Below are 57500 nucleotides of genomic sequence, written 5' to 3'. Positions count from 1 at the left end.
AAAATTTTGCTCGCAGAACCTGCTAATTCGGCACAACAAAAAAATGTATAAAAATCGTAATTACAATAACCAGAATGAACAGAATTCCCCAGGATGACAGTAGTAAAGGCGAAACATGGCTCATCGACCTAATGCCTCTTTAAACAAGCCGGCAAGGCCCTCGAAACTGCTGGCACTGATAGCTTTGGTTATTGCCTTTGCTTTGCCTTTTATACTGGTAAAATCGTTTTCCCATAAACAACACTCGAAATTCACCAGCCGGACATTGGCCTTACCCAAAACCAACGATAAAAGTGATGAGCGGGAATCCGGGTTCAACCATTCTGAAGAACCGATGGAGGAAGCACCGGTCGAGGCCATAGAGGCGACGCCCTCCCCGTCTACAGATAAAGAAGTTACATCCGCGCGCAACGGTTCAGTAATACCATCGACAGCAAATACGGAGAAGTCGGAAAAGAACTGGGAAATTATCAAAACAAAATCCGGCGACTCGTTAGCGAGTGTTTTCAATCGCCTGGGTTTAAGCGCCAAAACACTCAACGATATTCTTAAAGACAACCCTCACGCCACCGTACTATCCAAATTGAAACCCAATCAGGAAATACAATTTCTAGTAGCCCGGCAAACGCTTGAAAAAATGATTTTACCCTTGACCAGCACCCAGTTTCTTGTGGTCTATCGCAATGGCGAACACTATAAAAGCAAAATCAACACGCGAAAAATGAACAGCCATAATCATTTTGTAACAGCCACCGTGGCCGGATCTCTATATGGTACGGCAAAGCGTCATAACATTCCCTATAAACTTATTCGACAAATGGAAGAGATTTTCAACTGGGAAATCAACTTTTCCCGAGATATCCGGGCCGGAGACCAATTTACTATCCTCTATAAAGCGTTTTATATTGAGGACAAACTGGTTGGAACCGGAGACATTCTTGCCGTATCATACAAGAATCATGGCCACGTATTTCAGGCAGTCCGACATACCAGTCGCAATGGCCAGACGGATTATTACACACCGCAAGGCACCAGCCTGAAAAAAGCCTTCAATCGTTACCCTGTCCGGTTCAGTCATATTAGTTCAACATTCAACCTGTCCCGCTACCATCCCGTCCTTCATTATCGCAGGGCTCACCGAGGCGTCGATCTGGCAGCCAGAATCGGTACGCCCATTACAGCCACGGGTGACGGACGGATTGCTATAATTGGCCGCCAAAACGGCTATGGCAATATGATTAAAATTACCCATAATAAAACCTACAGCACCATTTATGGACACATGTTGAAATTTCAAAAGGGATTATCCAAAGGAGATTTCGTAAAAAGAGGGCAGGTGATTGGCTACGTGGGGCAATCCGGTCTTGCCAACGGTCCGCACTGTCATTATGAATTTCGTATTAATGATCAACCGAAAAATCCTACCACCATCCCTTTACCCCAGGGCGAATCCGTCCCTGGCAAGGAAATGGCAACGTTCAAGGCCAATACCAATACACTGCTGGCTCAATTAAAACTTTTTGAAGAAGGCAATCTGGCCAGTAAGTCCGTAGAAAATAAACGCAAAAACGGCTAGCTGTTCCGTGAACGAAGCCTAAAGAAACAAATAGCGGCACACGGTCACACTGGCAATGATTCCTGCCAGATCAGCCAGCAATCCCGCCGGAATAGCGTGACGTGTCCGCTTGATGCCAACGGCACCAAAATAAACCGCAATGACATAAAAAGTGGTTTCAGTACTGCCCATCATGGTCGCCGCCGTTTTTGAAATAAAGGAATTTCCGCCATTTTCATTAATCAATTCAGCCATTAATCCCGTTGCCGCCGTTCCGGAAAAAGGCCTGACCAATGCCAGAGGCACCAATTCGGACGGCATCCCGAGTGCTGATAATATCGGAGCAAGAATATGATTCATCAACTCAAAAAAACCGGAAGCACGCAACATCCCGATGGCAACCATCATGGCAATCAAATAGGGAATAATATTAACGCTGGTTTCAAATCCTTGCTTGGCGCCGGATACAAACGCATCAAATACGTTAATTCTGCGAAACGCCCCATAAAGTGGAATCCCCACAACAAAACCCAGTAAAATCCAGTTTGAAATATGATTAGCTATCTCGGTCATATGCTTTTTACCTCTTTCAGCCGATAAGCCGGAAGCTTGGCCAACTGCTTGACGGCAGTCACACCGACCACCGTAGACGCTACCGTAGCGACCAGGGAACTGAAAATAACACTGCTGGGATGAAGAGCGCCATTGGCAGCTAGAAACGCAATCGCAGTGGCTGGAATTAATTGAATACTGGACGTATTTATAGCCAGAAAAGTACACATGGCATCACTGGCCTGTTCTGCGTTGGCATTGAGACGTTGCAACTCTTTCATTGCCTGCAAGCCAAAAGGCGTCGCGGCATTGCCCAATCCGAGCATATTGGCCGCCATATTCATAATCATGGAACCCATAGCCGGATCATCAACGGGAACATCAGGAAACAAGGGGCGCATCACCGGCCTGAGCAAACGGGCAAGCCGGGTGATCAGGCCAGACTCGGACGCGATGGCCATAATGCCTAACCATAACGCCATAATTCCGGTCAATCCCAGGGCAATTTCAAATCCAAGTTTTGCCGAATCCGTGACGGCATGAACCACATTATCCAGACGTCCCTGAATAACACCCACAACAACAGACAGCAGAATCATACCCAGCCATATCGCGTTAAGCATTCTTGTACCTCGGCTGTAATACAGGTTAAAATTTTCTTACAATAATACTGAGAAAACAATATGTCTTCACTTCATCTGCGTACGGTCGGTATTGGCCTTCTGATTTGTTTTATCGGTTTGAATCATGCCGGGCAAACCAGTGAACAACAAGCCGACACCACGCTCAAATCACTATATCATAGTATCAATAACATACCGAATCATGATATGTCAGCACGGCTGGAGGTTATTAGCGCTCAATTCCTTGGCAAACCTTATCTTCTCGGCGCGCTGGGTGAAGGGAAAAACGCGCGCTATGATCAATCGCCACGTTACCGGACAGACGCGTTCGACTGTGAAACATTTGTAACCACCATCCTGGCCATCGCGCTGGCGGATAACTCCCTGACGTTTCAACATTGCCTGCGTCAGTTACGCTACAACCAAGGACAATGCCGGTTTCTGCAGCGAAATCACTTTACCGGTCTTGACTGGAATCAAAACAATCAAAAACAAGGCTTTGTCAAAGACATAACGATGTCTATCACTGATGCAAATCAAAACATTGTCGCCCAAACAGCAAGCGCCCTGATTGACAAACCATCCTGGTATCAGCATTTTACAACAGACAACGTAAAACTGGCAAAACCTGATCATAAAGAGCAAATGAAACGACTGACGGAACTTAAAAAGAAGGGAAACACCCTGCCACGCACCCGATCTACCCTGCCTTATTTGCCGTTACGTGTTTTATTTAATAAAAAAGGACAAGCCAATCAACATCTTTTTTCCCGAATCCCCAATGGAGCCATCATTGAAATTGTCCGCCCGAACTGGGATTTAACTCGCCAGATAGGAACTCACCTGAATGTCTCGCACCTGGGATTCGTATTTCGAAAAAACGACAGCCTGATATTCCGGCATGCTTCCTCTCAAAGTGACGGGGTCGTCGATGTTTCATTGATTGATTATTTGAGAAACGCACTGACCAGCCCCACTATTAAGGGCATCAATGTCCAGATAGTAGTGCCGAAAAAGCCATTGAGCGGTGACTGCAAGCCTCTCCGCAGAATATCCCGGCTACCTGTTTCTAAACAACAATGACAAGTGTGCCGTTATATCTGACAATACGTTCCAATAGCTATGGTACGGTTATAAGGTAAATTATAAAATTCGATATTCAAATTGACCGAATAATTACGCATGAGAAACGCAAACAATTTCTCTTGCCAGAAAAACATCAATGTGCTTTTTTCCCTGGATGCCATGATATTGGGAATTTCAACCATATAGGTGGCAGAGTCAACATTGACCTTGAAAGGCAACAATTTTTTTTCATTCAACAACTGCAAAGCGTCAGGAATTGAAATATTATCCATAAACCCATAGCGCAGCGTCACTTTATAAAAGGTATCATCCAGTTTGGTAACTTTATAACGATGATTTTGATAAATATGCGGTTTGTTTCTCACTGTGTAATTAACAATCAGAATATTCTCGGGAACAGCAAGGCTTAATTTGAGAAAATGCAGAAAACTTCCTCCACTTCGATCATAGATATCGGTAATGAAAATAGCGGTAAGTCCCGGTAACTGGTTCAACGTTTTATAATGCAACTGCTTGACAATTTTAGAAATATCTTCTTTTTGCAAATAATAGTTCTTTTTCAGGTACCGCAAGCCATTACGCCATGTGTACATAATAAAGGCGACGAAAAGCGCAAAACAAATCGGAACCCATCCTCCCGTCAAAAATTTGTGTGAATTGGCAGTCAGAAAAATCAAGTCAACCAATATCAGCCCCGAGAAAACAAGAATAACCTGCCATAACGACCAGCGCCAGATCTTACGTGCGGCATAAGCCACCATTACAGTGACCATCAGCATATCCATATTCACCGCAATACCATAAGCATGCGCCAGACCGGATGAGTTTTTAAAGGTAAAAATAAGCACAAGCGTTCCGATTAAAAGAAACAAATTCACCTGTGGAATATAGATTTGCCCGACGTATTTCCTGGAAGTCTGGATAATGGGAAGCCGAGGATACAAACCCAGCAGCACGGCTTGTCTTGTTAATGAGAACGTAGCGGAAATCATCGCCTGGGACGCGATAATCGTAGCCATGGTTGAAATAATCAAGAGCGGTATAAAAAACCCGGGTGGGGCCAGCTTGTAAAAAGGATTGACAATATTCTCCGGATGCAGCAGCAAATTGGCACATTGTCCAAAATAATTCAGCAACAAACCCGGTAATGCAATAAAAAACCAACTATATCGGATGGGATTTTTTCCAAAGTGACCGATGTCCGCATACAAAGCCTCGCCTCCGGTCACAACCAGAAATACGCCCCCTAATAAAAAAAAGCCTTTTAAACCATTTTCACGAAAAAATTCAAACGCGTAATAGGGATGGATCGCTTTCAAAACCATGGGGTTGGCAATAATCTGTATCAACCCAAGTAGGCCAATGGTGAGAAACCAGACGATCAAAACCGGACCAAACGCAATACCTATTTTCCCGGTACCTTTCGATTGCACCAGAAACAGGCATAATATAATGCCGCACGACAAGGGGATCACGAATTTTTCAAAATGAGGTGAAAGAACCTCCAACCCCTCAATAGCGCTGGTCACCGAAATGGCGGGGGTTAACATGCCGTCGCCGATTAACAGTCCCGCGCCAAAAATAGCGCATAAATACAATAAAGATTCATATCGTGTTTTTTTTTGCTTCAATAAAGCCAGCAAGGCAAGTATCCCGCCCTGACCCTCATTATCCGCACGAAATATCACCACCAGGTATTTCAATGAAATAACAATGACCAAAGACCAGAAAACAAGGGATAATACCCCAAGCACATCCACCACATTAATAGGCAATCCCCATAATGTCTCACGTATCGCATAGAGCGGGCTGGTTCCGATATCACCAAACACCACGCCCAGGGAAGCGATTATCAATCCCGGGGAAATTTTTTTGCCTTCCATTCCAAACGACCATCCTGTGAATCTATTCCTCACTATAGCGAATCAACGACCTGTTTCGTACCCCCAAAAACTATAAAATATCATTTTTGTTCGGACGTGCCGGATTGCGAAATGGGAACGGATGCTTAATAATGGAAAAATGCACATAAACAGGAGTAGGAATGGCAACCAAATACGCTGCTCGACATCTGGCGTTAACAGGTTTGTTGTCACTGTCTTTGAGCGGCTGTTATCATCCGCCTTTCAATAACTTTAAACCATACAACTCCATGCCCAAAGACGCGGCTAAAGGAGCTGGAATCGGCGCCATCGTGGGTGTTGTCGCCAGTCATGCCAGTTCCGGCTTTATTCCGGGCGGGGCCATCGCAGGCGGCGTTGTCGGTTCCATGGTCAGCCTTTATAAAGACAGCAAACCGAGTTTGATCCGGGAACTGGAAAAGGCGGACATTCAATTTGTTGAATATGGCGACACAATGACCTTAATTGTGCCAACAGACCGCTATTTTTTGTTTAATACACCGGAATTAAATGATATTTGTTATCCGGCTCTGGTCAATATTATCAAACTATTACGTCTATATCCGCGCAGCCCTATTTATGTTGCCGGTTTTACTGATAACATTGGTTCCCGTAAAAGCAAACAACTGATGTCGCAGGCACGGGCTGAAGCCATGCTTACTTTTCTATGGGCTAATGGCGTCGCAGCCCGAAGGCTTACCGCCGAAGGTTACGGCGACAAGAACACGATTGGGGACAATAGCATCATTCACGGAAGTGCTTATAACCGTCGTTTGGAAATACAATGGTTTAGTGGATCATTGACCCCGGCAGCTCCCCCTCTTGCGATGGCGGGCTGGAAAAAATAACAACAGCGGGTTTCGTCCCGATTTGATTCAGAAAAATCAAGGCTTCAAGGATGCGAATTGCTTGTTTTATCTATGAAACAAAGAAGACGAGGCTCTGTTGACATCCTGTTTAACCTGGTATTTAACTGATGAAATCAAGATTTATAGGCGGCATTCTTCTTATCGTTGGAACCTCCATCGGCGCCGGTATGCTGGCACTTCCCGTAGCCAATGCCGCGACAGGGTTTTGGCAATCTTCCCTGTTTCTTCTCCTTTGCTGGGCAATCATGACCATGGGTGCCTTATATATTGTCGAAGCCAACCTGTACCTGCCTCCCGGCAAACACATGGTTTCCATGGCCGCATCCACATTGGGGGCACCCGGTTTGCTGCTTGCCTGGTTAAGCTATCTTTTTTTACTTTACACCCTGTTATCCGCCTATATTTCCGGAGGCGCCGACGTATTTGGCAGTCTGTTCGCGAAAGCAGGAATTCCTGTGGACGAATGGGTGGCGAGCACCTTGTTCACCCTGATATTCGGGCTGGTGGTTTATGGTGGAATAAGACGTGTTGATTTACTTAATCGCGGTTTGATGTTTGGCAAACTGGCCGCATACCTTATTCTGGTTATCTTGATCGCGCCTCATATCGAATTCCATCATTACGCAGGCGGCCATATTCGATACATAGCCGGTACCGTGATGATTTTAATTACCTCATTCGGCTTCGCCATCATTGTTCCCAACCTGCGCGACTATTTTAACGATGATATTAAAACATTAAAACGTGTCGTCCTGATCGGTTCGTTCATTCCGCTTCTTTGTTATCTTGCCTGGGATGCCGTTATTCTTGGCTCCCTGCCTGCTCAAGGTGAGGACGGGCTTGCAGCCCTTCTGCACGATGAACACACTACGAGTTCCCTGGCAAACATATTGGCCACAACCGTGAACAGCATGTTTATTAATTCACTGTTTAATTTTTTTACTTCCATTTGCATGCTGACGGCGTTTCTAGGCGTTGCACTTTGTCTGATCAGTTTTCTCGCCGATGGCTTACGTGCCGAACAACGCGGCAAACAGGGAGCAGGATTATTTGTCCTGACCTTTGTTCCTCCATTACTTATCGTGCTTTTCTATCCGGGCGCCTATATCTACGCCTTGAATTACGCAGGCATTTTTTGTGTCATTTTATTACTTATACTCCCGGCGCTTATGGTGTTGTTTGGCCGAAAAAAATTTACGCCCCGTTATCAGGTACCCGGTGGGCAATGGGGGCCGCTTATCGTTATCGGGCTTTCAATCCTGCTGCTGCTTAATGCCCTGGGACAATTAATTGGTGTTTTTTAGGACTGCGGTGTTCCTGGCCACAACGTTTTTATAAAAATAGTCCGGAACAAAAAAACACAGTAATTTTATTGACTTTTATGAATAGATTCATTAAGATATTGTAATTAATTTATCCATAATGGACTATAAATTGTCAAATTCCAGATTCATAGGCGGGATACTCCTGATTGTCGGCACCTCAATTGGCGGAGGAATGCTTGCTCTGCCTGTATCTACAGCGGAAGCGGGTTTTGTCAATTCGATTTTCTTTCTAATCCTGTGCTGGTTCATTATGACCATTGGAGCCATGCTGATCCTGGAAGTTAATTTACGATTACCCGCCGGCAGCAATATGGTTTCCATGGCCAAGTCTACCCTGGGTCTGCCAGGTCAGATTATTGCCTGGATCACTTATCTTTTTTTACTATATACTTTGCTGGCCGCATATATTTCAGGCGGCAGTGACGTATTGAACGGTCTATTTAATAGAATACATCTGACCTTGCCAAGCTGGCTTACGTCGCTGGTATTTACCGCAATATTCGGCCTTGTTGTCTACACCGGCATTCGCGCGGTTGATTATGTCAATCGCGGGTTGATGTTTGGCAAGCTTGGTATATACCTGCTTTTGGTCGCTGTTATCAGTCCACATATAGATGTTCATATTCTTTCCGGCGGCTCCATGCGAGCCATTACAGGCAGCCTGATGATCTTAATCACATCATTTGGTTTTGCCTCCATCGTACCGAGTTTAAGAGAATATTTTAATGATGACATCAAAACACTTCGTAAAGTTATTCTGTTTGGATCATTAATCCCTCTTACCTGCTATATCCTTTGGGACGCCGTGATTATGGGTGTGGTAGAACGAAACGGCGCACAGGGCTTGATTGCCTTGACGACAACGGAACATACAACCAGCGGACTAACAGACTCCTTAAATAACGCGTTGGGGAATCAATTTATCACCGGTTTTTTCAGTTTCTTTACCTCGATTTGCATGGTGACCGCATTTCTCGGTGTTTCTATTGGTTTGTTCGATTTTCTTGCCGATGGTTTAAAACTGAAAAAAACCGGAATTCAGGGCAAATGGACCTTTGCATTAACCTTTCTGCCGCCGTTGGCCGTTGTTTTATTTAACCCCGGCATTTATCTGCATGCTTTATCCTATGCCGGTGTGTGTTGCTTGATTCTGTTGCTGCTGTTACCAGCCATCATGACCTGGCGTGCACGCCATACTCAACCTGATGGCGGTATAATTCTTGTTCCGGGTGGAAAAATCTTGCTATCGTCCGTCATTGTGGTTGCTATTTTTTTACTGATCATCGCCGTGCCTTAATTTGGATTTCTCAGGCGCGAACAAAATATATTTCTGAGCTAAAACACCCTCGCCAGGTTCTGTGCACTTATCCTGTAAATAATAACGCTCTGTAGCCGCTTAATAGAGGATGAGTCCATATCATTGGGATAACTGCCCCCTGGTACTTACCTCTTCTCCTGGCATAAATTGGAACATGAAACCCGCAATACGGCCGAAGGCCTCCTTACGGCTACCGGTCTTTTGAGCAAATTAATCGCAATTTGCAGCCGATAAAAGATAAGTGCGCGTAGCCTAAAGTTCGTCAGGGCTTTTGTCTTTAATCCCGGGCCATTGCAAATCCGCCTTTTTGATATAACCGGGGATATCCTTGGACCAGATTTTACTGACGCGCTGATTAAGGTTCAGATAAAGCTTTCCATCCACAATTTTCCAGGCCAACGGATCGCTGATAAATTTTTTGCCTACGCTAACACCAAACGCACAATAACCGCCGTATGCCGGCAGATATTTTTCAGGATTATCCTTAAACGCATTTTTATTCTCTGAATTGGCGAAAATATAAGCCGCACCCTTATAATATACGGGATAATCACCATTACCACGCACCGGGCCGCCCTGTTGATGGTAAGAGACCAGATCATATCCCTGATCCGCTACCGTACTGACTGCAGTACTCGTAGAAGCCGCCATGGCCGGCACTAAAAATAACGCCGTTAACAATGACAGTACAAAAATATTGATACGTTTCATAAATACAATCCTTTTTTTGAATAAATCCAGTAAACCGTTGCTGAACTTGAACAATCAGCCCTGAACTATCAGATAGACTATCCGCCACTCCTATTTAATGATAGTCGTCTTTTTTAGCCTTTCAAGCACGACATCATAAAGTTCTTGAACCACACATACGTTGCTCATAGGCCATGGGCAACCGGCTAAAAATAAATACCTATAAATTGGGGAGTAACCGACCGATCAATCCGATGAAAAACAAAATACAAATTGTTTCATATAATTAAGTTATTGGCGGGAAATAATAAGGTTTCCCTGACTTCATATAATTTGTAAAGGAATACAACGTATAATGGCAGCTAAACGATCGAATCTATATTTATTCACTTTTCTCAGCATTTTTTTTACGCTTTTTATTGTAGGCGCCGTACTGTCCCCCTTGTTTTTGGACAAAATACGTTCCACTTACCTGGCCATGAATGAAGACGTTAACAGGCGGCAGGCAAAAATTATTTCTGACATCATTGCTAGCTTGCTGGAACGAGGCGAAAATCAAAAAGCCATTATATCGGCCGTTCAGTCCTCTTTGGCACACACCGAAATGGATCGAGGCTATCTGTGTCTTGTTGATGAAAAATCAGGTCTTTTTGTTGCTCATCCCATCAAAAAATATATTGGTAAAAAATCCAGCTCCTTTTATAAATTCCTGCTGAAAAACAATCAACAGGAATCGGCTGATTCCAGGCAGGAAAACGCAAAGGATATAAGTGGTATTATGACTTTCTCAGGAGGGCGAACGGAATTAATCAACTCATTTCAAGTCCCGGACACGAGTTTACGAGTGTTTTCACACGACAATATAAACAGGCTCAACACGGAAATTTCCAAACTTGAAAAAGCCTTTATCATTATCTTTATTTTACTAGGCTTTATTGTCGCTTTTCCGGCTTCCTATGCCGCACTGAAGGTAAGTCGGCGCTATGAAAAAGCCATCGAAATGGAACAAGCCCGATCCGAGAAATTACTGCTTAATATTTTACCCTTCAGTATCGCACAACGTTTGAAAGCGGAAGAAACCAATATTGCCAACCGCTACGAAGACGTTTCCGTACTATTCATAGATATGGTTGACTTTACACCATTGGCTGCGACAATGAGTCCGGAAAAACTGGTTGAGTTGCTCAATGATATATTTTCCAGATTCGATGCCATATCAAAGAAGCATGGATTGGAGAAAATCAAAACCATTGGCGATGCCTATATGGTTGCCGGAGGTATTCCGGAATTCAAACCGGATCATTTACAATCCTGTGTTCATGCCAGCCTGGAAATGCTGGATTTGGTAAAAACGCATTATTATAGCAAGCATAAAGTAAATATCCGCATCGGCCTGCATACCGGTCCGTTAATCGCCGGTGTCATTGGAACCTATAAATTTACTTATGATCTTTGGGGAGAAACGGTCAACATTGCCTCCCGACTGGAGAGTACCTCATTACCGGGGAAAATTCATTGCTCGGAACCCGTCTATGAACGCATGAAAAAAGACTATACATTCACTTCGAGAGGCAAAATTTTATTGAAAGGGGTGGGAGAAACACCCACCTATTTCCTGGAAGCCGAAAGGCCGTCATAACACCGGAGGACAATAGCCCTGTAGTGACGTCCTGGCCGTTTGTACTAACATCCTGGAGATGTTGATGACTCATTTTTTTTCAAGAAAAAAATTCCGTCATTTCATCGCTCATCTCTTTGCTTAAGATATCCTCGACCCGCAAAAATTCCACCCAGTAAGTCTGCAAAGCCAACAAAGCTTTATATCCAGCTTCCAGGTTGTGCTCTAAAATGCGATCGATGGTTTTTACCAGCTGTGGTTCCTGGGATTTTGATGTGTGCTGTATCGGCTTGGTCAAGTCATTCTGCATTTTTGCAAACGTACGCTCAAAACAATCCACCGTTATCTTTGGCACAGGTAAATTACCGTCAAATATCCTGTGATCTGCACTGATGGAAACCGGCATGATATCCTGAGGCTCAAACGAGTTGGTTTTTTTGTTCCAAACCGGTCTGCGCTCAACCTCCAGCAAGGTGAATTTTATAGCCTCGTTAACGCGCAACGGCGACTTGGTTTGACTATACCCGCAAAAACCAATATTACTCAATGAAACCACGGAATTACCAGGCATGGGATAGTCATACAAATCGTTGGCGAAGTCATAGAGCATATTATCAATGATCGTTTTCAAATGAGGATGCTGTGTTTCAAGTAGTTCACGTTTTTTGTAGCAATACACCATCATTTTCATAACATTGCGGATCCGCGCTGACAATTCCGGCAGGCTGTTTAAATGGCAGTTTTCAAAGACAATGGTGCCAATATGATCGCCACAATCCGGCAATTTAACGATGAGTCCAACATACGACTCTTTGCTCTGATACAGTGTTTTGTGATTTAGAAAAGAGCGAAAAGACGCGGTTTCACTTATGCCCAGACTGATTGCCTGCATCATCAGAATGGTTATCGTTTCAGGCGGAAATTTTTTACCGAAAAAATCGATACAACTGATGTTCATATTAAATTCACCGACCATGGTCGGATCGGACGGGTTGTCCCATTGAGTCATAAACACCTTACGAATAGGTGTCATTTCTATCTCATGATTCGATTCCGCGTATCGTTGAATTTTAGGAAATAATTCGCCACTGACTTTCATAAAAAGATTCCAGTGTTCACTGGGCTTCAGATTGATTTTTTCAAGTTGCTGAACATGTTTTTTATGCAGCGACTGTAGAAAATCAATGGCACCATCAACCCCCAATAATGAATTTACTGAAAACATGTATTTATATTGCAGAAAAATATTGGTCAGTAACTGTTCCTCGAGATACGCCAGTTTGGGACGTACGTCATCGAGATCAGGTAAACCAATATCCTGATACAGATCCGCCTCACACACGTGGCGATGCTCGTCATTGATAATAGTATCGAAAACCTCGGGAGCAATTCCCTGACGTCTGAGACTGTAGAAAATTTCTTCTATCCAGCCTTCACCAATCAGGTTAAGCAGCATGACGGCAACTTTGGGACATTCTTCATTGCGGATAAAATTACATAGTATCTCAATACTATCGCTGTAAGCCGGGGGCTGGGCATAGGGCGAACATAACAAATACACAATTTTGGTAAAGACCAGGCCATGAAAAATTTCATCAAGAAACTGAACCCGCATGCGTTGCCGATGTTGGGGAGAGGACATTTTATCCTGGAATTTCAGCGGCACCTGAATGGCAAGCACCTCCAATTGTGCCAGCAAGGAAAAAGTATAAATATACATTAATTTATCTTTTTTCAATTCAAAAGGCAGACCGTTTTTAAACAATTCGTCCATTCGTGCCCGAATGAGATTTTTCTCATCAGCGGTAATCTGGTTCCATCCTTCCAAAATCCATTCTTCAGAACCCCATGACGGTCGAAGCAGCTCGTTAAGCTCATCCACTTGATACCCCTAATCATTATTGCTTCGGAATCATAACCAGAGCAAGGCAAGAGCGTCAACCATACTGACATTGTAAATACCTTGAAAAGGCAGTGATATTACTGAATAGATCGCATTATTAGCCTGATTCAAGCTCGCAATGACAGCTAAACATCCCTATTATCGCTGCGCGAAACAACATGTTAACAGAGCCTGGTACTATTTTAATCTGGTTTTGACCGGTTGCGATATACAAATTATTCTAAAATTGTCCACGTGCCGCGACTTGTTCGCGGGACGTAGACGTTTTTAAAAAATGAAACCTTTCTTGCAGAATTAAAAGAAAACGGGGCTAGCCATTTTGGTTGTATTGAGTAATACTTCCTTTCAAATGACGCACTACCTAATGATGAATAAAACAAAACCATTTTTAAAATGGGCAGGCGGTAAATTCCGCTGCCTGGAAACCATTCTGGCATCCTTGCCTCCTGGCAATCGATTGATTGAACCCTTTACCGGCTCAGGAGCAATATTCGTTAACTCTTCCTATCCTGATTATTTGCTGGCAGAGGGCAATCAGGAATTAATTAGTCTGTTTACTATATTAAAACAGGAAGGTTCGACATTTATTGATTTTTGTGCACGATATTTCTCGATGCAATATAATTGCGCCGAACAATATTACCGGCTGAGAGAGCAATTTAATCACTCGGCCGATCCACAGGAAAAGGCCGCGCTTTTTCTGTACTTAAACCGGCACGGCTATAACGGTTTATGCCGATTTAATAACAATGGCCGTTATAATGTCCCATTTGGACGTTACCACAAACCTTATTTCCCCCGGACTGAAATGACTTTTTTTCATCAAAAAAGCCAGCGTGCCCGTTTTCTCCATGCCGATTTTCGTGACACTTTCGCATTGGCCGTTCCCGGCGACGTCATATATTGCGATCCACCTTATGTCCCATTATCAGCCAGCGCCAATTTTTCATCCTATATTGATAAACGCTTTAACGAAGAGGACCAAATCGAACTGGCTCGATTGGCCATGTACTGGGCTAACAAAGGCATTACCGTCATCATATCCAACCATGATACGGATTTTACCAGGTATCATTATCGTCATGGCGAGATCACGTCGTTTCCGGTCAAACGATTGATTAGTTGCAAATCGAAACAACGCCACCCCGTTCAGGAACTGGTTGCGGTGTTTCGCTGACATTAATGTGACAACAGGCTGTTCATCAATTATAGGTCGATTTGGCGTCTTTCATGAAAAACGCCAGGATGATCACCAGCAGCAAGGATATAGGCAGTACGGAAAGCGCCAGTTGATAATCAACCTCGGTATAAACGTGCTCCCCGGCAATTAATTTGCTGTCTCCAAAGGTGTCGAGCAACTTGCCGACCAGAGGCTGAAAAATGACGCCTCCAAGCGTTACGATCATATTAACGGCGGCAAATACGGTGCCTGACAACTTGGCGCCACTGTTTTCCTTCCCCATGATGAATACAATAATTTCCGTAGCACTGAAAGCACCATAGAGAAACAGCAGAATATTTAATGAGGTGTAACTTAAACCGGGGTAATAGAGAATCAGACTGATACATACCAGACTGACAACGGCTCCGACGGTTAACGGTAATACCCTGCGGCCGCTAATATCAGACAGATACCCGGCAAGCGGTGCGCCCACAGCCCAGCCCAGAAACATTGCTGAGACGGATCGGGCGGCTTCTACTTTGGTCAAATGATGTGCCTGTTCCAGATAATTTTTACCCCAGAGCTCTCCGAAAACAGACAACGATGTGTATAAACACGCTCCAACAAAGCCAATTAGCCAAACCTGGGGAGACAGGAGTACAAAACGGACATTGGCAAAAAAAGCGGGGAGCGGTATTTTTCGGCCATGACGACCTTCCGGCCCGTCTCGCACAACAAAAAAGGTCACAATGCTTAAAACTATTCCTATATTCACCATAAGCATCAGTACATCCATCAACCCCATACTGGCCGCCATGGTTGTAATTTTTACCTCGCCATAAACCAGTCCGATCATACCTAACGTTGTAATTAAACCGGCAAAAAGCGAAAAATAGCGCCCAGGCAACCACTGTAACGCCAGTGACAACACCCCCACAAATGCAAAAGACGAACCAAATCCAACCAGAAAGCGTCCGAGACAGGCTATCATCATGGAGGACGTAAAAGTAAACATCCATGAACCTACCGTACAACTGACGCAGGCAAACGTCAGCAACCGGCGCGGGCCATAGCGATCCATCAACATCCCGACCGGCATCTGCATGGGAGAGTAGGCAAAATAATAAAAAGCCGATAATTTGCCGAATGTGGTTGCGGAAATATGTCCGAAAGCGGCGCTTATTTCACTCTGTAACGCACCCGGTAAAATCCGCAGCACAAATTCATAGCAATAAAAAAAGGCGCCTACGGCACAAATCAGGCTTCCTAAAATAATCTGATTTTTACTAACTGATTTCATCATCGTGGATATCGGCATAAGTTTCTTTCAAAAAGTAGGTTAAAACGGCAGCAAGGATTATTCCCACAGGAATGATCGACAATGCGAATTGATAATCATGCGCCGAATACAATTGTTCCATTTTACTGGCAGACAAGGCCAATCGCTGAACATCCGAGATGTGTGAGAATGCACTAAAATCAACCAATCGGCCAACCAGCGGCTGCAACAGCAACGCGCCAAGCATCACAATCATATTGGTAATAGCCATGGCTGTCCCCCCCGCTTCACTGGGACTCAATTCTCTGCCAATAGCAAAAACAATACATTGCACACTATAAAATATGCCCAGAAGCAGAAGAAGGGCATTAATTGTAAGTTCCGGAATATTCGGAACATAGAGAATAATGGCAATGACAATGCTTGCCGCTATCGCACCGCACAAAATGGGAAGTTTACGTTTTTTTATTCTGTCTGAAATGAATCCCATGAGCGGTGCGCCTATGGTAAATCCCAAAAAAAGCAGCGAGTTGGCCAAATCGGCATTTTCCTGGGTTAACCCCTGGGCATATTTGAGGTAAGGAATACCCCAGCCTTCCGCAAATACGGTGGTAGGTAGGTAAACAAGGCAACCGATAAGGCCGTTGATCCAGATTTGGCCGTTACTGAGGATGATTCTCAAATCGCGCATACTTTGATGAAAACTGGTGATGGTTCCATGTTGACGCTGATAACTTTTACGATCACGTATACCCAGCCAGAGAACAACAGTCAGAATCACACCGAAAACAGCGGTTATATTGACCGTCTGCTGCCATCCGGAATGAATGACCATGATACCAAGCAAATTATCGCCAAGCATCGCACCAATCGTACCCAGAGCAGCCGCCATACCTGACACCATGGCCAGTTTGTCTTCAGGCAGCCAAATGGTTGCCAACTTCAATACACCGACAAACGCGAACGCAGATCCCATACCCACTAAAAAGCGACCGGTAGCGGCAACCCAGAACAGATCGGTTGCCGCGAAAAGAAACGTACCAATCACACAAATCAAACAAGCGATGGTCAGCATGATTCGCGGGCCATATCGATCCAGCAACACACCTACAGGAATTTGCATAAAATCATAAGCAACGTAATAAATGCCTAAAAGCAAACCAAAGCCGGTTGCGGACAGATTAAAATGCGCTCTGAGCGAGGGCTCCATAACACTGGGCGTTATTCTTAATAAATACTCATAGCTATAAAAAACCGCACCAAGACCACAAATTAACCAGGCCAAGATCAAATATCTACTATTTTTTTTAAGCAAAACAAACTCCTTAACTTATTGGTCAAGCACTAGAAAGCGTCGAATGATACGACTGGGTACGCTAGACCTTACTTACGCCACTCGCAATCGCAGCATTAGCCACAGCAAGGGATACCCGTTCTTTTAAACGGGGATCAATAGGTTTAGGGATAATATAATGCGGACCAAAATCCCAATTACTAACGCCAGGATAGTTGTCCTTTACGACCTGGGGAACCGGTTCAAGAACCAGTTGTCGGATGGCTTCCACTGCGGCAATCTGCATGGATTGATTGATGCATGTCGCGCGTACATCAAGCGCTCCTCGGAAGATGTAGGGGAAACAGAGAACATTATTGACTTGATTAGGATAGTCGCTACGTCCGGTAGCGATTATCAAATCATCACGGCATCGGTGAGCAAGTTCGGGGCTAATCTCGGGGTTGGGGTTGGACAAGGCAAAAATGACCGGTTTCGGGGCCATTAATCTTAATAATTTCTCATTGAGAAGATCCGGTTTGGCTACACCAATGAATACATCCGCATCCACCAGGGCATCGGCTAGCGTTCTCCGATCCGTGGTGCGGGCAAATGCGAATTTATAAGGATTTAAATCTTCACGCCCGGAATGAATCACACCCTTGCTATCGAGCAGCAGCATATTTTTCTTGTCAGCACCCAGGGCAACCAGCAAACGCATGGACGCTATGCCTGCGGCACCGGCACCAATACAGACAATCCGCACCTCGGAAAGTTTTTTCCCCTGCAAATCAAGGGCATTTAACAAACCTGAGGCAACGACTATCGCCGTTCCGTGCTGATCATCATGAAATACAGGTATATCAAGCTGTTCAATCAAAGCCTGTTCTATCTCGAAACATTCAGGCGCTTTGATATCTTCCAGATTAATACCGCCGAACGTCGGCGCAATACGTCTTGCCGTGGCAATAAATGCCTGGGCATTTTCCGCAGCCACTTCAATATCAAACACATCAATGTCAGCAAAACGCTTGAACAATACCGCCTTGCCTTCCATAACCGGTTTACTGGCCAGGGGGCCCATATCGCCAAGACCCAGCACCGCGGTACCATTTGTCATCACGGCAACCAGATTACCCTTGGCGGTATAGCGAAACACATCATCCGGATTTTCGGCAATGGCGAGAACAGGTGCGGCAACGCCTGGGGTATAGGCTAAAGATAAATCATCTTGTGAATTGGTAGATTTGGTTATCTGCACTGCCAGTTTCCCCGGATGCGGAAATTCATGATAATGCAATGCACGTTGCTTTAACTTATCTTTATCCAAAACACCTACTCTCTCGTTTATTAACACAGCGAAAAATCATATAGAAAAAAAATAAACATTAACAGATATTTTTGCAAAAAAAAGGCGCATTATTGATGCGCCTTTTTATTTTTCCTATAAAACCATAAACTTATATATTTATTATTCTTGAATAATGGAAAGACAATTATCGCTTCTTGTACCGATCGCGGAATTTCTGAACCCGGCCACCAGTATCCACCAATTTTTGTTTTCCGGTGTAGAACGGATGGCATTCCGAGCACACTTCAACGCTCAAATCCTTGCACAAGGTAGAACCTGTTTCAAAAGTGTTGCCACAGCTGCAGGTCACTTTAATTGTTTCATACTCAGGGTGAATTGCCGATTTCATAATACCACTCTCTATGTTTCTATAATAAGCATCGCCACCTGAACCAGGCCAGGCACCATACTCTACTGTAAATGACGCGCAAGGTTAACAGAAATGGGGCATCAAATCAATTTTTTCCCCCTGGCAATAACCTGCCCTCTTCAAAAAACGTCACCTTACCTGTTTTAATGTCATGCATACCGGCGACGATGCCAACTTTACCCTTGGCAATCAATTCGCTGATTATCGGGCTTTGTTCCCGTATTTGAGCCGCAGCCCGTAAAGCGTTATTTTTCGCTATTTCATTGAGTAACGCGTCGTGACCGCAATTATCTGTACCGGTCTCTTTTTGAGATTGCGCAATCACCGGTTTGATTTTATCAAGCACATTATCGAGATGACCAAGCCGCACCCCCTGACACGCACCCGCAACGGCGCCACAGGACGTATGCCCCAGTACAACAATCAATGGCGTGCCAACCGCCTTGGTTGCATACTCCATACTACCCAGAAGATCGTCACTCAGAACATTTCCAGCAACTCTGAGTATGAATAAATCAGCCAGTCCCTGGTCAAAAAACAACTCCGGAACACTGCGCGAATCCATACAATTCAGAATAATTGCCCACGGGTATTGGCCATAGGATGACTGTTTGGCCTGAGCCAGAAAATTTCTCTGCTTCATCTGTGCGCCAACAAACCGCAAATTTCCTTCTTTCAAACGTTGCAGGGCTTGTTTGGGTGTCATATTGGCTTGCTTGGTAGCCGATGTCACCTTACTCATTTTTAAAAGAGGATCCGGTACGGGCAAGCTCGCCGCATAGGAAGCAGATGAGGCCAATAACGTCATGACCATACCGAATCGTTTTATTGTGTTCATTTGTTTGATGTCCTTTTCTTGATATTTAAAATCCTGATTATTGTAACGGCAATTCCAGCTCAACCATAACAGGGGCATGATCCGACGGTCTTTCATGTCGTCTTGGCTCCTTATCAATGATAGACCGAAGGCAGTGCGATGCCAACTCCTTATTCAACAAAACATGATCAATTCGTAAACCACGGTTACGCCGAAAACCGGCAGCGCGGTAATCCCACCAGCTGTACAGCTTCTCTTCCTGCACAAACAAGCGAAAACTGTCCACCAAACCAAGATTCAGCAGATCCGAGAAAGCCTGCCGTTCCGGAGGGCTAACCAGCACACAGCCTTGCCATTCTTCAGGATCATGCACATCCCGATCGTCCGGAGCGATATTAAAATCGCCAACCACGGCTAATCTGGGATAAATATGCAATTGTTGCTGAATATAGGCATGAACTTTACTCAACCAGTCCAGTTTATAGTGGTACTTGTCGGACTCAACCTCGGAACCATTGGGTACGTATAAATTAACCAGGCGAATATCGGCAACCGTGGTTGCCAGAATACGTCGTTGCGGATCCGGCAAACCGGGAATATCGGTAACAACCTCGCTCAAGGGATGACGGCTGATAACCGCCACACCGTTATATGTTTTCTGGCCTGCATAAACAACCTGAAAACCGCGATCCGTAAAAGGCTGGACAGGAAAGTTTTCATCGATCAATTTCGTTTCCTGAAGAGCCAGAATATCGACATTGGTTGCCTCAAGCCAGGACAGCACCTGATCAAGACGAATTTTTAGCGAGTTCACATTCCAGCTTGCCAGTTTAAGCATACCACTCTCCGCTGTATTCAATAATCAAGGGCGCATGATCAGACCATCGGTCATCACGATGAACAGCAACGCGACACACGCAATCCTTTAATCCCGGCGTAATAACCTGGTAATCAATTCTCCACCCGACATTTTTTGCCCAGGCTTGTCCGCGATAGGACCACCAGGTGTATTGATCTTCCTCCTGATTCAACACCCGAAATGCGTCCACAAAACCCATGGGACCAAACAATTGATCCATCCATGCCCGTTCTTCCGGCAAAAAGCCGGAGTTTTTCTGATTACCACGCCAATTTTTCAAATCAATTTTTTTATGTGCGATATTGTAGTCGCCGCAAAGAATCAATTCCCGACCTTCCTCTTTTAAACGCAGTAAATGATCAGCAAACCGCTCCAGAAAATCGTATTTGACGCTTTGACGTTCGTCCCCGCTGGTTCCAGAGGGTAGATACAGAGATACCACGCTGAATTGAGGATAATCAAACTGAATATAGCGACCTTCCTGATCGCAATAATCAAATCCCAGCCCTTTAATGATGTTCTCGGGCTTGCGCCGGGCATAGATAGCCACACCGCTATACCCTTTTTTTACGGCATCATAATACTCACAGAAATAATCGCGAGGGAAATAATATTCTTCCGGCAATAACTGCCCGACTTGCGATTTTGTTTCCTGAATACAGACAAAATCGGCATTCTGAGCTAGCAGCCATTCGTAAAAGCCGTTGCGAACGGCGGCCCGGATCCCGTTGGCATTAAAACTGATGATTTTCACTGATTCTCTCTTCCACAAAAGCCATGACCTTACTTAGACCGGACAATAATTGCAAGCCGCTGACCGGATGCGCGCGCATTTCTATCCTGCGATTTCTATCAAGACCACAGCCGGCATGCAGCAAAGAGGAACGCGAGAATAAAGAGGGGTGATTTTCGTCAAGCCGTGTCGCCATGAGATGGAACAGCCAGTTTCAGGGCAATATCAGCCAGTCTTTTTCCCATATGTTTCGCCAGAGTCGTCTCGTCCCTGTTGACCGGTTGATCATTAGCAATACCAGCCACATGCGTCACACCATAAGGTGTTCCACCCGATTTCGTTTCATTGAGAACCGGTTCGGTATAGGGCAAACCAACCATCACCATGCCATGATGAAACAACGGCAGCATCATGCTGATCAAAGTCGTTTCCTGGCCGCCATGTATGGATGATGATGACGAAAAAGCACAGGCCGGCTTACCGACCAGATCGCCGGCCAACCATAAGGAACTGGTGCTATCGAGAAAATATTTTAAAGGGGCGGCCATATTACCGAAGCGAGTCGGACTTCCTATAGCCAGGCCGCTGCATCCCTTCAAATCGTCAAGGGTAACATAAGGCGCACCTTTGTCCGGAACAGGCGGATCCACCGCTTCACAAGTGGCCGACACCGGAGGAACGGTTCGGATCCGCGCTTCAATTCCCCCGACACTTTCCACACCACGCCCCAGATACTGCGCCAATTGCGCCGTAGATCCGGTACGGGAGTAATAAACCACGAGAATATAGGGATTATTCATACACATCTTCCTGAGTTACGATGTTTGCCTGATTGGGCATTATGCCATGGCCGTTTCCGGCTTCACAAAAAACAGTAACATGGCACTGAAACCCAAACCGCCTATCGCCAGTATCATCGGTAAACCCGCCCCCATATGGGCAATTAACCCGGTAAACAGGGACGTTAATCCGAAGCAAAGCGCCATGATGGAGCCGGTTACGCCCATCACCCAACCTTGCTCGCTTTCACCAACCTGATTGGAAAAAATAGTCAGCAGGACGGAGTAAGCCACAGACAGACTAACCCCAATAACAAACGTGGCGAACCACGCCACCCATTCCTGGCTGCTGAGCAGTACCAGCAAGACGTTTAAGGCAGTAATACCAAGGCCTGCGATCACAACAGCGTCATAATTGTAGCGTTTTGTACACCAATCCACGACGTAACCGCACCCCAGACTGAAACCCAATCCCATCACCGCCAGAAAAAAGGAGTTCTGCATGGCACTGTAATGGTAAATCTGCAACAGATATAACGGAATAAATGAAAAATAATTACTCCATCCAAAAATCATGATCAGCAAAACGACGGAATAACGGGCAATAGCCGGATGTCGGAAGGCTGACGCAAAAATATGGATAGCATGGTGCCAGCGAACAGTGATTTTTTGCGAAGCCTTGGTAAAGGTTTCCCTGAAGGTAATAGCCAGCAAGAAAGCGTTCAACAAGGAAATGAGCGAGGCAAAATAAAGCGGTGTCGCATAATTAAACCAGCTCACCAGACGTGCATCGGAAAGCAGTCCGCCAAAAACGGGGCCGAATACGAAGCCCAGTGAAACCGCAAGCAGAATCAAGCCTATATTACGGGCTTTGCCCTCCTCCGAGCTGACGTCGACAATGGCGGCCTGTGCGATAGGCTGACTGCCGGCGGTAAATCCGGCAATGACGCGACCGAGCAATAACGCCCAATAACTTTGACAAACCACGGCAAGGGCGGAAAGCAGATAGCCTGCAAAAGCCCCTATCAGACAAATCATCAGTGATTTTTTACGTCCTACATTATCGGACAGATCACCCAGGATCGCGGCACCAAAAAACCAGCAAATCATAAAAATACCCAAGGTCAGACCGTAATAAAAATCACGGACGCCTATGCTTAGATGAGCCGCTAGAAAACCGGTTTCCGGCTCCATGATCAGCGCGTTCATAATAGGCAATAACAAGCCCAGTCCCATGCCATCAATAAAAAGCACCAGAAACAGGGGAAACATGGTCATTAATGATTTTTCTTTGTTCATAACTTACTACCTAAACGTTCGAGTCAACACTCGTTAAAAAAGTCTGTCCCTATTGGCGAAGCAGGCGGATATTGCGGTTAGGCCATGATACAGGCCGGGAACTGCGCAAGGGATTAATATCCAATCCCCCGCGACGGGTATAACGACCGTAAACCGTCAATTCTTCCGGATGGCAGCGCTTCATGACGTCTACAAATATCCGCTCTATACATTGTTCATGAAATTCATTGTGGTTACGGAAAGAAACGATGTATTGCAACAAACCCTCACGATGAATTTGTTGGCCTCTATAGGCAATCTGTACGCTTCCCCAATCAGGTTGGCCGGTTACCAGGCAGTTGGATTTCAATAAATCCGAATAAAGCACCTCTTCAACCGAGTCTCCCGAAGCAGACAGCAAGGAAGGGTCGACCTGATAAGTGGAACATTCGATGTCCAGAGCATCCAGACACACACCCTGAAACGCCTCGGACATAGACCACCCCGAATATTGGCCAAGCTCGTGAATAGTGACTGCGACATCCGATTGAACCCGCTGTTCCAGATCGTCTTTAATCATCACCTCCACCTCTCTTTTATGCTTGAATTTTGTATTGTTCAAGGAATTAAAATACAGCTTGAGTGATTTTGATTCTATCAAGAAGGGAGATGAGCAATTATAAAGAATTTCAGCAATAGCCACAACCGGCTTCCCTTTGTCATTGAGCCAGGACACTTCGTAATGATTCCAGCAATCGAAACCATAAAAGGGAAGACGATTGGGATCGATACCTATCTCTGACCGTTTTCCTGAGCGTGCAATGGGATAGAGCCTGTCCGGATTATACGTATCATCGTATTCTGATTTTTTTCCCAGTTCGGAATCGCTTGTCTGCCCTTGATATTGTTCCGACACGTTGCTACTCCTCTCATTCATTTCCTCGTAATGGATGGTATTCTATCACGCAACGTAAGGATCAAGCGCTATTATTGCTTAATTCCACCCTGATCAACAAAGAAGCGGCTCAGGCAGTAAAAACATGTTATAACAGGCCTGTGAAGGTCGTCGACTGGAAGGCGCCAACAGGATTTATACTCTGATAGCCATTTGACTTATACTGTGCGATAGTAATTCCATACACTTACCTATTGCAGACTGCTTTTGGATGGGATAAGTGCACAAAACCCAGGAATTAATTATCTGAATTACCCTGGGCTGGTACGTTCTCACTGTCAGGACCGCCCACCAAACGTATGGAAGCGGAAGTCGCACCAGCCTGATAAAAACCATGACTCGGGATGGGATACGCGTTCATGAACTGGATTGAAGATATCAATTATTACTATAAGCAAACCATCGCCTTTATTCGCTTCGTAACTATCAATTTTATTAACGACGGCTGTACCTACCGGGCATCGGCTCTGGCCTTTACCAGCTTACTGGCCGTTGTCCCCCTGATGACAGTGGGGCTGGCCATTCTATCCTCGTTTCCCGTGTTCCAGGGGCTGGTCGATCCGGTTCAGGATTTTGTGTTTCAGCATTTTGTGCCGGCTACCGGAAAAATCATTCAGAATTACTTACAGCTTTTCGCCGCACAGGTATCCAAATTATCCATCTGGGGTGTCGCCTTTCTGTTTGTTACCGCCTTATTGGTCATGTTCACCATTGAACGGGCAATGAATGTGATCTGGCGAGTCGCCACACCAAGGCATGGCGTAGCAGCCTTTCTGCTCTACTGGTCTATTTTATCCCTGGCTCCTATTTTTCTTGGTTTAAGTCTGGCCGCCAGCTCCTATCTGATTTCCCTGCCATTCATTAAAGCGCATCAGCCGCCATCCCTGCTCTTGAGCGCCGCACCTTACTTATTGTCCTTGACCGGATTTACGTTTTTGTATGTCGTTGTTCCCAACCATCCCGTCCGGTTAATACATGGCTTGTGGGGAGGGATTTTTGCAACGGTGCTGTTTGAATCGGCCAAGGTCGCATTTGCCTATTACCTCACACACTACAATACCTATGAACTGGTTTATGGCGCGTTCGCAACCCTGCCGTTATTCTTTGTCTGGGTGTACTGGGTATGGCTGATCACGCTTATTGGTGCCGAGATATGTTATGCGCTCTCGGTCCATTACAGGAGGCGCACCGGCACACCTCTGCCGGGTTTTTTTCATGCACTGGTTTGGTTGCACCAGCTTTGGCTTGCCCGGCGGGAGGACGGTCGAGGCTTAACCCTGCAACAATTGATCGAACTCTGTCCCTATCCTTTTGCAGTTGACGTCAATGATATGATAGCCAGCCTGACTGAAACCGGATTGATCCATGAAACCACCGATAATCGGTATATGCTGAGTCAGGATATGAACAAGTTGAGCCTTTATGATCTTAGTCAAAGGCTCCCCTACCGCCTGCCGGCATCGAATGAGGTAGAACAGCTGCCTGAAACCATAAGTCCGTCCTGGCGGGAACTCTTTCGCAAGGGTAATCACGCACTTGCCGAATGTTTCAGCGTTTCACTGGAACACTTGTTTGCCGATACGAACGTTGATGACAACCAATCAGACTGAGTTATAACCGGAAGCGAGCGGCAGTGTCGACTGCTCCCAAAGCGCCCCCTCTTTTTCCAGTGTTTTACATAGAGTCACAGCCGTGTGGAAATCCTTAGCCATATTGCCGACTCCGACCAGTTCCGTGATGCCCGCCTTATCCAGTTTGCCGCGCACCCGTTCGTTAGCACCACTAAACAGGACGCGAACACCCCGTTTATGCAGATTTTTGATAACGTCCTCCAGAGAACGCAGCGCCGTGCCATCGATAAAGGGTACCCAGCGCAAGCGAATAATTAATACTTTCGGCTCTGTATGGGTCGTAGCCAGCGCACGCTGGAAATTGTCAACGGCGGCAAAAAACAAAGGGCCGTTTGCAATGTAAACCAGAACACCTTCCGGTAATTTGGAAACATTTTCCTCAGACAATTCTTCCTGAAGCTGTTCGTCGCCGGCTAATTGCAATTCGACGCTGGAAGCCATTCGTCTCAGAAAATGTACAATAGCCAGAATGACACCAATATTAACGGCAACGACCAGATCAACAAATACGGTCAAAAGAAAGGTGATCAGTAAAATAGCTACATCCGCTCGCGGCGCCTGTTTCATCATACGGATAAAATGACGCGCTTCACTCATATTCCAGGCTACAACAAATAAAATAGCGGCCAGTACAGCCAGCGGGATATGGACAGCCAGGGGAGCCAGCAACAAGAGCACCAGCACCAGTGTCAGGGCATGAACGATACCTGCAACCGGGGTATTGCCGCCATTACGGATGTTGGTCGCGGTTCTGGCGATAGCGCCGGTCGCGGCAAACCCGCTGAACAATGGCGTCAGAATATTCGCCAATCCCTGCCCCAGCAACTCCTGGTTGGAATTGTGTCTTGTGCCGGTCATACCATCCGCGACGACTGCGGAGAGCAGCGATTCGATGGCACCGAGCATGGCGATGGCAAAAGCAGGGCCAATCAGTTCGATCACCCGCGACAGGGTTAACTCCGGCCAATGAAAAGCCGGCAAACCGTAAGGGATCCCGCCAAACGCCGTGCCAATGGTGGCAACGCCTTTAAAATTGAAAACAGCCTGCAGAACAGTTGCGGCCAATAAGGCAATCAATGGACCCGGTACGCGTTTCAAACCGGGACATTTTTGAGAATAGATAACCAGAAGCAGGGAAAAGACAGCCAACGCCGTCGTGGCTATATGCCAATGCGGCAAAACCTGGAGCAAATGCCATAATTTCTGGTGAAAATGTTCACCGCCTACCGCGGGCAGACCGAAGAAATCCTTCCACTGGCCAACCCAGATGATCACAGCAATGCCGGAGGTAAATCCGACTATAACCGGATCGGGAATAAATCGGATAACCGCTCCCATTCGCAACAGGCTCATGATAACCAATATAAATCCTGCGAGCAGCGTGGCTATCTGTAATCCATCCATACCATATTGCACGGTTATACCGGCTAAAATGGCGATGAACGCCCCGGTCGGACCTGCAATCTGAACACGGGTCCCACCAAAGATGGAAACGACCACACCCGCCACGATGGCCGTGTAAATACCTTGCTCCGGCTTGGCGCCGGAGGCGATTGCAAAAGCCATGGACAAAGGAAGCGCCACCACACCGACAATAATACCGGCGATAATATTGCCCAGCCAGTGACTCCGCTGTAACAGTCCGGCTCCATAAGCTTCACGCATGGCGATCATAATCCCTCACCCACAAGATAAAATGAATCGCATTATACTACATACCCTAACAAAATTGTTAAGTAATTTTACATTATGGACATGATTGATCAACAAGTGCGAATGGACAGGATCCCGCGTTTCAGGCGGGATCAGACAGGATATCGGATTTACAGCCAACAGGGATGGCCTTTTGCACAACACGGCTCAAGCTATGCCCGAGCCAATCGGTTATCAAAGAATATAGCGAGCCAAATCCTCATTTTGCAACAGCTCACCCAAATGCTTGTTCACATAGGCTTTATCGACATGAACGGATTCACCGGCCTTATCGGTCGCTTCAAAGGAAATCATTTCCAGCAGACGCTCCATAACCGTATATAAGCGGCGGGCACCAATATTTTCCGTTGTTTCATTGACTTGCCAGGCTACTTCCGCAATGCGTTGAATCCCTGTTTTATCAAAGCTCAACGCCAATCCTTCCGTTTCCATGAGAGCAATGTACTGCTCCGTCAGGGACGCGCTGGGTTCGGTTAATATGCGGACAAAATCATCGACACTCAAGGCGCCCAATTCAACCCGGATCGGCAACCGCCCCTGTAACTCGGCAATCAGATCAGACGGTTTGGAAACATGAAACGCACCGGAAGCGATAAAAAGGATATGATCCGATTTGATCATGCCGTATTTGGTCGACACCGTACATCCCTCAACCAGGGGTAGCAGATCGCGCTGTACCCCTTCGCGTGACACGTCCCCGCCGCCGTGTTCCGCCCGCTTCGCGACCTTGTCCAGTTCATCAATAAAAACGATGCCATGCTGCTCTACTTTTTCAAGGGCGCGGATTTTAATATCATCTTCATTGATAAGCTTCCCTGCTTCTTCCTCTCGCAAAATCTTCATGGCTTTGCCAATTTTCATTTTACGCGTTTTGGTACGCCCGCTGCCTACCTGCTGAAACATGGCCTGCAACTGGCTGGTCATTTCTTCCATGCCCGGAGGCGCCATAATCTCGACACCAACCGGCGTCGCCGATATTTCAATTTCAATTTCGTTGTCATCCAGACTGCCTTCGCGCAACTGCTTGCGAAATATCTGGCGGGTGGATGTATCCTTTTCCGCCTCAACGAGACTACCTCGCGCCGATGGTAACAGAGCATCCAGAACCCGCTCTTCCGCGGCATCCTGAGCCTGTTGTTCTACCTTTTGCATAGCCAGCTCCCGCTCCTGCTTGGCGGAAATATCGGCTAAATCACGAATGATGGAATCCACGTCCCGGCCAACATAACCCACCTCAGTGAATTTCGTGGCTTCAACCTTGATAAACGGTGCCTGCGCCAGTTTCGCAAGACGTCTTGCTATTTCCGTTTTTCCGACACCGGTCGGACCTATCATCAGAATATTTTTAGGCATGATTTCAGCACGCAGCGTTTCATCTGAAATCTGCATGCGACGCCAGCGATTGCGCAAGGCAATGGCCACGGCTCGTTTTGCCTGATCCTGGCCAATAATGTGCTTATCAAGTTCCTGCACAATCTCCCGGGGAGTCATCATCGTACTATTCACTATCACTATCCAATTCTTCAAGGGTTAAATTATGGTTGGTGTATATACAAATATCACCGGCTATTTTTAACGCTTTACGAACAATATCCGCGGCTGATAATTTCGTATTTTCCAGCAAGGCGCGCGCTGCCGACTGAGCGAAAGGACCGCCTGATCCGATAGCCATTAAACCTTCTTCCGGCTCGATAACATCCCCGTTACCGGTAATAATCAAAGACGCCTTGCTGTCGGCAACCGCCAGTAACGCTTCAAGGCGTCTGAGAATTTTGTCGGTCCGCCAATCCTTCGCCAACTCCACCGCGGCGCGCAACAAGTGGCCGTGGTGCATCTCCAGTTTCCGCTCAAAACGCTCAAACAATGTAAACGCATCCGCCGTGCCACCTGCAAACCCCGCAATGACCTGATCTTTATACAGGCGTCTGACCTTACGGGCATTGCCTTTCATAATGGTATTGCCCAATGACACCTGACCATCGCCGCCTATCACTACTTTTTTACCCCGTCGCACGGACAGGATGGTCGTTCCGCGATATTGTTCCAAAATAATTCCTCTTCTACCGCCAAAATCGATAACGTGGGGGTTTAAAAGCAAAATTCAATAGAATAATAAAAATTATTTTTACCCGTTGCCGTATTCACGCACAAGAAAAACGTCACAGGCTCTGTGAACCAATTTTTTTTCCGATCGAAAACAAGGCAACTATTGTTGCGCAACAAATAATAATGTCTTGTAGCCCGTCATGAAGGCGCAGCCGTAATGCGGGATAACGTTCCTGATTGACACATCAAACCCGCAATACGGCCGCAGGCCTCCTTACGGGCTACTACTTTTTCGAAAAAAATAATGCCAATTAGCCGTATTTGCAGCTGTGAAAATTTTTGTTCACGGAGCCTGGGATTGACACAAATGGCAAATACCTTTTAATTCAATAGTATCTGCACCCAATGCAAACTGCCGATTGGTGCTTAACCGTTTCAGCAAGCCATGTAACGTTTCATCATAGACCTCAAGAACACCATGACAACTATCACAGACCATCAGTATTTCCGAGGCGTATTGTTTGTCCGGCTCCTGACACAGAGTATAGGATTGAATGGATTCAATTTTATGAACCAGCCCATTCACCACAAAATAGTCCAGCACACGATAAACGGTTGGCGGTTTGGCGTTGGACATGGTTTGTAATAATTGATCCAGGATTTCATAGGCTTTCAGCGGTTTATTCGCAGACCACAAAATATACAGGATATGTTTACGCAGAGAGGTTAATTTATGACTGGTCGTCGAACAAAACTCAAGGAACGCGTCAGGATAAATCATCAGAGAAAGGAAACCCCATGTAGCATTGGATCGATACCAAGATACTCAGCCAGACTTTGTCCCACATCGGCAAACGTCTCACGCCGCCCTATAAACCGGGATGGCGAGCGTGGCCCGTATACCAGGACCGGAATATGCTCACGGGTATGATCAGATCCGGGAAAGGTCGGATCGCAACCATGATCAGCCGTGATAACAATCAAGTCATCATCCTTCAGCAGCGCGTGCAATTCCGGCATTCTTTTATCAAATTGTTCCAGTGCGTGGGCATAGCCCGCCACGTCACGACGGTGGCCATACGAGGAATCAAAATCGACAAAATTGGTGAAAATCAAACTTCCGGCCGGTGCCCGTTGCAACGTGGACAGCGTCGCATCAAACAAAGCCATATTGCCGTCGGCCTTAATGGTTTGCGTAATGCCCTGATGGGCAAAAATATCCGCCGTCTTGCCAATGGCGATAACCTCTCTTCCCGCCTCTTTCAGCCTGTCCAGCAAGGTCGGTGCAGGCGGCGGAGTGGCATAATCCCGCCGGTTCCCGGTGCGGGTAAAATGCCCCGGCTTGCCGACAAACGGTCTGGCGATTACACGGCCAATCTGGTATTCATCGACCAGTTTCCTGGCGACGTCACAAATGTCATACAAGCGCGACAAACCAAAATGTTCTTCATGGGCCGCGATTTGAAACACGCTGTCGGCGGACGTATAGACAATGGGTTTTCCTGTTTTAATATGCTGGGCACCCAATTCTTCAATAATGGTCGTACCGGACGCGTGTTTTTCTCCCAAAACCCCAGGTAACCCTGTTTTTGCAATGAAATCCTTAATCAATTTTTCCGGAAAGCAGGGAATTTGTTCGGGAAAATATCCCCATTCAAAGGTCACGGGGACTCCGGCCAGTTCCCAATGTCCGCTTGGAGTATCTTTGCCCAGACTCTGCTCCACCGCATACCCGTAATATCCTGATGGCTCCTTCATGCCATCCAGTGTAAACGAGGTCGCCGCGAAACTGGCCATGGTGGCGTGATACAAACCGGCTGCGGCCAGATTGGGAATAACCAGAGGGCCTTGCCGTAACCCTTTCCTGTCGGCGTGACCATCCTGACAAGCGTCATGAATGTGGCCAAACGTGTTTGCACCGGTATCCCCGTAGCCGGACGCATCAAGACTGGCACCGATACCAAGAGAATCCATCAATAAAACACAAACACGTCCAGACATTTTGCTTTACCCCTCTGCTACCGGCTGTCCATGCGTTTCCCTTAGCCCCTGCACAGCCAGAAACGCCACTATTAAACCAATGGGCAGCATGGCTGCCGCATACTGATAATCACCAAGAGAATAAACAGGAATGCCTGCCTGCATCTTCATGCCGCCATGGCTTACCAGCAAGGCACTGAACAGATTCTGATAAATAACGTAACCGCCCTGGGTTAAAAACGAAATCACGCTGACAGCCGTTGCGGTGATTAATGGTGAGCTGCTTTCCGCAACCAGCGCATAACTAATGACCTGCGACGCGGTAAAAAAGCCCAACAGGAAAAACAGTATTTTCATGAGGGGCAGGGACACCGGCAGGAATAAGATGGCCAGCATCGTCACCAGAGAAGCGACCACCCCTATTTTCATAGGCACAATACGCAAAGCCAATCTGTCCGACAGCCAACCGATAACAGGCCCGCCAATGATAGCCCCTAAAAACAGCATGGAATTTACCAGAGACGCGTCTTCCTTGCTGATACCCATTTTCTGCACCAGATACAAGGAACCCATCATGGCGCCAAACACGGCAATAGCCATGTTCATCAAACTGGTATAAAGCGCCGCACGCAGATTTTGGGAATTGAAATAGGCTTTTTTGATGGCGTCAAGTGCGGTAACCGGTTTTGCCGCCGCGGCAGCAGGCTGCCGCTCTTTTTCAATAAGGCCAAAAAGCATGATTCCTGACATCATCACGCCCAGCCAGCCAACCTGCACAAGCGCGTCACGCCAACCCATGTAGGCCACCAGTTTGGTTAAGGGGTACTGCGCCAGCATGCCGCCCATCATGCCAATGGTGACAATGACTCCGGTCACCATAGCCATTCGTCGGGGAGGAAACCAGCGTGACGCCACCCGTACCGGCCCGATAAAACAAAACGCGCTGCCAATCCCCGTCATAAAGCGGCACAGCAAGGCCAGATAAAAAGATTGGGCGTGGGCCAGGATAAATGTACTGACAATACAAAGCGCCATGGCGGCGATGATAGTTTTGCGGGTGGAATATTTATCCAGCACCGTACCGGCGACAAACAGAAAAATAACATTGGAAACATAATATATGCTGGACAGATAAGCCATTTTATCGGCCTGTACGTGAAAATCCCGCATGATATTATCCGCGATGGAGGCAAACATATTGCCTTGAATAAACTCATAAAAAAAGAACAGTGACGCACTGAAACAGACAATCCACGGCAAAATCCGGGTCGCGAATTTACCTGTTTCCCTATATTCTTCCACCATCTGCATAAAAACTCCTCAGTCAAGACGCCTGCAATGCGTTTCCCGGGTTAACAATACCATGAGCAGAGCAGCAATCGCGGTCAGAGGAAACATCCACATCGCGTATTGAAAATCAGCTATTGTATAATGTTGTGACGCCGCACCGGCATGGTATTGCATTAACCAGCCAAAAAATACCTGCCCAACACCGCCGCCCCCCATGATCAACACCGAAGCGACGCCGGTTGCCGCACCGGTGTGTTCCAGATGGTTGCTTTCCGCCACCAGAGGATAACTGATGACCTGCGTGCTGGTAAAAAATCCCAGGGCGAAGAATATCACGCTTAACTCCGTTTGACTTAACGTATGATTTAAAAAAAGCGGGATGATCGTCACCAAAGTGGCCAGCGCGCCGGCAATCATTAACGGTTTACGGCGACCCTGCCTGTCCGACAACCAACCAGCCAAAGGGCAGCCTATAATACTGCCGATAAATATGAGACTGATCACGTTACTGGCCGCCATATCGGGCAACTGATGAACAACATGCAAATAACTCGCACCCCATAACGCGCAAAGCACCATAATAGGCAAATTGAGAAACGAGGTATAAAAGCCGGCAAGCCAGTTCTGGCGATTGGACAAGGCGGTCATGAAACCGGAGAAAACCGTTTGCTCGTTTTGCTTTTTTTGCCTGGAATCGAGGGAATCCGGACGGTCCTTGACCATCATATAAATCCAGATCAGCAATAAGGCGCCAGCACCCCCGTCAATTAACAGGGAAGTACGCCAACCGTAGTGGTCATTTAAGCGGGCAAAAGGCGTATGCGCCATCATGCCGCCGAGAAACGCCATGGTCACCAGCAAGCCGATAACAAGAGCCTGGCGACGGGGCGGAAACCATTGCGACACCAGAACCACGCAGGACAAAAAACAAAACGCGTTACCAATGCCGGATAGAAAATGAAAAAAAGATGCCCAGACAAATGAGGAGGTCAACGCGAAACCGACCGTACCCACCACACAAATCAGCATGGCTGTCAGAATAACGCGGCGAACGGAAAAGCGATCGAGAATGATCCCCGCCGGCAGTAAAAAAAGAATATCCGCCCAAAGGTACGTACTGGACATCCAGCTCAACTGGGTGGCATCGAGATTAAAATCATGACGTAACGGTTGATTAATGACGTCAAAAATATTGAGTTGAAAAAATTCATAAAAGAAAAACAACCCGGCCGACAGGCACACCAGCCATGCCATAAAACCGCCGCGAGGCAAAACACCCCCTCTATCCACTGCCATTGAATCGGACAACGTGACTCCTTGAGTAAAAACGAGCGAAAATTGCGCGTTATTGTAACAAAAATCAATCCCTTTTGGTATCGTTACTGCACAATTTTTTATCTTTTTTTTCCCTGGTCTCCCCCGTTTTAAAGTGTTTCCGACACACGGAGACGTAAGATTCGTTCCCGCCGATGAACAATTGCTCGCCGTCCCAAACCACATCGCCCTGCGCGTTGATGCGCCTGTTCATGGTCGCTTTACGCCCGCAATGGCAGATGGTTTTGATCTCGATTAATTCATCGGCCCACGCCAGTAAATACTGACTGCCCGGGAATAACTCACCCCGAAAATCCGTTCGCAAACCATAGGCCAGCACAGGGATAGCCAGCCTGTCGGCAATTTCTGTTATTTGAAACACCTGATCCCGGCTTAAAAACTGCGCCTCGTCGATCAACACACAGGCAAGCGATTGATCCTGCTGTTGCCGGCGAACGTAGGCCAGCAAATCATCCTTCGCCTGAAACGCGTAGGCCAGTTCGGACAGCCCGATGCGGGAGGCAACCACCCCTTGCTGGCAGCGAGAATCCACCGCCGGGGTCAGGAGCAGCGTCTGCATGCCTTTTTCACGGTAATTATGACTTGATTGGAGCAACACGGTACTCTTGCCGGCGTTCATGGCCGAATAATAAAAATACACTTTTGCCATTCCGATCCTTCAATAAACGAATAGACAGGTATACTGCGCGCAGTATACTTCCATTTTTGTGCAAAAAAAATTAAAATGCGCGATTTTTTATCATAAATCAGGTTCGAACATGCCCACATTTACCAACTTAAAAAGCTATGTGTCAAACGTTTTCTCCAGGGTTACCGTTTTTTACCACTGAACACACTCCCTATGATGGAAACGGACAGAACCGTCACAATGACACCCAACGTCATCACAATGGGAATATCAATCAGATCATGCACCAGCATTTTCACCGCGATAAACACTAAAATCAGAGCCAGGCCATGCCTTAAGTAATAAAATTGTTCGTTCATGTTGGCCATCAGGAAGTACATGGCCCGCAAACCAAGAATGGCAAACACGTTGGAGGTAAAAACGATGATCGGATCGCGGGTGATGGCAAATACCGCGGGAATACTGTCCACGGCGAAAATCAAATCGCTGAATTCAATGAAGATGATGGCCATCAACAACGGAGTTATATATAATTTATTGTTTTTCATAAAGAAAAATCGGTTGTCCTGTTTTTCATGGCTGACCCGAAACAGACGGCGACTTATTTTCATGATCACATTGTTGTCCAGGGAATGGCTGTCGTCGTCAAAAAACAGAAGTCGCACCGCCGACATCAGGAGCAGGATGCCAAATACGTAAAAAATCCAGTCAAACCTGTTCACCAGCCAGATCCCGAACAAAATGATAACAAGCCTCATCAAAATGGCACTGATCACGCCATACAGCAGTAATTTGCGCTGTTGTTCGACCTTGATCTCAAAATAATGAAAAATCATGATAAAAACAAAAAGATTATCGACAGACAGGGATTTCTCAATCAGGTAACCCGTAAAAAATTCAAGAGATTTCCGGTTAGCAATATCCACCCCATGCGTGGCGTACAGACTCCACCATAAAATCACATTAAAGATTAAGGCGAGTCCAATCCATACCAGGCTCCAGCCCAACGCTTCCCTGGTTGATACACGGTGGTTGCGGCCACCTTTAAGCCACACCAGATCAATTGAGAGCACCATAATGACGATGGCGAAAAAAAGAACCAACAACCACCATTCGATGACCGAGGGCATATTACAATGTCCATTTAACCCATTTCTTTAAATAGTAGTGACTATCCGTTATCCTGCCAATCGACATACCGATAAATCAGGGATATTTTTTGCCTATATCCATTTTCATGGTTACTATCTAAGGGAAAAAAAGGAGTATTCATATGATACCGGCAAAAGGTTATGCAGCCCAATCCGCGAAAGCACTACTGACCCCCTATTCTTTTGAGCGCCGTGACGTTCAGGAACACGACGTCCTGATAGACATTCATTATTGCGGCATATGCCATTCGGATATCCATCAGGCCCGGGAAGAATGGGGCGGTTCCCTGTTTCCCATGGTACCTGGACACGAAATTATCGGGGTGGTGAGCGAAATCGGCTCCGCGGTCACAAAATATCAGGCGGGAGACCGGGTTGGAGTGGGCTGCTTCGTGGACTCCTGCCGTCGCTGCACCAATTGCCATGAAGGATTGGAGCAATTTTGTAATGAAGGCATGACCGCTACCTACAACGATATGGAACGCGACGGCAGCCGGCTGACCCAGGGCGGATACTCCAACCGGATCGTTGTCAATGAAGATTACGTGTTACGTATTCCCGACAATTTGCCGATGGATGCCGCAGCGCCTTTGCTCTGTGCCGGCATCACCTTATATTCTCCGCTGAAACATTGGGGAGCCGGGCCGGGGAAAAAAGTGGCCATCATCGGCCTTGGCGGGCTGGGTCATATGGGTGTAAAAATCGCGCATGCCATGGGCGCTGAAGTGACTGTTTTGAGTCATTCTCTAAACAAGGCGGACGACGGGAAACGTATGGGGGCCGATCATTTTTATGCCACCTCCGATCCGGCCACGTTCAAACAGCTCGGCAACCAGTTTGATCTCATCATCAATACTGTGTCAGCACGGATTGACTGGAACGACTATCTGAAATTACTGAAACGTGACGGCACCATGGTTGTTGTCGGTCTTCCTGAAAATGAGATCCCGATCAACGCGTTTTCCCTGGTCAGCGCACGCCGCAGTCTCGCCGGCTCATTAATTGGAGGGATTCAGGAAACTCAGGATATGCTTGATTTTTGTGGCAAACATAATATTGCCTGCGACATTGAACTCATACCTATACAACAGGTTAACGAAGCCTATGAACGTGTTTTAAAAAGCGACGTACGTTATCGCTTCGTGATTGATATGGCCTCTCTTAACAACACCGCGCAGGTTCCGTAAATAAAATATATTATAGTTTCCTGTAACCCGTCATGAAGGTTTCGCTGTAATGCGGGAAAACGCTCATAATTGGCACCTCAAACCCGCAATACGGCCGCAGGCCTCCTTGCGGGCTACCGGTATTTTGAAAAAAATTGTACGAAGAAAATTTTGTGCCCTAGAAAAAAAGCTCTGCCGATTGCAAATCCGAATCCATACACCATAACAGATTTATAGCGTCGGCATGTTGTAATGGCTTGATAATGCAACCGGATACATTCAAATCCCGTACGGCAATCTTATCCTGGGTCGTGTAAAAAGATGTAATTAAAAAAACCACCGTTGCGCGAAACCTGGGATCCGAACGCAGTTTTTTTAAAAAATCTATGCCACTCATTTGGGGTAAATTAATATCTAAAAGGATAGCCTTGGGAGGAACCATTGCTTGTGATTTGTTTGTCACGCCCCTTAATTTCTCCAAAGCTTCCATACCATTATGAACGACATCAATATGAATTGATGGATTAATTTTCCTGAATTCACGCAGCAAATGCCGGATATCAATCTCATCATCCTCCACGTATAAAATACCGATGTCATCGATTATATCATCCATCGCAGTTGTCCCTGAAAAAGCCTTTGCCAGTCACACTCTATAAACTGGAGTTTTCCTGCAAAGTCCAAAAAATATTAAGTGCATCCTTGTACTCAATAGGTTTTATAATATGCCCCATGACCTTAAGCTGCTCCATGACCAATTTCTCTTTTGTGCTGTAAGCCCCTGTTAAAATGAATACGCGAATATCCATGAAATTCGTGTCTGAACGCAGTGTTTCCAGAAATTCAATGCCATTTATTTTTGGCAAACTAATATCAAGAAGAATAATTTTAGGAGTGATTTTTTTTTCTTTGTTACGTCCATATAACATATCGAGCGCTCTGATCGCATCCGTGCACACAGCAATTTTAAGCAAATTACTGACCTTGCTGAATTCACGCTGCATTTTAAGAATGTCTACGTCGTCATCTTCCACATACAAAATATCAACGACACAATCCTTGACGTCCATAACAAACTTCCTCTTTTACATACTCCTTGAGGTGATTAGCTCCAAACCCGTTCATTACACCAAACCGTTTTTATAATTATAGCATATCACTCAAAGCCTGCCCCCCTGCGGCTATTGAGAAATGTTACGAAAAGGTTGCTATGATATATGTAAAGAAGGACTCTTGATAAAACCGGTTGCGAACAATATGCCACCAAAATCACCAGAGAAACATAATGAAAAAAGCCCGGGAAGCGATGCCTTGCTCGCAGCCATTATTGATTCGAGCAATGACGCCATTATCGGAAAAAAACTGGATGGAACCATTATCAGCTGGAACAAGGCAGCCGAACATCTCTATGGTTATAAAGCGGACGAGATTATAGGGCTGCCTGTCAGTTATATTGTTCCGAGAAACAGAACTCAGGAAATCAAACTGTTCTTAAAAAAAATCAGGGAAGACAAAAAAATCCATCATTTTGAAACCGTACGGCTCAAACGAGATGGTACGGAAATCAAGGTCTCTATTTCGGTATCGCCCATCAAGGATCCTGACGGAAAAATTATCGGCGCCGCATCCATCGCAAGAGAAATTCCCTTCGTCACCCAAATGCAGCGGAAATTTGAATTGGCTGTTGAAGCAGCTCCCAACGGGATGCTGATGATCGATGCTTCCGGACACATCAAGCTTGTTAACGCGCAGATTGAACATATGTTCGGATACACCAGGGAGGAACTCCTGGGAAAATCGATAGAAATGCTGGTTCCCGAGCGCTTTCGCAAAAAACACCCCGGTTTTCGCAAAGCCTTTTTTAAAAATCCCAAGGTACGTTTCATGGGAGAAGGGCGCGACCTCTTCGGCTTGCGAAGTGATCATACCGAATTTCCCGTTGAGATAGGCTTAAACCCCCTGCATACGGAAGACGGTATTCTCGTGTTTGCTTCGGTCGTGGATATTACGGAGCGAAAACGCCTGACCCAGCGGTTTGAACTAGCCGTTGAAGCTTCTCCCACAGGGATGATTATGATCAATCGTGCGGGCGAAATCGAGCTGTTAAATTCCCAGATTACCAAGATGTTCGGTTACAAAAGACATGAGTTGATGGGTAAAAAAATTGAAATTCTTGTTCCCGAGCGATTCCGGGAAAAGCACCCGGAACACAGGCTGATCTTTTTTGAAAAACCAAGAGCAAGGGTGATGGGAGCAGGGCGCGATCTTTTTGGCCAAAGAAAGGGGGGCAGCGAATTCCCGGTGGAAATTGGTTTAAATCCCTTAATTACGGAAGATGGCAGTTTTGTTTTAGCATCCGTTGTGGACATTACCGAACGAAAAAAAGAGCAGGAAAAATTTCGCCTGGCCATTGAAGCCACCCCTTCCGGCATTTTAATGGTTAATAAAATGGGGGAAATTGAGCTGGCTAACCGACAAATACTTGAGATGTTCAAGTACAGGAGAGAAGAGTTGATTGGCCAGAAAATAGAAGTTCTTGTTCCCGAACGATATCGGGCCAGACATCCCCAATACCGACGGTCCTATTTTATGAATCCGCAAACACGGGCCATGGGCACAGGCCGTGATCTTTTTGGCTTAAGAAGCGACGGGACGGAGTTCCCGGTAGAAATTGGTTTAAATCCATTAAAAACCGAGTCCGGCATTTTTGTGCTGGCGTCTGTTATAGACATTACGGAAAGAAAGCAGTCGGAAGAAATCATTAAAAAAAGCAACACGGAACTGGAACGATTTGCCTACGTCGTTTCTCATGATTTAAAGGCACCATTAAGAGGCATAGCGACGGTTTCGGAATGGATTATGGAAGAATACAAGCCGCGACTGGATAAAAAGGGCCAGGAATATATGGCATTGCTGGACAGCCGCGTCAAACAACTACAAGCCTTGATCGACGGGATTCTGGAATATTCGCGGATCGGTCGCTTGAAAGAGGAATCAGAAAAAATTGATTTAAATGACATCGTTGAGGAAGTCAAGCAGATGTTAATGCCTTCCAAACAGGTACACATCCACATTCGCAAGCGCTTGCCCGTCATTTATGCGGAAAAAGTCCATATTTATCAGCTTTTTCAAAATCTGATTAGCAACGCCATAAAATATAATGATAAAAAAGAGATAAAAATAGAACTAGGATCCTCGAAACATCTCAGGGAATGGCAGTTTTTTATAAAAGATAACGGCATCGGTATTGACGAGCAATATCAAGATAAAATTTTTGAGCTTTTTCAAACGCTTGACAACAAGTACAAATACAAATCAACAGGCGTCGGACTGACGATCGCCAAAAAAATCGTAGAACTCTACAATGGAAAAATCTGGTTTCGTTCTATAATTGGTAAAGAAACAACCTTTTATTTTACCTTGAGTAAAAACAAAATCAGTGGAGAATAATCATGTACTCCCAAAAACCGGTTCTTCTTATTGAAGACGACAAAATTGATCAAATGACCGTGCAAAGGGCTTTTGATCAACTCCATATTAAAAACAAACTGGCCATACGGGAAAATGGTGAGGATGGATTAAAATACCTGAAAGAAATGGGTAAACCCTGCCTGATTATTCTGGATTTAAATATGCCTCGTATGAATGGTATGGAATTTTTAGACGCCGTTAAAAAAGACAAGATTTATAGAAATATTCCCATCATCGTATTTACAACCTCGTACCAGGACAGGGAAAAAATGAAAGCGTTTGACAAATGTATTGTGGGGTACATTGTAAAACCGATGGATAACAGCAAATTTATAGATATCTTTGCAGGCATTAATACCTATTGGAGCATTTCAGAAGGTCCCATTACCTGAACCTGGTAAAATGCACAGAACCCGGGGCGTAAACTATACGGCCCTAATTAAATCAAAGAAGTTCCCGGTGGCTTTTCAACGGTTATGCTCTTATTGCCAGAAGATTTCCCTTTAAACCATTTTAAGCGAGAAAAAGATAACCAAGATGATTTTTTACCGGCTGAAGATTCCGGCCTCCCTTCCTCTCGTATTGCTCCCACAGCCCTTTTTTTAGCGAAAAAGCCCTTACCAAAATCGAGTGACGAAGGGGATTGAACATCAGAACGAATGTCTTCAAATCGCGATTTTAATCGCCGCGCCTCTGCCATCATTGTATCGTGTTCCGATGAAAAAAGACGGCTGAACCTGGCGGTAAACGAAGATACGTCCTCAAAAAACGACCGCACTTCCAAAGCAGGCCCACTACTTTTTACCTGGAGCACCTCTCGCAGGAAACTCAACACCTCCAATATCTCTTCGTTCCCACGCCTCAGTGCGTCAAGCTGCTGATGCGTCGCATTCCGAACCATGGCCTCCCATACGGAATTATTTTTCGTTAGCAGTGTGATCACACGGTCCTGCTCGTTCTCAATCAAAGCGAGTTTTTGTTGTAAATCACCGAGACAAATCTGAGTTAAACATTTGATTTCCTGCTTACACTCACCATCCAGGGTTGCCGGTGCATACGCCAGCAACTCCGCTTGCAATCCGCTCGGCGCGGCATAACGAAAGGGAACCGTTACCAAGGCACCACTCCAACTCATCAGATACAGAAAAGCCTTGGAATAAGAGGATTCTTCCACCTGGTTTATTTTATCCTGCAGATTCCGGTTTTGCTCGGCACTGCAATTCTGCAGCAAAATCTGAAAATTCGCCTGATGTTCTTCAAGGAACTCCAGAACGTATTGTCTTCCCGTTATTTTCTGCTCATTGTTCCGTATCGCATCAAGAAAATACTGGATTTTCTTCGTACTACGCAAGACAACGGCTTGCTCGGTTCTTGCCTTTTGTAAATCCTGCAACAAACGATTATCCCGATGCAAAAATCGTTGCAACGCGGGGATGATCAACAACAACGGTTTTTCCCTATCGACGATGGGAAGGTATTTTTCATAAAAACAAGTGTCGCCGACGTGTACATGGGGTATATCCAAGGATGAACCTGAAGCAGCTTCTTCCGGGATGATCGCCTCGCACAAGTGGTTTGCCACATCCTTGCTTTTTTCCAGCAAAAGAGTCAGATTGGCCTCTATTTCCGAGAGGTTGACGAATCCTGAAACAAGTACTTTCATCAAACGATTAAGATTTGCCGTCATCAAGCGGGCAATATTCAGAATGATAAATAGGGACAAACATAGCTGTCTTGCCCGTTGTTTGTCGGCACAAGACGCCACGCAAACATCAAGCCACTGGTTAACGGCATCAATCAGATTAAAAATATTTTTTTCAGTATTGCTTTTAGGATTAAGATAAAGCGTTTCGATAATATCATGAATACCCTGTACAAGAAGCCGCTGCCCATCGTCATGAGCCAGGCTCAACAGATAATCATGGGTCGCCAGCTTGCAAAACAGCGCCGTTCCAAATGAACGCGCCTTGTATTTATCCAGTTCACGGTATTTTGGAGATTGTGAATCGCAAAAGTCTGCTTCTATCGCTTCGGGGTTCGCAACCGTTGCGGCATAGTCGACAAAGAGAAGCGCCGTATCAAGATAGCTCGCTTCCTTTTTAGCGTCCTCACCTCGCCATTGTTCAAACAAATGCTTGAAATTTTTTTTTCGCAATTGGACAGTTCCTGTTGTCAATCCCATTCCATAAAATCTTCTATTTCAGAATCAGGGAGAGGTTTTCGCTTCTTAACCGACGCCGTCTTGTTCGGCGTGCCAACCGTTTTTAACGCCTCGGTCAGAGTGATAAACTCATAGCCGTTCTGGCGGTAAAGCTCAATAATATCGGGCAACACATAGGCATTCAGTAAATTGGCGTGAATCAATAAAATTTGCGCTTGTTCCGGTTTATGCGCTTTTAATGTTTGCTCCCAGATAAAATCAACGTACGCCGCTTTTAACGAGTGAAGAAAAAAACGTCTCTCATTTTGCGGGACAGATAATAAAAGCTGGTTAAAAACAAAATCCTTACTGTCAATAGTAATGGGAGCCACTTGATAGTGTTTGGAAAAAAGAACGTTCAGCACGTCATTTTTTTTGCGGCCCTTTCCCATGGCCAGATAAGGATAGCGAAAATATTTAGGGCGGGTCATAACATCCGATAAAATCTTGTCTGATTTGTTGATTTCCCGGATATAATCCATGGTATCCATTTTATCGAGATTGGCATGCGTTAACGTATGATTACCAAGAGAAAGACCCGCATTGCGAAATTTTTGCAACAGGGGTCTGGTTTTATCATTGACCTGATCGGCTATGACAAAACCCGTTGCGGGAATGCTATTGCTTTTTAACGTATTGATTATTCTGGTTAAATGATAATTTTTGTCTTCCCCGACAAAAGGCAGATCATCGATGGTAATGGCAATGGAACGCTGCTCCGCAAAACCTGTTTTTACGGACAACAATAAACATAGCAGCAGGCATATCCAATTTTTTTTAAACAAAACAAATCCCGTGATTAATGGCCGTCAGGAATCCCTTTGGCATGAATGTCTGTATCCTTAAAATACACTGCAATTTTGCACAAATAATACCATATAGAACAACAACAGAACACCATGCTCCAATAACGCTCTCAAAAAAACCATTGCGACGTTAGTTTTACCAATCAAAGATAGGAGGGCTGCACGTCCGCCTCATCCTCCTCGATGGCAAGCACCACGTCTTGATCAACACCCTCTTTAAACAGACCAAATTGTTCTTTCACAGCAATAAAATGGGCAATCAAAGCATTTTGTCCGGAGTACTCCTTAACATCATGTTCTGCCGGCTCGTCAGGATGGGGTTCGTCTCCGAGGTAGACTTCCTCTTCATAATGCTGCGATGCAACCATGGCATTTGCAAATCGCGCGTTAAATTCAGACATAACACTGGCCTGGTTAAAATGGCTGACCTGGCTTTCAATGGTCATGGTTATTTGTGGTTGTGAACCAACCAGGTCAATAACTTTTTTAACCAGCGCGAATGCGTCATGACAGGTATGAGGAGGTTTCCCGGTTGAGGAATCAAGTTCCATCATCTGCGTCTCAGTCGGCGTGCCGATAACCTTGCTGGTCACAAGCTCCCGTTGCATGGCAACGGCGACAGCCTGATACAATTCATCTATGTTCGGAAATTCCTTGATTTGCGGCCCATATCTGTCGGAAGGATCATACGCCTCAAGATATACTTGCAAGTCATCAGCGAGAAAATCCTTATATTCCCCAATCCTGTCGCACATGGCCGAGGCACAAAGGTATTTAGCTATTGCGAGGTAATTCCTGTCGTGCGGATCAGGAAATTTATCGGCTAAATAATGAAACAAACCTTCCGTAACAATCTCCTCCTCCCCAGGTTGCCTTTCTTTCTCATACTCGCCAATATGACGCGTCAAATCCTCAATAAACACCTCTTCATTGTCGGTAAAAACACTGGTTGCGATAATATGATCCACGTAATCCCGGATCAGAGGGTATTTGATCGTCACTTCCCGTAACCTGGCCGTCGACGGGTATGCGCCCAGAGCCAGGATATCGTTGCTGTATTGCCTGAGTTGCCCATCAAACAGATCCGTCTTGCACGCAAGAACCGCGTCATTGAGAGGTTTGTTCCTGGCCATGGCTAACCGTACGTTTTCAATGGTTAATATCTCCGGTTCCTCACCGGTATAATCAGCATAGGCATGCAACAAATGTTGGTCGTCTATTTCCGGAGCAATTCCGGCTATTTCATTAAATCTGGCCCGTATGTCACTGATTTTAATGCGGTAGGACTTTATTTCCTCATCACTGAAAAAGGGTTTGTCCTCTGGATCACCAAGCCATCGCGCCAGATTATCAAAGCCATTATGACCACACTCCACCGAGTCGCCAAACATCACGCCTTCCTCGATTAGAAATGGTCTGAAATCATTGCTGAACGCGGCACTGTAACAGGAACCGAATACCATTGCACCGACTGTCATTTCCCTGGCACTCATCCTGGCGGCGATAGCTTGCACGGAACTCTTTTCAAGACCGCTGGTTTCATCATCGACACGCCCGTCATGACCACCTCCATGACCGCCACCCAAATAAAACACCTGGACGTGCTCTCTGTTTTTCAAATTCGCCAGTTTGGCGAGGATATACGCTTCGGCGTCTTCCCTGTGATGGTCAAGGTGCAAAATAAGATGATGCCCGGCATTGTTTCGCGCGGAATCGTATAAGTAATCACGTACGTCCTGAACCGCCAGCAAACCAGCGTTAATTGGCTCACTATTATTCAATCTGGTTTGCAATTCCTGAACTCTGACATGAGCCGCCTCATCAACAACCAGCGGCAGATTAAATTTGCACAGGGCAAGGACAGCTTCTATTTCAGATGGAACGATAGACGACACATTTCGGATTATGAGAGCTGATTTGTTCAACGTAATTCTCCTTATAACTGGTCAGTTCCATCTGAAATTGCCAAACTCACATCTCGCCAATTACCCCGTCATTTATTAAAAAGCCTTGAGGCTATTGACCGGTCGCTCACTTTCTTCTTGCGAGAGGAGCGTCGCTTTATCAGTTACCACGAGCCGGGGGGGTTTCTGATCATTCGCCTGGCTGCGTTGCGCAATTTGTCTGGCCATGGTTTGGCTAAATTCATCGGTATCTTCCAGCATTGCCCTGGAGCCCAGAGCGTCATAAAGCAAGTCGGCCATCTCATAAGCCCCTGCCGCCTTATCAAACCGATTACCGCCCAGCCAAACCTTATCGATATGAGGCTGGTTTAATAAGGGAAGGATACTTTTAAGTGTCTCAATCCCATAAGCAGACAATCCGTTTGACGATAAATCGATGTCGGTTATTTTTGAATTTTTTGCCACTGTCATCAGCACTTCCTTGAATTCGTTAGCTGGCAGCTTGCACAAAAAATTGCTTGACAAAATAAGCTTGCTAATTTCAGTGCCTTCGAAAGCCGCCACCATTTTCACCAGTTCCGAAGCCGGTTTTAACTGAAGGCCGGTATTAGCCAGGTTAGCGACCCTCAAACCGGAGCCAAGTTTGGTGGATAAAAGACGGATCATCGTTTCTAATTCCTCGATATCTCGTTTACCGAGGCGCTCTTTCGACAAATCCAGTACCGGATCCGTAGCATCCCGATTTTTTAATGCGCTTTCCAGAATGGAAAGAAGCGGTTCTTTTGTTTCAGAAATAGGAAAATTAACCCGCATGAAAAGCCCTCAACCATAAATTTAGAAACAAGCATCCTGTATTATTAAAATAGGATGCCTGAAATTACAAGACCATCGTTAGTCGTTTCTGTATTGTCAAATACGGCAGGCACATCCACACTACGCACCCAAGCGCCATCGCCAGGCTCTGTGAACCAAAATTTTCACAGAGCCTGGCGATGTTTTTTTGCGGCAAAGCTATAATGGCCGATGAAACACAGGAGATTTAACCACCGTGAGCTCATTGATTGAAATAGCAGGCATTACCTGCGAACTGGTTCGTAAACCGATTAAAAATCTGCATCTCGGTGTTTATCCTCCGGATGGTCGGGTACGGATTAGTGCGCCGCTTGGCCTAAGCAACCAGGCGATTGGCCGCTTCATCACCCATAAGAAAACATGGATCCTGACTCGTCAAAAACACATACAAGAGAGGAAAATAACCGAATCGCCATCCTTGACCGACGGCGCCTCATGCCTGTTTCAAGGCCAGATTCATACCTTGAGAATAAAAGAAACGGATTCGGGGCGGCCATCCTGTATTATGCAAGACCATCATTTATGGCTATCGATCAAAACTGGCGCAAGCCAACTAGACAAGGAAAAGATACTGCATCGCTGGTATCGCGACCAGTTGCAACAACAACTGACGACACTTGTTCCCGCGTGGGAAAAAATAATCGGCATTTCCGTACAACAGATTGGTATAAAAAAAATGAAAACCCGCTGGGGTTCCTGCAATCCTCGCGCCAAAAGAATATGGATCAACCTGACGCTTATTCAAAAACCGCTGTCCTGTCTGGAATATGTGCTTGTTCATGAAATGATCCATTTTCTGGAATCAGGCCATAACAGGCGATTTTATCAATGGATGGAGCACTTCCTGCCCGACTGGAAACAAAGACATCAAATGTTGCGCCAGGCCCTGTGAACAAAAATGTCCCGGCACCATTTTTTACAAACGAGCGGTAGCCCGTAGAGAGGCTTGCGGCCGTATTGCGGGTTTTATGGTTCAATATTGTCCCATGAGAACCGGTGGGCGCCCAAGTGAACGTTTCCCCGCATTTCGGCTTCGCCTTCATGACGGCTACAGGATCTATTGACACTGTTCCCGGGCACCGCAGGCGTCGTCACAATAGGTCAGATTTTTTTCAACCTGGATGGTGGAGTGATGAATGTTGTGCTCTTTTTTAAGTGTTCTGACTATTCGCAACCGCGCTTCATCGCTTAACACCACATCCGGCATCCATAAATGAACCGACAACGCGTTTTCCTGAGTGCTCATTGCCCAGATATGCAGATCATGGACTTGTTCCACACCGGGCTCCGAACGCAGGGTTTCCTGAACGGATTGCCAGGATATACCGCGCGGCACGGCATCGATAATCAACCGGAAGCTGTCTGTAAACAAAGCCCAGGTTCCTTTCAGAATAATCAAGGCAATCAACAAACCAACTAACGGATCAATCCATAACCAATCGGTCCAGTACATCAGACCGGCGGAAATAACAACCCCCACGGAAATCAAGGCATCGTAGAACAAATGCAGATAAGCCCCCCGGATATTCAAGTCATCCGTGCCCCGCACAAAAAGAGCGGCTGTCGCACCATTCACAACAATGCCAATCCCGGCAACAATCATCACGGTTAACGCTTGAACTTCAGAAGGGGAAAAGAATTTGTACATGGCTTCGGTCGCGATAATCCCGCAGGAAAATACCAGCAATATGCCGTTAGCGAGTGCGGCCAGAATGGAGGTTTTTTTCATGCCATAGGTCGATCGCTCCGTGGGGAGACGTTTCAACAGGCGATTGGCAATCCATGCCAGAATCAGGCTTAACACATCGCCAAGATTGTGTATGGCGTCCGCCAGCAAACTGGTGGAGTTGGCCCAATAAGCGTACATCACCTGAATAATGACGAAAAGACCATTTGCCACAATGGCTATGATAAACGCCCGGTTAAATTCCTGCGGCGCGTGATGATGGTGATGGCCGTTTTCTGAATGGTGATGCCCCATATCTAGTCCTTCTCTTTGGGGGTTAACTGCGTCGGCTCCTGTTCATGACCATAGTAGTTCACTCCGATTTTAATACGGTCACGCTCATTTTGCTTACGCCATTGATTGGTATCCCGCAGCGAATAGACACAGCCGCAATATTCCTGCTTGTAAAAATTCTCCCGTTTGGCAATATCATACATTCTGCTCGCGCCGCCGTTTTTACGCCAGTTGTAAGTCCAGTATTCGATGTGGGGGTATCTGCTTGCCGCTCGAATTCCTGACTCGTTAATCTGGTTCATATCCTTCCAGCGCGAAATCCCGAGAGAACTGCTGATGACGGGAAAACCATGCTCATGGGCATACAGTGCGGTGCGCTCAAAGCGCATGTCAAAACAGACACTGCACCGCTTGCCCCGTTCCGGTTCCCACTCCAGCCCCTTCACTCGGGAAAACCAGTTATCCTTATCATAATCGGCGTCCACAAACGGGATATTATGCTTGTCGGCAAACTCGATATTTTCCTTTTTTCTGATTTCATACTCCTGCACCGGATGGATATTAGGGTTATAAAAATAAATGGTGAAGTCAATGTTTGAAAACACTAATGCCTCCATCACTTCGCCGGAACAAGGCGCGCAGCAGGAATGCAGCAACAATTTATCAGCACCGTCAGGCAACACTAACTGTTCACGATGGGTCATGACTTTCATCCCCCAAATTTATAAAATGTTGTCGATAATAAACCAGTTCGGCAATGGAATCCTTAATATCATCCAGAGCCAAATGCTTCGCTTCCTTAACAACACCGTTCAATAATTGCGGCCGCCAGCGTTTCATCAATTCTTTCAAGGTGCTGACATCCAGATTGCGATAATGGAAAAAGGCCGCAAGCTCAGGCATATATTTGTATAAAAACCGCCTGTCCTGACAGATACTGTTGCCGCACATAGGCGATTTGCCCTTGTCCAGATACTGTTTTAAAAAAGCAATTGTCCTTTGCTCAGCCTGGGCCTCATCTATTTCCGACGCCAGTACCCGCTTGACCAGGCCAGACTGGTTATGTTGTCTGGTATTCCACTCATCCATGCCCGCCATGGTTGCTTCGCTCTGATGAATGGCCAGCACAGGCCCTTCTGCCAGCACATTTAACCGGGAGTCGGTAACGATCGTCGCAATTTCTATGATTCTGTCCTGCTCTGGAAGAAGACCTGTCATTTCCAAATCTATCCAGATCAAATTATTGTTGTCTTTCATGGTTTTCCCAGGATTCTATTATTGGTTGAATGGCTAATACCCGCCGTTGATGTAATTCCTTTTTGATGGCGGCTCCCTGATAACCTTCCTGAATCACGGTTTGAGCAGATACCTGCGAGCAGACATCATACAGTTGCCGCCACAATGTTCCTTGCCGATAATTCACCGGTATGCCCCTCCCTTTCGCATCCGCCTCGCAAGCTATTAACAGATTTTCCAACCCCTGCGGCCGTCGGAACGCGTCGATTTTTTCCAGAAGTGTGACCATGGTGGTTACACGCAAGGTCAGGACACGATGCACCAGCAAATGATAGCGTGAAACCAACACGGCCAATCTGCGATATTCCACGGGGATTCGCAAACGGTGACATAGAGATTCTATCACAGGCACCCCACTTTCTTCATGGCCACGATGTTTAGGCCATTGCACAAGTGGCGTCAACGCCTTACCTAAATCATGTACCACAGCCGCAAAACGAATTTGCGGGTTATCCGATAAGACAGCCGCTGCCTGCAAGACCATTAACGTATGAACGCCACTATCTACTTCAGGATGATGTTGACGTGGATTAGGCACGCCAAACAACGCATCGAGTTCCGGTAAAACCACCGCCAGCGCCCCACAGCCCCTTAATATCTGGAGAAACACTTCCGGGTTTTTCTCAGTCAGACTACGTTGCCACTCCTGCCAGACCCGTTCTGCAACCAGATGATGTAATTCCCGACGCCGGACCATAAGGTACATGAGAAGCCGGGTTTCATGATGCACACGAAAGCCCAGATGATGATAACGAGCGGCGAAACGAGCGGTTCGTAGCACTCGAACCGGATCTTCGCCAAAAGCGTCAGAAACGTGCCGCAACTGTTTGTCCCGCAAATCCCTGGCTCCCTGGTAAGGGTCGATCAACGTGCCATTTTCATCCATAGCCATCGCGTTGATGGTCAAGTCTCTACGCATCAAATCCTCTTCAAGCGTGACATTCGAATCATAATGGCAGACAAAGCCGTGATATCCGGGCGCAGATTTTCTTTCCGTACGGGCAAGCGCGTATTCCTCACCCGTTTCAGGATGTAAAAACACCGGGAAATCCCGACCAACTTGCTGATAACCTTGTTGCCGCATTTGTTGGGGCGTTGCCCCGACAACAACCCAGTCCCGCTCTTTTACCGGATAGCCTAACAATCGGTCACGAACAGCTCCGCCTACCAGATATACTTTCATCACGTTACCTTGTGTGTATCGCCTCGATATTTATCCTGACTCACACCTGAAATCAGGAAGATATATCTGAATATTTGCGTATTCCGCTTTATAGGATAAGATTCATTGTCAATTTGTTTCACAAAACCTACTGTCTTTCCTGTCAATTTGCCATCATACTGTACAGATTCAACCTCAGCCATTATAGACTATCTTTTAACCATGAGTAAAAGACGAATTAACAAGCAACAACGCAACCGGATTCAAAAAATCCAGGCTGACTACCATCGGCAACTCCAGAACGGCACCAATACTGATCATGAAGAGGGGTTGGTGCTCTCACGCTTTGGCCGCCATGCGGACATTGAAACGTCAACCGGTGAACCAATACATTGCTCCATTCGACCGAATATTGACTCGCTGGTTGCAGGCGATCGTGTCGTTTGGCAAAACGAAGGGGAAAACCATGGGGTGGTTTTAAGCCGTTTTCCTCGTCAATCCGAGCTCAGCCGCCCTGATAAACGTGGTATTAATCGTCCGGTTGCCGCCAATATCACCCAACTGATGATAGTGACCGCCGTTAAACCTGATTTAAGCTGGTCTTTACTTGATAGCTATCTGATTATAGCCGAACATCTACGACTTAAGGCTTGTATTATTCTCAACAAGGTCGATTTACCATGTGAGGATTTGAAACAGCAGTTAATGGAGATCTACCAGCCTCTGGGTTATCCCCTTCTGTTTCTAAGCTGTAAACAAAAGCCGGGGCATGGCCAGCTGGATGAGCATCTCCAACAACAGGTCAGTATTTTCGTTGGCCAATCAGGGGTTGGCAAATCCTCCATCATAGCGAATATTTTACCTTTCAAAACAAACATTCCGATCGGAGCTATTTCAGAAGGATCGCAACTGGGACGCCATACAACCAGCAATTCCCGGCTGTATCATTTACCGCATGGCGGTGATTTGATCGATTCGCCGGGGGTGAGAGAATTCTGTTTATGGAAAATGTCCGCGGCGGATATCGTTTATGGCTTTCGTGAGTTTCGTTCGTTAACGTCCCTGTGCAAATTCAGAAACTGCAATCATCTTGACTCGCCAGGCTGTGCTATTTTATCTCAAGTCAACGAAGGCCGCCTGTCTTTACAGCGTTATCGCAATTTGTTAAAAATCCTTGCCCAAAACGGGTAATTATTCAATGACCAGGTTTTGTTAATAAAATTATGTACGGCTGCAAAAGCAGATGATTAATCCTTTTTTGCAGGCTGTCATGGAAGCGAGGCCGAAATGCGGATACCATTCGCCCGTTTACTTGCCTGTTCTACTGGCACAATATTACAATATGAAACCCGCAATACGGCCACAGACCTCCTTACGGGCTACGGTTCTTTGGTAAAAAATTGGTGTCAGGAAAGTTTTGGGCACAGAACCTAAGGCCTGAAGTCACACGTCATCTCCCGAGGCTGAACAAGACTGTCAAACCGTTCGAGATAAGTATGGATAGAACGTTGCAAGCCCGGGTTAGAATCAAGCATGGATTTACAGCGGTTTTGAAACGTTTCTAATAAATTTCTGATGGGATACGGGTAACTTTTCGATTTATAATAATCTATATCCCATTCAAAATGAAACAATCGTTGTTCTTTATCATTAAATGAAAGCCGGGTTGTTAATTTTCGCTGCAAAAATGCCACTGTTTTAGACATTAATTCGGTCGATGTCGTGCGTTCCCTTGATTTATTTAAAACATCCAGTATTCCCTTTTTTTCAAATTGATTATGCTTCTCGAAATGCCTGAACAATTCAATCAATTTGACATTACACCTAACCATTATTCGGTATCGGTTTTCTCGCTGTGCCATAGTCTGGATCAGTTCTTCAATAAAATCATCCAGTACAGGACGAAAATCAGGATCCCTTTCCACCAGTTCCGACAATACTATGACCAAATGCTCCGGTTCAAAACAAGGTGTCTCATCGGAATTGAACAGTGAGTCATTGATAATACTTTTTAACCACTTGTCGGTATCAGTAGATCTTGAAAAAAAGGTAAACAACCAACTTTCATTACGGGCTGGTTTTATGATTTTATCGATAACAAATGAATACACAAAGCGAATATTGCGTGCCTCATTGTCTATTAAACTCTCTTTCAAATTATCAAAAATTAACTTGCCGGTTCTGGTTACCCGATTGGAATTATCCCACTCCTCTATTTGTTCACCGGTTCCCGGCAAATATTTAAATGGGTGGGTCAACAATGAAATGAAAAGAATCAAACTACGCCGGATAGCCTCTTCCTGTTCCACGTTACAATCACGGTACACTTTTCTGGCGGATTGTGTCCTGGCCTTATCAATCTCACATTTCCTGGTAATCTCGGATTTAAATTCAGCATTCGGATCATAATCAAGAACAAGCTTCGCCAAATACTGGCTATAAACAGCGACACATTCATTGTCCTTGCCATTCTGAATTTTCGTCATAATTTCTGCAAAACTGTATCGTTGTGCATGGTACACAATTCGTTGTTGATACAACGCTTCATACTCGGATTCAGGCAGTTCACCAACGAATTCCATAAAATTGGTGTAGGCGTCCAAAGCCTGTTCCATTTGCTGATCGTTATACTCTTTGCCGTAGTATAATCCTATTGGATACAAACTTGCGTTAACCAGCGTTCTGACTGCCTCGACCGTGCTTTTACTGATGGCCGGATCAGGCGTTTTTTCGGCCTCAATGTAAATCTTGTAGAGATCAGAATCCGCAGCTAACAAGCGTTTTGCTTCTTTTACTGTCAATGGCACGGGAGGATGCGAATTACAATTATAGAATGTTCCTCTCGCTAAATAATATTTATGACAATGAGGCAAATGAATTAACTTCTGATGATCTTCCGAGACGATAAAAGAAGACAATGGATAAGCAGTCAGACTATCTCTATTAATGAATTCTTCGTCATGGGTTACGGTTGGCATCAGCAATCGATAATAATTTTTGTCAACATACCCGGAACCCGCCAGGTGCTGTGCCAACGCTATCCAGGATTTATTCTCACCAGTTTGCAAGCGGGTATAATCGCTTGGCGTATCAATGACAAGACGCCAGCGACAGGCAAAGATATCCCTGAGTTTTTCTATGATTTCTTCGTTAATTTTATCTGTGCTGCAAGCAAGCGACCGTAACTTTATAACATCCATCTGTAATTCAAAATCGAAACTTACCGGCAACCGATCCAGCAAATCCCTTAATTCCCTGATTGTGAAATACGGGCCGGCTCTCATGTGCTCATAGGCAGGGGTGATATGCTCATTGGATGAAATCAGCGCGGGATTTTGTCCGGCAACGTATTGCGCAAGTAATTGCAATTTATCAGCCAGATTTTCTGAGCCCTGCCAACATTCAGTAAGCAACTCAAATAAATAGAAAGTATTTTCCTCGTCACCCAGTTTTATGCCATAAAAGCAATTCACCTCGGTAAGGGAGCAGTCCATCATTGCATGATGGATATTTTTAAGACAAACTTGCAAGGCCTCGGGTTTTTCTTTTTGAAAACCATCTAACAGTTCCATCAGGCAAACCAGTAACTGATGCGGGCATTGATTGCTTTTATTCAGGGAAGGAGCCACATCTTTAACCAAAAAATCCCAAATATTTCGGTAATTTTCATTATTCAGGCTAAATGCCAGTTCCTCACCTTGTTTTTCCCTTAATCGAAATAATTCCTTAATTGACAGCGCGCGCAATTGCATTTTTTTGGCATCATCATAGATCGCCAGCAATTTTTCAGATTTTTGAGATAACTGAAAAATACCCTGGACACGATGCCAGGTTTTATCATCTTCACCCAATAACAGGGAGCGGGGATCGGGTAATTGTCTAAGGTGGGAAAAAATTTCGGGATCGACTTTGTTATCTATGACCGGAATTAATATTTCCAAATAATTAATTTCCAATTTTTCAGCCAATTTTTCTGCTAACGAAATCCATATCCTATTGGCTTCAGACGAATGAAATGTATAATCCAGCGGACCGTCTTTAATAGCGTCCCATCGCCGTTTAAACAGGTGTAAAAGCGTCTGCTGCTCCTCTGCGCTGATGAGCGCTCCCTCAGTCCTCTCCGCACTGAACAACGACTTGAATTCTGACAATAAGGTACGATCGATATTGCTTAAGGTGAGGTTATCTTTAGTTAAACCGGCTATAAACTCCTGTACATCAAGCACTAGCATATTTCCCTACCACTTTTCTCAATAAATAACCAAGCGATTCTACCGCAAATAAGAATGATTTTCGAGAAACAAATCAGACATTCTTGTGGGTTAGATAGATGGCCTTGGGCCGGGGGCTCGACCTACGGCCAATTTGCCAATGATTTAGATGTTACTGGATGCCGTGGACAAGCCGCGGCACACAGGCGGTAGATGAATGGTCAACAGACCTTAGCATGCAGAAATAAAAAAAGCGGCACAAAGTCCGCTTTCTGGTATAAAGCCCTGGCGATGACCTACTTTCACATGGGGAGACCCCACACTATCATCGGCGTACGTGCGTTTCACTTCTGAGTTCGAGATGGAATCAGGTGGTTCCACACGGCTATAATCGCCAGGAAAACGGTTATCCTGAGTCGTAACCCTGTTTCTTCTTCAGGGCAGACCACAGGCTGGTAAAGAGATATTCGGTAACACAATCGTTCTTGCTTCTTTTCGTATCTTTCGTATCAATAACCCGAAGTCATTCAGGTTATATGGTCAAGACAATCAGCCAATTAGTACGAGTTAGCTTCACGCATTACTACGCTTCCACACCTCGCCTATCAACGTCGTAGTCTTCAACGGGCTTCATGGGAAAACTCATCTTGAGGGAGGCTTCCCGCTTAGATGCTTTCAGCGGTTATCCCGTCCGAACTTAGCTACCCGGCAATGCAACTGGCGTCACAACCGGTACACCAGAGGTTCGTCCACTCCGGTCCTCTCGTACTAGGAGCAGCTCCTCTCAATTTTCCTACGCCCACGGCAGATAGGGACCGAACTGTCTCACGACGTTCTAAACCCAGCTCGCGTACCACTTTAAATGGCGAACAGCCATACCCTTGGGACCTGCTTCAGCCCCAGGATGTGATGAGCCGACATCGAGGTGCCAAACACCGCCGTCGATATGAACTCTTGGGCGGTATCAGCCTGTTATCCCCGGAGTACCTTTTATCCGTTGAGCGATGGCCCTTCCATTCAGAACCACCGGATCACTAAGACCTACTTTCGTACCTGCTCGACCCGTCAGTCTCGCAGTCAAGCACCCTTTTGCCTTTACACTCTTGGTACGATGTCCGACCGTACCGAGGGTACCTTTGTGCTCCTCCGTTACTCTTTGGGAGGAGACCGCCCCAGTCAAACTACCCATCATACACTGTCCTCATCCGGGATTACCGGACCAAGTTAGAACCTCAATAATAACAGGGTGGTATTTCAAGGTCGGCTCCATACAAACTAGCGTTTATACTTCTTAGCCTCCCACCTATCCTACACAGTTATCATCAAAGTCCAGTGCAAAACTGTAGTAAAGGTTCACGGGGTCTTTCCGTCTAGCCGCGGGTACACTGCATCTTCACAGCGATTTCAATTTCACTGAGTCTCGGGTGGAGACAGTGTGGCCATCGTTACGCCATTCGTGCAGGTCGGAACTTACCCGACAAGGAATTTCGCTACCTTAGGACCGTTATAGTTACGGCCGCCGTTTACCGGGGCTTCGATCAAGAGCTTCTCCGAAGATAACCCCATCAATTAACCTTCCGGCACCGGGCAGGCGTCACACCCTATACGTCTTCTTACGAATTTGCAGAGTGCTGTGTTTTTAATAAACAGTCGCAGCCACCTGGTCTCTGCGGCCCTCACCAGCTTCATTATGTAAAACAACTAACCAGCAAGGGCGTACCTTCTCCCGAAGTTACGGTACCATTTTGCCTAGTTCCTTCACCCGAGTTCTCTCAAGCGCCTTAGTATTCTCTACCTGTCCACCTGTGTCGGTTTCCGGTACGGTTCTCTATAAGTTATGGCTAGCAGCTTTTCCTGGAAGCGGGGCATCAATGACTTCTTCGCACACCGTAGTGTCGAAACCACTTCGCACCTCAGCGTTAACAAGAAACCGGGTTTGCCTGGTCTCTCCGCCTATATGCAAGTACCGGGACAACCAACGCCCGGCTCACCTAGCCTTCTTCGTCCCCACATCACCACTTATAAAAAGTCCAGGAATATTAACCTGGTTCCCATCGACTACGCTCTTCAGCCTCGCCTTAGGGGCCGACTCACCCTGCTCCGATTAACGTCGTGCAGGAAACCTTGGACTTCCGGCGTGAGGGTTTTTCACCCTCATTATCGTTACTCATGTCAGCATTCGCACTTCTGATACCTCCAGCAACCTTCTCAAGTCACCTTCTTCAGCCTACAGAACGCTCCCCTACCACGTGCACATAAGTGCACATCCGCAGCTTCGGTGTATGGTTTTAGCCCCGTTACATCTTCCGCGCAGGCCGACTCGACCAGTGAGCTATTACGCTTTCTTTAAAGGATGGCTGCTTCTAAGCCAACCTCCTGGCTGTCTGGGCCTTCCCACATCG

The 57500-nt window shown here is 46.0% G+C and carries 49 protein-coding genes and 2 rRNA genes (1 of these 51 only partly in view); 13 read left to right on the top strand and 38 right to left on the bottom strand.

All coding sequences use genetic code 11. The features are described 5' to 3' along the window. Positions 1-115 precede the first annotated feature (115 nt). Complete coding sequence (locus CKW05_RS01835; protein ID WP_058482655.1) at positions 116-1576, top strand: peptidoglycan DD-metalloendopeptidase family protein; 1461 nt, start codon at positions 116-118, stop codon at positions 1574-1576. 18 nt (positions 1577-1594) lie between these two features. Here the strand turns inward: CKW05_RS01835 and CKW05_RS01830 are convergent, their stop codons facing one another. Beyond that, complete coding sequence (locus CKW05_RS01830) at positions 1595-2128, bottom strand: spore maturation protein (RefSeq protein ID WP_058482656.1); 534 nt, start codon at positions 2126-2128, stop codon at positions 1595-1597. Next, positions 2125-2730 carry a nucleoside recognition domain-containing protein gene (locus CKW05_RS01825; protein WP_058482657.1) on the bottom strand — a complete coding sequence of 202 codons (606 nt, stop codon included), beginning with the start codon at positions 2728-2730 and terminating at the stop codon, positions 2125-2127. The genes CKW05_RS01830 and CKW05_RS01825 overlap by 4 nt, the downstream gene beginning before the upstream one ends. 60 nt (positions 2731-2790) lie before the next feature. Here CKW05_RS01825 and CKW05_RS01820 point away from each other — a divergent pair, with 60 nt between their 5' ends. Continuing rightward, on the top strand, positions 2791-3813 hold the full coding sequence (locus CKW05_RS01820; RefSeq protein WP_058482658.1) for an N-acetylmuramoyl-L-alanine amidase-like domain-containing protein: 1023 nt from the start codon (positions 2791-2793) through the stop codon (positions 3811-3813). A gap of 11 nt (positions 3814-3824) precedes the next feature. Here CKW05_RS01820 and CKW05_RS01815 read toward each other — a convergent pair whose 3' ends face one another. Beyond that, positions 3825-5699, bottom strand: coding sequence for a potassium transporter Kup (locus CKW05_RS01815; RefSeq protein WP_058482659.1), 1875 nt, complete (start codon positions 5697-5699; stop codon positions 3825-3827). A gap of 161 nt (positions 5700-5860) precedes the next feature. Between CKW05_RS01815 and cmpA the strand changes: the two genes are divergently transcribed. The 3 genes from cmpA (at position 5861) to CKW05_RS01800 (ending at position 9208) form a co-directional block, all read left to right on the top strand. Further along, a complete protein-coding gene (cmpA, locus tag CKW05_RS01810; RefSeq protein ID WP_058482660.1) occupies positions 5861-6565 on the top strand; it encodes a C-OmpA-like family protein CmpA in 705 nt (234 codons plus the stop codon). A 128-nt stretch (positions 6566-6693) separates the two neighbouring features. Continuing rightward, positions 6694-7890 carry an amino acid permease gene (locus CKW05_RS01805; RefSeq protein ID WP_058482661.1) on the top strand — a complete coding sequence of 399 codons (1197 nt, stop codon included), beginning with the start codon at positions 6694-6696 and terminating at the stop codon, positions 7888-7890. Positions 7891-8020: 130 nt separating this feature from the next. Beyond that, on the top strand, positions 8021-9208 hold the full coding sequence (locus CKW05_RS01800; protein ID WP_058482709.1) for an amino acid permease: 1188 nt from the start codon (positions 8021-8023) through the stop codon (positions 9206-9208). Between the two features lie 273 nt (positions 9209-9481). On the opposite strand, the gene CKW05_RS01795 is transcribed toward CKW05_RS01800, so the two are convergent. Beyond that, entirely contained in the window at positions 9482-9940 is a 459-nt protein-coding gene (locus CKW05_RS01795) for a YHS domain-containing (seleno)protein (RefSeq protein WP_058482662.1), read from the bottom strand. A gap of 334 nt (positions 9941-10274) precedes the next feature. On the opposite strand from CKW05_RS01795, the gene CKW05_RS01790 reads away from it, so the two are divergent. Further along, positions 10275-11558, top strand: coding sequence for an adenylate/guanylate cyclase domain-containing protein (locus CKW05_RS01790; RefSeq protein WP_058482663.1), 1284 nt, complete (start codon positions 10275-10277; stop codon positions 11556-11558). Between the two features lie 79 nt (positions 11559-11637). Here the strand turns inward: CKW05_RS01790 and CKW05_RS01785 are convergent, their stop codons facing one another. Further along, the gene (locus CKW05_RS01785; RefSeq protein ID WP_058482664.1) at positions 11638-13419 is read right to left on the bottom strand and encodes a 2-oxo acid dehydrogenase subunit E2; all 1782 of its coding nucleotides are present in this window, start codon (positions 13417-13419) and stop codon (positions 11638-11640) included. A 388-nt stretch (positions 13420-13807) separates the two neighbouring features. On the opposite strand from CKW05_RS01785, the gene CKW05_RS01780 reads away from it, so the two are divergent. Then, positions 13808-14617 (top strand): Dam family site-specific DNA-(adenine-N6)-methyltransferase, encoded by an 810-nt coding sequence (locus CKW05_RS01780; protein WP_058482710.1) that lies wholly within the window; start codon positions 13808-13810, stop codon positions 14615-14617. Between the two features lie 25 nt (positions 14618-14642). Here CKW05_RS01780 and CKW05_RS01775 read toward each other — a convergent pair whose 3' ends face one another. The 11 genes from CKW05_RS01775 to queF all read right to left on the bottom strand — a co-directional run bounded on the left by CKW05_RS01775 (position 14643) and on the right by queF (position 24257). Further along, positions 14643-15905, bottom strand: a complete 1263-nt coding sequence (locus CKW05_RS01775; protein ID WP_058482665.1) for an MFS transporter — start codon at positions 15903-15905, stop codon at positions 14643-14645. Then, complete coding sequence (locus CKW05_RS01770) at positions 15889-17196, bottom strand: MFS transporter (protein ID WP_058482666.1); 1308 nt, start codon at positions 17194-17196, stop codon at positions 15889-15891. The genes CKW05_RS01775 and CKW05_RS01770 overlap by 17 nt, the downstream gene beginning before the upstream one ends. Positions 17197-17257: 61 nt before the next feature. Next, positions 17258-18484, bottom strand: coding sequence for a malic enzyme-like NAD(P)-binding protein (locus CKW05_RS01765; protein ID WP_058482667.1), 1227 nt, complete (start codon positions 18482-18484; stop codon positions 17258-17260). A 166-nt stretch (positions 18485-18650) separates the two neighbouring features. Next, positions 18651-18854: a 50S ribosomal protein L31 gene (gene rpmE, locus CKW05_RS01760; RefSeq protein ID WP_082642723.1), complete on the bottom strand. Its 204-nt coding sequence runs from the start codon at positions 18852-18854 to the stop codon at positions 18651-18653. Between the two features lie 106 nt (positions 18855-18960). Continuing rightward, the gene (locus CKW05_RS01755) at positions 18961-19713 is read right to left on the bottom strand and encodes a carbonic anhydrase (RefSeq protein ID WP_058482711.1); all 753 of its coding nucleotides are present in this window, start codon (positions 19711-19713) and stop codon (positions 18961-18963) included. 37 nt (positions 19714-19750) lie between these two features. Continuing rightward, on the bottom strand, positions 19751-20530 hold the full coding sequence (gene xth / locus CKW05_RS01750) for an exodeoxyribonuclease III (RefSeq protein ID WP_058482668.1): 780 nt from the start codon (positions 20528-20530) through the stop codon (positions 19751-19753). Continuing rightward, entirely contained in the window at positions 20523-21305 is a 783-nt protein-coding gene (locus tag CKW05_RS01745; protein ID WP_058482669.1) for an exodeoxyribonuclease III, read from the bottom strand. The genes xth and CKW05_RS01745 overlap by 8 nt, the downstream gene beginning before the upstream one ends. Further along, entirely contained in the window at positions 21286-21480 is a 195-nt protein-coding gene (locus tag CKW05_RS15280) for a hypothetical protein (protein WP_133141201.1), read from the bottom strand. The genes CKW05_RS01745 and CKW05_RS15280 overlap by 20 nt, the downstream gene beginning before the upstream one ends. Next, a complete protein-coding gene (wrbA, locus tag CKW05_RS01740; RefSeq protein WP_058482670.1) occupies positions 21464-22084 on the bottom strand; it encodes an NAD(P)H:quinone oxidoreductase in 621 nt (206 codons plus the stop codon). Before wrbA ends, CKW05_RS15280 begins: the two co-directional genes overlap by 17 nt. A gap of 39 nt (positions 22085-22123) precedes the next feature. Further along, positions 22124-23362 carry an MFS transporter gene (locus CKW05_RS01735; protein WP_058482671.1) on the bottom strand — a complete coding sequence of 413 codons (1239 nt, stop codon included), beginning with the start codon at positions 23360-23362 and terminating at the stop codon, positions 22124-22126. A 49-nt stretch (positions 23363-23411) separates the two neighbouring features. Next, a complete protein-coding gene (gene queF / locus CKW05_RS01730; RefSeq protein WP_231950660.1) occupies positions 23412-24257 on the bottom strand; it encodes an NADPH-dependent 7-cyano-7-deazaguanine reductase QueF in 846 nt (281 codons plus the stop codon). 398 nt (positions 24258-24655) lie between these two features. On the opposite strand from queF, the gene CKW05_RS01725 reads away from it, so the two are divergent. Then, entirely contained in the window at positions 24656-25906 is a 1251-nt protein-coding gene (locus CKW05_RS01725; protein ID WP_058482673.1) for a YihY family inner membrane protein, read from the top strand. Here CKW05_RS01725 and CKW05_RS01720 read toward each other — a convergent pair. The 9 genes from CKW05_RS01720 to CKW05_RS01680 form a co-directional block, all read right to left on the bottom strand. Beyond that, on the bottom strand, positions 25898-27601 hold the full coding sequence (locus CKW05_RS01720; RefSeq protein ID WP_058482674.1) for a SulP family inorganic anion transporter: 1704 nt from the start codon (positions 27599-27601) through the stop codon (positions 25898-25900). The two genes, CKW05_RS01725 and CKW05_RS01720, sit on opposite strands and share 9 nt — an antisense overlap. A gap of 213 nt (positions 27602-27814) precedes the next feature. Then, positions 27815-29134 carry an ATP-dependent protease ATPase subunit HslU gene (gene hslU, locus CKW05_RS01715; RefSeq protein WP_231950734.1) on the bottom strand — a complete coding sequence of 440 codons (1320 nt, stop codon included), beginning with the start codon at positions 29132-29134 and terminating at the stop codon, positions 27815-27817. 4 nt (positions 29135-29138) lie between these two features. Next, positions 29139-29687: an ATP-dependent protease subunit HslV gene (gene hslV, locus CKW05_RS01710; protein ID WP_058482675.1), complete on the bottom strand. Its 549-nt coding sequence runs from the start codon at positions 29685-29687 to the stop codon at positions 29139-29141. Between the two features lie 342 nt (positions 29688-30029). Continuing rightward, entirely contained in the window at positions 30030-30467 is a 438-nt protein-coding gene (locus CKW05_RS01705; protein ID WP_058482676.1) for a Fur family transcriptional regulator, read from the bottom strand. Then, positions 30467-31687: a phosphopentomutase gene (locus CKW05_RS01700; protein WP_058482677.1), complete on the bottom strand. Its 1221-nt coding sequence runs from the start codon at positions 31685-31687 to the stop codon at positions 30467-30469. Before CKW05_RS01700 ends, CKW05_RS01705 begins: the two co-directional genes overlap by 1 nt. Before the next feature lie 6 nt (positions 31688-31693). Then, entirely contained in the window at positions 31694-32977 is a 1284-nt protein-coding gene (locus CKW05_RS01695) for an MFS transporter (protein ID WP_058482678.1), read from the bottom strand. 9 nt (positions 32978-32986) lie between these two features. Then, entirely contained in the window at positions 32987-34264 is a 1278-nt protein-coding gene (locus CKW05_RS01690) for an MFS transporter (protein ID WP_058482679.1), read from the bottom strand. A gap of 52 nt (positions 34265-34316) precedes the next feature. Further along, on the bottom strand, positions 34317-34940 hold the full coding sequence (locus CKW05_RS01685) for a thymidine kinase (protein ID WP_058482680.1): 624 nt from the start codon (positions 34938-34940) through the stop codon (positions 34317-34319). 161 nt (positions 34941-35101) lie between these two features. Further along, positions 35102-36049 (bottom strand): TerC/Alx family metal homeostasis membrane protein, encoded by a 948-nt coding sequence (locus CKW05_RS01680; protein WP_058482681.1) that lies wholly within the window; start codon positions 36047-36049, stop codon positions 35102-35104. A gap of 143 nt (positions 36050-36192) precedes the next feature. Here CKW05_RS01680 and CKW05_RS01675 point away from each other — a divergent pair, with 143 nt between their 5' ends. Then, a complete protein-coding gene (locus CKW05_RS01675) occupies positions 36193-37257 on the top strand; it encodes an NAD(P)-dependent alcohol dehydrogenase (protein WP_058482682.1) in 1065 nt (354 codons plus the stop codon). A 157-nt stretch (positions 37258-37414) separates the two neighbouring features. Here the strand turns inward: CKW05_RS01675 and CKW05_RS01670 are convergent, their stop codons facing one another. Next, a complete protein-coding gene (locus tag CKW05_RS01670) occupies positions 37415-37852 on the bottom strand; it encodes a response regulator (protein ID WP_058482683.1) in 438 nt (145 codons plus the stop codon). A 37-nt stretch (positions 37853-37889) separates the two neighbouring features. After that, the gene (locus CKW05_RS01665) at positions 37890-38306 is read right to left on the bottom strand and encodes a response regulator (protein WP_058482684.1); all 417 of its coding nucleotides are present in this window, start codon (positions 38304-38306) and stop codon (positions 37890-37892) included. Positions 38307-38493: 187 nt separating this feature from the next. On the opposite strand from CKW05_RS01665, the gene CKW05_RS01660 reads away from it, so the two are divergent. Continuing rightward, positions 38494-40686 carry a PAS domain-containing sensor histidine kinase gene (locus CKW05_RS01660; RefSeq protein WP_162264421.1) on the top strand — a complete coding sequence of 731 codons (2193 nt, stop codon included), beginning with the start codon at positions 38494-38496 and terminating at the stop codon, positions 40684-40686. Positions 40687-40688: 2 nt separating this feature from the next. Beyond that, complete coding sequence (locus CKW05_RS01655) at positions 40689-41099, top strand: response regulator (RefSeq protein WP_058482685.1); 411 nt, start codon at positions 40689-40691, stop codon at positions 41097-41099. 47 nt (positions 41100-41146) lie between these two features. Here the strand turns inward: CKW05_RS01655 and CKW05_RS01650 are convergent, their stop codons facing one another. From CKW05_RS01650 to CKW05_RS01635, 4 genes are all read right to left on the bottom strand, one after another. Beyond that, the gene (locus CKW05_RS01650; RefSeq protein WP_058482686.1) at positions 41147-42862 is read right to left on the bottom strand and encodes a hypothetical protein; all 1716 of its coding nucleotides are present in this window, start codon (positions 42860-42862) and stop codon (positions 41147-41149) included. Between the two features lie 17 nt (positions 42863-42879). After that, positions 42880-43692 (bottom strand): polysaccharide deacetylase family protein, encoded by an 813-nt coding sequence (locus CKW05_RS01645; protein WP_082642725.1) that lies wholly within the window; start codon positions 43690-43692, stop codon positions 42880-42882. A gap of 164 nt (positions 43693-43856) precedes the next feature. Then, on the bottom strand, positions 43857-45638 hold the full coding sequence (locus CKW05_RS01640) for a hypothetical protein (RefSeq protein WP_058482687.1): 1782 nt from the start codon (positions 45636-45638) through the stop codon (positions 43857-43859). A gap of 75 nt (positions 45639-45713) precedes the next feature. Next, on the bottom strand, positions 45714-46430 hold the full coding sequence (locus tag CKW05_RS01635) for a leucine-rich repeat domain-containing protein (RefSeq protein WP_058482688.1): 717 nt from the start codon (positions 46428-46430) through the stop codon (positions 45714-45716). 235 nt (positions 46431-46665) lie between these two features. On the opposite strand from CKW05_RS01635, the gene CKW05_RS01630 reads away from it, so the two are divergent. Next, the gene (locus tag CKW05_RS01630) at positions 46666-47361 is read left to right on the top strand and encodes a M48 family metallopeptidase (protein WP_058482689.1); all 696 of its coding nucleotides are present in this window, start codon (positions 46666-46668) and stop codon (positions 47359-47361) included. A gap of 165 nt (positions 47362-47526) precedes the next feature. Here CKW05_RS01630 and CKW05_RS01625 read toward each other — a convergent pair whose 3' ends face one another. From CKW05_RS01625 to CKW05_RS01610, 4 genes are read right to left on the bottom strand one after another with little or no spacing between them, the layout of a single operon-like run. Beyond that, complete coding sequence (locus CKW05_RS01625; RefSeq protein ID WP_058482690.1) at positions 47527-48450, bottom strand: cation diffusion facilitator family transporter; 924 nt, start codon at positions 48448-48450, stop codon at positions 47527-47529. A gap of 2 nt (positions 48451-48452) precedes the next feature. Beyond that, positions 48453-49133, bottom strand: coding sequence for an epoxyqueuosine reductase QueH (locus CKW05_RS01620; RefSeq protein ID WP_058482691.1), 681 nt, complete (start codon positions 49131-49133; stop codon positions 48453-48455). Beyond that, positions 49120-49686 (bottom strand): oligoribonuclease, encoded by a 567-nt coding sequence (gene orn, locus CKW05_RS01615; RefSeq protein WP_058482692.1) that lies wholly within the window; start codon positions 49684-49686, stop codon positions 49120-49122. The genes CKW05_RS01620 and orn overlap by 14 nt, the downstream gene beginning before the upstream one ends. Then, positions 49670-50908 carry a multifunctional CCA addition/repair protein gene (locus CKW05_RS01610; RefSeq protein ID WP_058482693.1) on the bottom strand — a complete coding sequence of 413 codons (1239 nt, stop codon included), beginning with the start codon at positions 50906-50908 and terminating at the stop codon, positions 49670-49672. Before CKW05_RS01610 ends, orn begins: the two co-directional genes overlap by 17 nt. A gap of 201 nt (positions 50909-51109) precedes the next feature. Here CKW05_RS01610 and rsgA point away from each other — a divergent pair, with 201 nt between their 5' ends. After that, positions 51110-52078, top strand: a complete 969-nt coding sequence (rsgA, locus tag CKW05_RS01600; RefSeq protein WP_058482695.1) for a small ribosomal subunit biogenesis GTPase RsgA — start codon at positions 51110-51112, stop codon at positions 52076-52078. A gap of 239 nt (positions 52079-52317) precedes the next feature. Here rsgA and CKW05_RS01595 read toward each other — a convergent pair whose 3' ends face one another. From CKW05_RS01595 to CKW05_RS01585, 3 genes are all read right to left on the bottom strand, one after another. Beyond that, positions 52318-55113 carry a hypothetical protein gene (locus tag CKW05_RS01595; RefSeq protein ID WP_058482696.1) on the bottom strand — a complete coding sequence of 932 codons (2796 nt, stop codon included), beginning with the start codon at positions 55111-55113 and terminating at the stop codon, positions 52318-52320. A gap of 268 nt (positions 55114-55381) precedes the next feature. Beyond that, positions 55382-55497, bottom strand: a 5S ribosomal RNA gene (rrf, locus tag CKW05_RS01590). A gap of 137 nt (positions 55498-55634) precedes the next feature. Continuing rightward, positions 55635-57500: ribosomal RNA gene (locus CKW05_RS01585) — 23S ribosomal RNA — on the bottom strand; it runs 1027 nt beyond the window's last position.

Source organism: Legionella spiritensis (assembly GCF_900186965.1).
Classification (GTDB): domain Bacteria; phylum Pseudomonadota; class Gammaproteobacteria; order Legionellales; family Legionellaceae; genus Legionella_C; species Legionella_C spiritensis.
Note: the sequence above shows the minus strand (reverse complement) of the source record. Positions and strands in the feature narration are given on the sequence as shown.

Coding starts and splice junctions, on each gene's coding strand:
- CKW05_RS01835 (WP_058482655.1), top strand. CDS start 116: ATGGCTCATCGACCTAATGCCTCTTTAAACAAGCCGGCAAGGCCCTCG.
- CKW05_RS01830 (WP_058482656.1), bottom strand. CDS start 2,128: ATGACCGAGATAGCTAATCATATTTCAAACTGGATTTTACTGGGTTTT.
- CKW05_RS01825 (WP_058482657.1), bottom strand. CDS start 2,730: ATGCTTAACGCGATATGGCTGGGTATGATTCTGCTGTCTGTTGTTGTG.
- CKW05_RS01820 (WP_058482658.1), top strand. CDS start 2,791: ATGTCTTCACTTCATCTGCGTACGGTCGGTATTGGCCTTCTGATTTGT.
- CKW05_RS01815 (WP_058482659.1), bottom strand. CDS start 5,699: ATGGAAGGCAAAAAAATTTCCCCGGGATTGATAATCGCTTCCCTGGGC.
- cmpA (WP_058482660.1), top strand. CDS start 5,861: ATGGCAACCAAATACGCTGCTCGACATCTGGCGTTAACAGGTTTGTTG.
- CKW05_RS01805 (WP_058482661.1), top strand. CDS start 6,694: ATGAAATCAAGATTTATAGGCGGCATTCTTCTTATCGTTGGAACCTCC.
- CKW05_RS01795 (WP_058482662.1), bottom strand. CDS start 9,940: ATGAAACGTATCAATATTTTTGTACTGTCATTGTTAACGGCGTTATTT.
- CKW05_RS01790 (WP_058482663.1), top strand. CDS start 10,275: ATGGCAGCTAAACGATCGAATCTATATTTATTCACTTTTCTCAGCATT.
- CKW05_RS01780 (WP_058482710.1), top strand. CDS start 13,808: ATGAATAAAACAAAACCATTTTTAAAATGGGCAGGCGGTAAATTCCGC.
- CKW05_RS01775 (WP_058482665.1), bottom strand. CDS start 15,905: ATGATGAAATCAGTTAGTAAAAATCAGATTATTTTAGGAAGCCTGATT.
- rpmE (WP_082642723.1), bottom strand. CDS start 18,854: ATGAAATCGGCAATTCACCCTGAGTATGAAACAATTAAAGTGACCTGC.
- CKW05_RS01755 (WP_058482711.1), bottom strand. CDS start 19,713: ATGAACACAATAAAACGATTCGGTATGGTCATGACGTTATTGGCCTCA.
- xth (WP_058482668.1), bottom strand. CDS start 20,530: ATGCTTAAACTGGCAAGCTGGAATGTGAACTCGCTAAAAATTCGTCTT.
- CKW05_RS15280 (WP_133141201.1), bottom strand. CDS start 21,480: ATGGCGACACGGCTTGACGAAAATCACCCCTCTTTATTCTCGCGTTCC.
- wrbA (WP_058482670.1), bottom strand. CDS start 22,084: ATGAATAATCCCTATATTCTCGTGGTTTATTACTCCCGTACCGGATCT.
- CKW05_RS01735 (WP_058482671.1), bottom strand. CDS start 23,362: ATGAACAAAGAAAAATCATTAATGACCATGTTTCCCCTGTTTCTGGTG.
- CKW05_RS01725 (WP_058482673.1), top strand. CDS start 24,656: ATGAACTGGATTGAAGATATCAATTATTACTATAAGCAAACCATCGCC.
- CKW05_RS01720 (WP_058482674.1), bottom strand. CDS start 27,601: ATGATCGCCATGCGTGAAGCTTATGGAGCCGGACTGTTACAGCGGAGT.
- hslU (WP_231950734.1), bottom strand. CDS start 29,134: ATGATGACTCCCCGGGAGATTGTGCAGGAACTTGATAAGCACATTATT.
- CKW05_RS01705 (WP_058482676.1), bottom strand. CDS start 30,467: ATGATTTATCCTGACGCGTTCCTTGAGTTTTGTTCGACGACCAGTCAT.
- CKW05_RS01700 (WP_058482677.1), bottom strand. CDS start 31,687: ATGTCTGGACGTGTTTGTGTTTTATTGATGGATTCTCTTGGTATCGGT.
- CKW05_RS01695 (WP_058482678.1), bottom strand. CDS start 32,977: ATGCAGATGGTGGAAGAATATAGGGAAACAGGTAAATTCGCGACCCGG.
- CKW05_RS01685 (WP_058482680.1), bottom strand. CDS start 34,940: ATGGCAAAAGTGTATTTTTATTATTCGGCCATGAACGCCGGCAAGAGT.
- CKW05_RS01680 (WP_058482681.1), bottom strand. CDS start 36,049: ATGCCCTCGGTCATCGAATGGTGGTTGTTGGTTCTTTTTTTCGCCATC.
- CKW05_RS01675 (WP_058482682.1), top strand. CDS start 36,193: ATGATACCGGCAAAAGGTTATGCAGCCCAATCCGCGAAAGCACTACTG.
- CKW05_RS01670 (WP_058482683.1), bottom strand. CDS start 37,852: ATGGATGATATAATCGATGACATCGGTATTTTATACGTGGAGGATGAT.
- CKW05_RS01665 (WP_058482684.1), bottom strand. CDS start 38,306: ATGGACGTCAAGGATTGTGTCGTTGATATTTTGTATGTGGAAGATGAC.
- CKW05_RS01660 (WP_162264421.1), top strand. CDS start 38,494: ATGCCACCAAAATCACCAGAGAAACATAATGAAAAAAGCCCGGGAAGC.
- CKW05_RS01655 (WP_058482685.1), top strand. CDS start 40,689: ATGTACTCCCAAAAACCGGTTCTTCTTATTGAAGACGACAAAATTGAT.
- CKW05_RS01635 (WP_058482688.1), bottom strand. CDS start 46,430: ATGCGGGTTAATTTTCCTATTTCTGAAACAAAAGAACCGCTTCTTTCC.
- CKW05_RS01625 (WP_058482690.1), bottom strand. CDS start 48,450: ATGGGGCATCACCATTCAGAAAACGGCCATCACCATCATCACGCGCCG.
- CKW05_RS01620 (WP_058482691.1), bottom strand. CDS start 49,133: ATGACCCATCGTGAACAGTTAGTGTTGCCTGACGGTGCTGATAAATTG.
- orn (WP_058482692.1), bottom strand. CDS start 49,686: ATGAAAGACAACAATAATTTGATCTGGATAGATTTGGAAATGACAGGT.
- CKW05_RS01610 (WP_058482693.1), bottom strand. CDS start 50,908: ATGAAAGTATATCTGGTAGGCGGAGCTGTTCGTGACCGATTGTTAGGC.
- rsgA (WP_058482695.1), top strand. CDS start 51,110: ATGAGTAAAAGACGAATTAACAAGCAACAACGCAACCGGATTCAAAAA.